This is a genomic window from Paramaledivibacter caminithermalis DSM 15212 (assembly GCF_900142245.1).
GTDB lineage: Bacteria > Bacillota > Clostridia > Peptostreptococcales > Caminicellaceae > Paramaledivibacter > Paramaledivibacter caminithermalis.
The window spans coordinates 1-57,671 of record NZ_FRAG01000017.1 but is presented as its reverse complement, the minus strand read 5'-3'; the positions used below and the strand labels follow the sequence as shown (position 1 = coordinate 57,671).

Annotated in this window: 62 protein-coding genes (1 of these 62 running past the window's edge); 5 read left to right on the top strand and 57 right to left on the bottom strand. The window is 30.2% G+C overall.

Annotation, left to right across the window (positions count from 1 at the left end; genetic code table 11):
* The 27 genes from BUB36_RS08575 to BUB36_RS08445 form a co-directional block, all read right to left on the bottom strand.
* Positions 1 to 281 carry the 5' portion of a YraN family protein gene (locus BUB36_RS08575; RefSeq protein WP_073149016.1) on the bottom strand. 79 nt of this gene lie to the left of the window's left edge, so the window shows 281 of its 360 coding nt (coding positions 1-281); its start codon is at positions 279 to 281; its stop codon lies off the left edge, out of view.
* 15 nt (positions 282 to 296) lie between these two features.
* The gene (locus BUB36_RS08570; protein WP_073149014.1) at positions 297 to 554 is read right to left on the bottom strand and encodes an EscU/YscU/HrcU family type III secretion system export apparatus switch protein; all 258 of its coding nucleotides are present in this window, start codon (positions 552 to 554) and stop codon (positions 297 to 299) included.
* A 3-nt stretch (positions 555 to 557) separates the two neighbouring features.
* The gene (locus tag BUB36_RS08565; protein ID WP_073149012.1) at positions 558 to 2,060 is read right to left on the bottom strand and encodes a hypothetical protein; all 1,503 of its coding nucleotides are present in this window, start codon (positions 2,058 to 2,060) and stop codon (positions 558 to 560) included.
* Positions 2,061 to 2,163: 103 nt separating this feature from the next.
* The gene (locus BUB36_RS08560; protein WP_073149010.1) at positions 2,164 to 2,937 is read right to left on the bottom strand and encodes a ribonuclease HII; all 774 of its coding nucleotides are present in this window, start codon (positions 2,935 to 2,937) and stop codon (positions 2,164 to 2,166) included.
* Positions 2,938 to 3,269: 332 nt separating this feature from the next.
* Positions 3,270 to 4,121 (bottom strand): ribosome biogenesis GTPase YlqF, encoded by an 852-nt coding sequence (gene ylqF / locus BUB36_RS08555; RefSeq protein ID WP_084111871.1) that lies wholly within the window; start codon positions 4,119 to 4,121, stop codon positions 3,270 to 3,272.
* Between the two features lie 5 nt (positions 4,122 to 4,126).
* Positions 4,127 to 4,606: a signal peptidase I gene (lepB, locus tag BUB36_RS08550; protein ID WP_073149006.1), complete on the bottom strand. Its 480-nt coding sequence runs from the start codon at positions 4,604 to 4,606 to the stop codon at positions 4,127 to 4,129.
* Between the two features lie 290 nt (positions 4,607 to 4,896).
* Entirely contained in the window at positions 4,897 to 5,244 is a 348-nt protein-coding gene (rplS, locus tag BUB36_RS08545) for a 50S ribosomal protein L19 (RefSeq protein ID WP_073149045.1), read from the bottom strand.
* A gap of 117 nt (positions 5,245 to 5,361) precedes the next feature.
* Positions 5,362 to 6,129: a tRNA (guanosine(37)-N1)-methyltransferase TrmD gene (gene trmD, locus BUB36_RS08540; protein ID WP_073149004.1), complete on the bottom strand. Its 768-nt coding sequence runs from the start codon at positions 6,127 to 6,129 to the stop codon at positions 5,362 to 5,364.
* Positions 6,126 to 6,635 carry a ribosome maturation factor RimM gene (rimM, locus tag BUB36_RS08535; protein WP_073149002.1) on the bottom strand — a complete coding sequence of 170 codons (510 nt, stop codon included), beginning with the start codon at positions 6,633 to 6,635 and terminating at the stop codon, positions 6,126 to 6,128. The genes trmD and rimM overlap by 4 nt, the downstream gene beginning before the upstream one ends.
* Before the next feature lie 119 nt (positions 6,636 to 6,754).
* Positions 6,755 to 6,985, bottom strand: a complete 231-nt coding sequence (locus tag BUB36_RS08530) for a KH domain-containing protein (RefSeq protein ID WP_073149000.1) — start codon at positions 6,983 to 6,985, stop codon at positions 6,755 to 6,757.
* Between the two features lie 23 nt (positions 6,986 to 7,008).
* A complete protein-coding gene (gene rpsP / locus BUB36_RS08525) occupies positions 7,009 to 7,278 on the bottom strand; it encodes a 30S ribosomal protein S16 (RefSeq protein ID WP_073148998.1) in 270 nt (89 codons plus the stop codon).
* A 37-nt stretch (positions 7,279 to 7,315) separates the two neighbouring features.
* Positions 7,316 to 8,656 (bottom strand): signal recognition particle protein, encoded by a 1,341-nt coding sequence (gene ffh, locus BUB36_RS08520; protein WP_073148996.1) that lies wholly within the window; start codon positions 8,654 to 8,656, stop codon positions 7,316 to 7,318.
* A gap of 24 nt (positions 8,657 to 8,680) precedes the next feature.
* The gene (gene ylxM / locus BUB36_RS08515; protein WP_073148994.1) at positions 8,681 to 9,055 is read right to left on the bottom strand and encodes a YlxM family DNA-binding protein; all 375 of its coding nucleotides are present in this window, start codon (positions 9,053 to 9,055) and stop codon (positions 8,681 to 8,683) included.
* A gap of 403 nt (positions 9,056 to 9,458) precedes the next feature.
* Positions 9,459 to 10,640 carry a signal recognition particle-docking protein FtsY gene (gene ftsY, locus BUB36_RS08510; protein ID WP_073148992.1) on the bottom strand — a complete coding sequence of 394 codons (1,182 nt, stop codon included), beginning with the start codon at positions 10,638 to 10,640 and terminating at the stop codon, positions 9,459 to 9,461.
* 163 nt (positions 10,641 to 10,803) lie between these two features.
* Positions 10,804 to 14,373, bottom strand: coding sequence for a chromosome segregation protein SMC (gene smc, locus BUB36_RS08505; RefSeq protein ID WP_073148990.1), 3,570 nt, complete (start codon positions 14,371 to 14,373; stop codon positions 10,804 to 10,806).
* Between the two features lie 166 nt (positions 14,374 to 14,539).
* Entirely contained in the window at positions 14,540 to 15,595 is a 1,056-nt protein-coding gene (locus BUB36_RS08500) for an elongator complex protein 3 (protein WP_073148988.1), read from the bottom strand.
* Positions 15,588 to 16,286 carry a ribonuclease III gene (gene rnc, locus BUB36_RS08495; RefSeq protein ID WP_073148986.1) on the bottom strand — a complete coding sequence of 233 codons (699 nt, stop codon included), beginning with the start codon at positions 16,284 to 16,286 and terminating at the stop codon, positions 15,588 to 15,590. The genes BUB36_RS08500 and rnc overlap by 8 nt, the downstream gene beginning before the upstream one ends.
* Positions 16,287 to 16,533: 247 nt before the next feature.
* Positions 16,534 to 17,778 (bottom strand): beta-ketoacyl-ACP synthase II, encoded by a 1,245-nt coding sequence (fabF, locus tag BUB36_RS08490; protein WP_073148984.1) that lies wholly within the window; start codon positions 17,776 to 17,778, stop codon positions 16,534 to 16,536.
* A gap of 39 nt (positions 17,779 to 17,817) precedes the next feature.
* Positions 17,818 to 18,051, bottom strand: a complete 234-nt coding sequence (gene acpP / locus BUB36_RS08485) for an acyl carrier protein (RefSeq protein WP_073148982.1) — start codon at positions 18,049 to 18,051, stop codon at positions 17,818 to 17,820.
* 44 nt (positions 18,052 to 18,095) lie between these two features.
* Positions 18,096 to 18,839, bottom strand: coding sequence for a 3-oxoacyl-[acyl-carrier-protein] reductase (gene fabG / locus BUB36_RS08480; RefSeq protein ID WP_073148980.1), 744 nt, complete (start codon positions 18,837 to 18,839; stop codon positions 18,096 to 18,098).
* A 40-nt stretch (positions 18,840 to 18,879) separates the two neighbouring features.
* Positions 18,880 to 19,815 (bottom strand): ACP S-malonyltransferase, encoded by a 936-nt coding sequence (gene fabD, locus BUB36_RS08475; RefSeq protein WP_330390457.1) that lies wholly within the window; start codon positions 19,813 to 19,815, stop codon positions 18,880 to 18,882.
* A gap of 13 nt (positions 19,816 to 19,828) precedes the next feature.
* Complete coding sequence (locus BUB36_RS08470; protein WP_073148976.1) at positions 19,829 to 20,821, bottom strand: beta-ketoacyl-ACP synthase III; 993 nt, start codon at positions 20,819 to 20,821, stop codon at positions 19,829 to 19,831.
* Positions 20,814 to 21,815 carry a phosphate acyltransferase PlsX gene (gene plsX / locus BUB36_RS08465; protein WP_073148974.1) on the bottom strand — a complete coding sequence of 334 codons (1,002 nt, stop codon included), beginning with the start codon at positions 21,813 to 21,815 and terminating at the stop codon, positions 20,814 to 20,816. The genes BUB36_RS08470 and plsX overlap by 8 nt, the downstream gene beginning before the upstream one ends.
* Positions 21,816 to 21,935: 120 nt before the next feature.
* Complete coding sequence (gene fapR / locus BUB36_RS08460; protein WP_073148972.1) at positions 21,936 to 22,493, bottom strand: transcription factor FapR; 558 nt, start codon at positions 22,491 to 22,493, stop codon at positions 21,936 to 21,938.
* 218 nt (positions 22,494 to 22,711) lie between these two features.
* Entirely contained in the window at positions 22,712 to 22,891 is a 180-nt protein-coding gene (gene rpmF / locus BUB36_RS08455; RefSeq protein WP_073148970.1) for a 50S ribosomal protein L32, read from the bottom strand.
* A gap of 2 nt (positions 22,892 to 22,893) precedes the next feature.
* Positions 22,894 to 23,400 carry a YceD family protein gene (locus tag BUB36_RS08450; protein WP_073148969.1) on the bottom strand — a complete coding sequence of 169 codons (507 nt, stop codon included), beginning with the start codon at positions 23,398 to 23,400 and terminating at the stop codon, positions 22,894 to 22,896.
* 101 nt (positions 23,401 to 23,501) lie between these two features.
* Positions 23,502 to 24,692, bottom strand: a complete 1,191-nt coding sequence (locus tag BUB36_RS08445; RefSeq protein ID WP_073148967.1) for an acetate/propionate family kinase — start codon at positions 24,690 to 24,692, stop codon at positions 23,502 to 23,504.
* A gap of 535 nt (positions 24,693 to 25,227) precedes the next feature.
* On the opposite strand from BUB36_RS08445, the gene BUB36_RS08440 reads away from it, so the two are divergent.
* A complete protein-coding gene (locus BUB36_RS08440) occupies positions 25,228 to 26,469 on the top strand; it encodes a nucleotidyltransferase (RefSeq protein ID WP_073148965.1) in 1,242 nt (413 codons plus the stop codon).
* A gap of 63 nt (positions 26,470 to 26,532) precedes the next feature.
* Positions 26,533 to 27,810 (top strand): sporulation integral membrane protein YlbJ, encoded by a 1,278-nt coding sequence (gene ylbJ, locus BUB36_RS08435; protein WP_073148963.1) that lies wholly within the window; start codon positions 26,533 to 26,535, stop codon positions 27,808 to 27,810.
* A 73-nt stretch (positions 27,811 to 27,883) separates the two neighbouring features.
* Here ylbJ and BUB36_RS08430 read toward each other — a convergent pair whose 3' ends face one another.
* From BUB36_RS08430 to BUB36_RS08400, 7 genes are all read right to left on the bottom strand, one after another.
* Positions 27,884 to 28,333, bottom strand: a complete 450-nt coding sequence (locus tag BUB36_RS08430; RefSeq protein WP_073148961.1) for an ATP synthase subunit B family protein — start codon at positions 28,331 to 28,333, stop codon at positions 27,884 to 27,886.
* Positions 28,334 to 28,348: 15 nt separating this feature from the next.
* A complete protein-coding gene (coaD, locus tag BUB36_RS08425) occupies positions 28,349 to 28,822 on the bottom strand; it encodes a pantetheine-phosphate adenylyltransferase (protein ID WP_073148959.1) in 474 nt (157 codons plus the stop codon).
* A gap of 1 nt (position 28,823) precedes the next feature.
* The gene (gene rsmD, locus BUB36_RS08420; protein WP_073148957.1) at positions 28,824 to 29,396 is read right to left on the bottom strand and encodes a 16S rRNA (guanine(966)-N(2))-methyltransferase RsmD; all 573 of its coding nucleotides are present in this window, start codon (positions 29,394 to 29,396) and stop codon (positions 28,824 to 28,826) included.
* Between the two features lie 204 nt (positions 29,397 to 29,600).
* Entirely contained in the window at positions 29,601 to 29,801 is a 201-nt protein-coding gene (locus BUB36_RS08415) for an alpha/beta-type small acid-soluble spore protein (RefSeq protein ID WP_330390455.1), read from the bottom strand.
* A gap of 117 nt (positions 29,802 to 29,918) precedes the next feature.
* Positions 29,919 to 31,976, bottom strand: coding sequence for an ATP-dependent DNA helicase RecG (recG, locus tag BUB36_RS08410; RefSeq protein ID WP_073148953.1), 2,058 nt, complete (start codon positions 31,974 to 31,976; stop codon positions 29,919 to 29,921).
* 301 nt (positions 31,977 to 32,277) lie between these two features.
* Complete coding sequence (locus tag BUB36_RS08405) at positions 32,278 to 33,885, bottom strand: DAK2 domain-containing protein (RefSeq protein ID WP_106406492.1); 1,608 nt, start codon at positions 33,883 to 33,885, stop codon at positions 32,278 to 32,280.
* Positions 33,886 to 33,898: 13 nt separating this feature from the next.
* Positions 33,899 to 34,258: an Asp23/Gls24 family envelope stress response protein gene (locus BUB36_RS08400; RefSeq protein ID WP_073148951.1), complete on the bottom strand. Its 360-nt coding sequence runs from the start codon at positions 34,256 to 34,258 to the stop codon at positions 33,899 to 33,901.
* A gap of 352 nt (positions 34,259 to 34,610) precedes the next feature.
* On the opposite strand from BUB36_RS08400, the gene rpmB reads away from it, so the two are divergent.
* A complete protein-coding gene (rpmB, locus tag BUB36_RS08395; protein ID WP_073148949.1) occupies positions 34,611 to 34,802 on the top strand; it encodes a 50S ribosomal protein L28 in 192 nt (63 codons plus the stop codon).
* 34 nt (positions 34,803 to 34,836) lie between these two features.
* Here the strand turns inward: rpmB and BUB36_RS08390 are convergent, their stop codons facing one another.
* The 18 genes from BUB36_RS08390 to dapF all read right to left on the bottom strand — a co-directional run bounded on the left by BUB36_RS08390 (position 34,837) and on the right by dapF (position 51,475).
* Positions 34,837 to 35,019 carry a hypothetical protein gene (locus BUB36_RS08390; RefSeq protein WP_073148947.1) on the bottom strand — a complete coding sequence of 61 codons (183 nt, stop codon included), beginning with the start codon at positions 35,017 to 35,019 and terminating at the stop codon, positions 34,837 to 34,839.
* A 441-nt stretch (positions 35,020 to 35,460) separates the two neighbouring features.
* Complete coding sequence (locus BUB36_RS08385; RefSeq protein ID WP_073148945.1) at positions 35,461 to 36,105, bottom strand: thiamine diphosphokinase; 645 nt, start codon at positions 36,103 to 36,105, stop codon at positions 35,461 to 35,463.
* An 11-nt stretch (positions 36,106 to 36,116) separates the two neighbouring features.
* Positions 36,117 to 36,776 (bottom strand): ribulose-phosphate 3-epimerase, encoded by a 660-nt coding sequence (rpe, locus tag BUB36_RS08380; protein ID WP_106406491.1) that lies wholly within the window; start codon positions 36,774 to 36,776, stop codon positions 36,117 to 36,119.
* 1 nt (position 36,777) lies between these two features.
* Positions 36,778 to 37,659: a ribosome small subunit-dependent GTPase A gene (gene rsgA / locus BUB36_RS08375; protein WP_073148943.1), complete on the bottom strand. Its 882-nt coding sequence runs from the start codon at positions 37,657 to 37,659 to the stop codon at positions 36,778 to 36,780.
* Between the two features lie 11 nt (positions 37,660 to 37,670).
* Positions 37,671 to 39,575 (bottom strand): Stk1 family PASTA domain-containing Ser/Thr kinase, encoded by a 1,905-nt coding sequence (pknB, locus tag BUB36_RS08370; RefSeq protein ID WP_073149039.1) that lies wholly within the window; start codon positions 39,573 to 39,575, stop codon positions 37,671 to 37,673.
* A gap of 16 nt (positions 39,576 to 39,591) precedes the next feature.
* Entirely contained in the window at positions 39,592 to 40,332 is a 741-nt protein-coding gene (locus BUB36_RS08365) for a Stp1/IreP family PP2C-type Ser/Thr phosphatase (protein WP_073148942.1), read from the bottom strand.
* Positions 40,333 to 40,422: 90 nt separating this feature from the next.
* On the bottom strand, positions 40,423 to 41,766 hold the full coding sequence (rsmB, locus tag BUB36_RS08360; protein ID WP_073148939.1) for a 16S rRNA (cytosine(967)-C(5))-methyltransferase RsmB: 1,344 nt from the start codon (positions 41,764 to 41,766) through the stop codon (positions 40,423 to 40,425).
* Between the two features lie 124 nt (positions 41,767 to 41,890).
* Entirely contained in the window at positions 41,891 to 42,577 is a 687-nt protein-coding gene (locus BUB36_RS08355) for a zinc metallopeptidase (protein WP_207550784.1), read from the bottom strand.
* 4 nt (positions 42,578 to 42,581) lie between these two features.
* Positions 42,582 to 43,343, bottom strand: a complete 762-nt coding sequence (locus tag BUB36_RS08350) for a DUF116 domain-containing protein (RefSeq protein WP_073148937.1) — start codon at positions 43,341 to 43,343, stop codon at positions 42,582 to 42,584.
* A 6-nt stretch (positions 43,344 to 43,349) separates the two neighbouring features.
* Complete coding sequence (fmt, locus tag BUB36_RS08345; protein ID WP_073148935.1) at positions 43,350 to 44,282, bottom strand: methionyl-tRNA formyltransferase; 933 nt, start codon at positions 44,280 to 44,282, stop codon at positions 43,350 to 43,352.
* Between the two features lie 11 nt (positions 44,283 to 44,293).
* Complete coding sequence (gene def, locus BUB36_RS08340) at positions 44,294 to 44,737, bottom strand: peptide deformylase (protein ID WP_073148933.1); 444 nt, start codon at positions 44,735 to 44,737, stop codon at positions 44,294 to 44,296.
* Between the two features lie 82 nt (positions 44,738 to 44,819).
* A complete protein-coding gene (gene priA, locus BUB36_RS08335) occupies positions 44,820 to 47,309 on the bottom strand; it encodes a primosomal protein N' (protein ID WP_073148931.1) in 2,490 nt (829 codons plus the stop codon).
* 37 nt (positions 47,310 to 47,346) lie between these two features.
* Positions 47,347 to 48,555, bottom strand: a complete 1,209-nt coding sequence (coaBC, locus tag BUB36_RS08330) for a bifunctional phosphopantothenoylcysteine decarboxylase/phosphopantothenate--cysteine ligase CoaBC (protein WP_073148929.1) — start codon at positions 48,553 to 48,555, stop codon at positions 47,347 to 47,349.
* 9 nt (positions 48,556 to 48,564) lie between these two features.
* Positions 48,565 to 48,768, bottom strand: coding sequence for a DNA-directed RNA polymerase subunit omega (rpoZ, locus tag BUB36_RS08325; protein WP_073148927.1), 204 nt, complete (start codon positions 48,766 to 48,768; stop codon positions 48,565 to 48,567).
* A 2-nt stretch (positions 48,769 to 48,770) separates the two neighbouring features.
* On the bottom strand, positions 48,771 to 49,382 hold the full coding sequence (gene gmk, locus BUB36_RS08320) for a guanylate kinase (RefSeq protein ID WP_073148926.1): 612 nt from the start codon (positions 49,380 to 49,382) through the stop codon (positions 48,771 to 48,773).
* Positions 49,379 to 49,660 carry an extracellular matrix/biofilm regulator RemA gene (remA, locus tag BUB36_RS08315; RefSeq protein ID WP_073148924.1) on the bottom strand — a complete coding sequence of 94 codons (282 nt, stop codon included), beginning with the start codon at positions 49,658 to 49,660 and terminating at the stop codon, positions 49,379 to 49,381. Before remA ends, gmk begins: the two co-directional genes overlap by 4 nt.
* 13 nt (positions 49,661 to 49,673) lie before the next feature.
* Positions 49,674 to 50,576 (bottom strand): YicC/YloC family endoribonuclease, encoded by a 903-nt coding sequence (locus BUB36_RS08310; protein ID WP_330390454.1) that lies wholly within the window; start codon positions 50,574 to 50,576, stop codon positions 49,674 to 49,676.
* 59 nt (positions 50,577 to 50,635) lie between these two features.
* Entirely contained in the window at positions 50,636 to 51,475 is an 840-nt protein-coding gene (gene dapF / locus BUB36_RS08305; protein ID WP_242655744.1) for a diaminopimelate epimerase, read from the bottom strand.
* Between the two features lie 294 nt (positions 51,476 to 51,769).
* On the opposite strand from dapF, the gene BUB36_RS08300 reads away from it, so the two are divergent.
* Positions 51,770 to 53,551 (top strand): Rqc2 family fibronectin-binding protein, encoded by a 1,782-nt coding sequence (locus BUB36_RS08300; RefSeq protein ID WP_073148920.1) that lies wholly within the window; start codon positions 51,770 to 51,772, stop codon positions 53,549 to 53,551.
* Between the two features lie 11 nt (positions 53,552 to 53,562).
* Here the strand turns inward: BUB36_RS08300 and pyrR are convergent, their stop codons facing one another.
* From pyrR to BUB36_RS08275, 5 genes are all read right to left on the bottom strand, one after another.
* Entirely contained in the window at positions 53,563 to 54,099 is a 537-nt protein-coding gene (pyrR, locus tag BUB36_RS08295; RefSeq protein ID WP_073148918.1) for a bifunctional pyr operon transcriptional regulator/uracil phosphoribosyltransferase PyrR, read from the bottom strand.
* Positions 54,100 to 54,157: 58 nt separating this feature from the next.
* On the bottom strand, positions 54,158 to 55,075 hold the full coding sequence (locus tag BUB36_RS08290) for an RluA family pseudouridine synthase (RefSeq protein WP_073148916.1): 918 nt from the start codon (positions 55,073 to 55,075) through the stop codon (positions 54,158 to 54,160).
* 174 nt (positions 55,076 to 55,249) lie between these two features.
* Entirely contained in the window at positions 55,250 to 55,909 is a 660-nt protein-coding gene (locus tag BUB36_RS08285) for a TraR/DksA C4-type zinc finger protein (protein WP_073148914.1), read from the bottom strand.
* Positions 55,910 to 55,920: 11 nt separating this feature from the next.
* Entirely contained in the window at positions 55,921 to 56,199 is a 279-nt protein-coding gene (locus BUB36_RS08280) for a DUF5665 domain-containing protein (protein ID WP_073148912.1), read from the bottom strand.
* Positions 56,200 to 56,606: 407 nt separating this feature from the next.
* Positions 56,607 to 57,305, bottom strand: a complete 699-nt coding sequence (locus BUB36_RS08275) for a 5'-methylthioadenosine/adenosylhomocysteine nucleosidase (protein WP_073148910.1) — start codon at positions 57,303 to 57,305, stop codon at positions 56,607 to 56,609.
* Positions 57,306 to 57,426: 121 nt separating this feature from the next.
* Here BUB36_RS08275 and BUB36_RS08270 point away from each other — a divergent pair.
* Positions 57,427 to 57,671, top strand: a 245-nt coding sequence (locus BUB36_RS08270) for an IS1 family transposase (RefSeq protein WP_330390458.1), incomplete at its 3' end; no start/stop codon positions are given.

Here is a 57,671-nt window from a genome sequence, read left to right as displayed (position 1 = left end):
CTCATGTTGCAATCATGTATTTTTTTGTGGGATAAATAAAAATTAACTGTCTTCATTATCCTATTAATTTTTACTGAATTTATAGCTTCAGCTGGTCTGCCATAACTTATAAAACGCCTAGTTTTAACTTCAATAAATATATAATAGTCCTTATATTTAGCAATAATATCAATTTCTCCAAATCTACTTCTATAGTTGCGATCTAATATTATGTAGCCCTTTTCCTCTAAAAACTTAACAGCCAGCTCTTCCCCTATATCCCCCACTCTTTTAGTACTCAAAAACAGTTCCTCCCCCTATTCATTATCTAATCTTGCTATAAAAGTTAAAACCTCTGCAACTACATTGTAAAGCTCTGGCGATATTTCTTCTCCAATTGATAAATTATATAATTGTTTTGATAGTTTATCATCTTTATATATAGGAATATTATTTTCCTTAGCTATATCCTTTATTTTTTCAGCAGTAAGACCCATACCCTTAGCTATTACTTTAGGAGCTATATCCTCCTTAGAATTATACTTTAAAGCATTAGCAATTACTTTTTTCTTCATCCTCTACACCCTTATATCTAAAGTATTTAATTTAACTTGATGATTGTTTGATTCAATATTCATCAAGTTAATCCTTTCAGTAGATACACTATATTTAAATATAATGTTATTAAATTCATATTTTTTAAGACTATTTAATAACATTTCTTCATTAGATTTCATTATATTTTTTATTTTATCATTGCATACTCTAAAATTTAAATTTATGTCCTTTTTATTTATCTCAATCAGTACTTGAACTAAATCTAAATTATTTGTATTTAGAGATATAAATATTTTAGTGTTTTTTTTGTTTCTATTTTTACTTTTCTTTGAATCCTTATTCACATATATATCAAGATTTTTAAGTGAATTATTCATATTTAAAGGAATTTGAATAAAAGATATATTATCATTTAGTTTATTCACAAAATCTAATGAAGACTTTATTTCTTCAAAATATTTATTTATTATTGAATTGGTTTCCTTCCCTAAGCCAGCATTTTTTATAGAATCTAATGTTTCAAAAAGTTCTTTCATAATAGAGTTTAATTTCTCTTTTTCCCTTATATTAGTTATATCAAATTTGTGCAGCGCCTCTAAAAGCTGATCTTTAGTTTTTGCTTTTATTTCTTTGTTTTCATCTATAACATCATGATTTATAGCTGCTTCAGTATTTTTTTCAGCATTTGCTTTAGTAGTCAATTTATCAGCTGATTCTAAAATAACTTCATTTTGCTCTAACTCCATTATAAGATTTTGTATTTGATTTGTTATAGTTTTTTCTCCTAATATTATATTGTTTAACAATACAACATTCTTAGCATTAAAATTCAGATTGTTCTTCATCATAAACACAAGTTTTTCCAAAGAAATATTATTACTATTTAAAAAATCCTTAGCAAAAGAATTATTAAAAGAATCATTATTACTAAGCTTAATAATATCAGTTAAGTTCTTAGACTCTTCATTTTTATAACTTGTTTTATATGTAAGAGCTTCATAATCTTTTTGAATAAGATATCTAAGGACTTCTTTAATATCATCATTTACGATTTTAGAATCTATTGGTAAATCGTTATTATTAAAATCATTAATATAATCAATAAGTTTACCATAATATTTTTTTGTAGACAATATCGTTTCAATGTTCTCCTTCGTTATTGGTACTTGATTTTTATATAAAAGATTAATTAATTCCTTATTGTCTTCATTTATCTTAATGCCCATTTGTAAAAGTCTATCTTCTAATGAATTTAATCTTGAAATATTGCTTTTTATAAATAGCTTACCATCAACCTTGTCATTAACAATAAACTCTATCATCTCTCCGATATTATAATTGATTGCTGAAATATCCTTAGCTTCAACAGTAAAGTTATTGTTTATTTCTAAAGTTATTAAATCTCCAACTATGGCTATTACCTTTGCCTTCAATGTATCTCCAATATTTAATCTTGAAAGCAAATCATTATTAATATTAGTATTACTATTATATATAGAATTAATTAAATTTTGTATTTCCATATTTATCACCTTTATGTGAATTTTTTATAAACCTTTGGAATTAATGGTTACAGTTAAGGGCTAAATACAAGAGCAATTGTAACTTTATTTGTAGAATATATATCTATAGTATATTCTTTAGAAAACTTTTTCTATGTAATGGTGTTATCCCATACTTCTCAATTGCTTCATAATGCTCCTTCGTACCATACCCTTTATGCTTGGAAAACTTGTATTGTGGATATTCTATTTCATATTTTTTTACTAAATTATCTCTAGTAACCTTCGCTATTATTGATGCAGCAGCTATTGAAATACTCTTACTGTCCCCTTTAATTATACTTTGCTGCTTTATATTTATATCGGTAATTTTTAAAGCATCAATTAGTAGAAAATCTGGCTTTATTTTCAAAGAATCAATAGCCCTTTTCATAGCAAGCTTTGTAGCATTAAATATATTTATTTTATCGATTATATTACTATCTATAATCCCAACTCCAATAGCTAATGCAGATTCTTGTATCCTCTCGAATAATTCATCTCTTTTTTTCTCTGATAACTTTTTAGAATCATCTACACCTAAGATCATCTCATTTTTCGGTAGGATTACCGCTGCTGCTACTACTGGTCCTGCTAAAGGCCCTCTGCCAGCTTCATCTAAGCCTGCTACCATATTGTAACCTAAAGCAAAGATATTGTTTTCTATTTCCCAAAGATTTTTTAATCTCTCAATTTCATTATGTATTCTTTCCTTCTCTTTTTGAAGCTTTAGGGCTAAGCCCTTAACGTTTTTTCTACTGTCTTGTTCTAGAATATTGATGTAAGAAAATCTTTCATCCTTATCTAATGCTTTAATATGCTTTTCTATTTCTTTAAAAGACATTTTTGAAAAATCCATATATAAATTATCCTTTCTAAATTAATTCGCCAGACTAGTAAATAAAATTTATTACTTTTAAAATCCCTTAGGGGATTTTAATATTTCATTTGAGTGATTTTTATAAACCTGTTTTGCCCTTAAAAGTCATATGAAAAAACAGGTTTATTACATGAACGAAAAGGAAATATTAAAAGCCCTGCGAAAGATACTAATACTACTGGCTAAATTAAATTGTTTTGATATGAAAATTATAACACAAAGGAAGCACATTTTTGTGCTTCCTTTTCTATATCTCTTCTTTTAAGCCTCTATAGGAATACCATAAAACTTGGAACCTGCAGCTTACAACTTTACATATCCTCAGGACTTTCTAGGGTTATCCTTCCAAGTATTCCTTTTCTAAATTCATCAAGTACTATTTTAGAAACCTTGGAATAATCTATTATTCCACCAGCTTTTATACAGCCCCTTTTCTTCCCTATGTATTCCATATTTATAACTGGGTCTTCCTCCAGCTTGTCAAGCTTATATCTATTCTTCAAATTCTCAGGATACCTTATGCTAAGCTTTTCCAAAAGTTTAACACATATCTCATCAATATCCAATATTTCGTCCTTGATTGCCCCAGTAAAGGCTAAATTCAAACCTACATTTTCATCTTCAATTTTGGGCCAAAGTATTCCAGGAGTGTCAAACAGTTCTAGATCTTTCCTAATTCTAATCCACTGCTTACCCTTTGTTACTCCAGGCTTATTACCAGTCTTTGCAGTCTTTTTACCAGCCAACTTATTTATTAATGATGATTTGCCCACATTAGGTATTCCAACAATCATAACTCTGATGGGTCTCACTTTTCTTCCTTTACTTTTCATATTGTCAATCTTTTCTTTAGCTGCACTTTTTACAGCATCGATAAGGTTATTCATTCCTTCACCAGTTATAGAATTAATTGGTATTGACTTTATTCCTCTTTTTTTATAATATTCTATCCAATTATTTAATACTTTAGAGTCTGATAAATCTGATTTATTTAGGATAATAATTTTTGGTTTATTACCAATAATATTATCAATATCTGGATTTTTACTGCTAATTGGTATTCTAGCATCTAGTAGCTCTATAACAACATCTACAAGCTTTAAATTGTCTTTTATAAGCTCCTTAGTCTTCTTCATATGTCCTGGATACCAATTTATTATCATAAACATCACCACTCAAGAATTATTTTTCCAATTATTTGACTTCTATCAACAAATCCAATATCTTCATACCTACTATCTACACTAATTCTCCTATTATCACCAAGAACAAAAAAATTATGAATAGGGATAATTCTTTTGTAAAAACTGTCACTAATAGAAGAATATCCATAACATTCATGCAGTATAGCATTATTTATATAGATTTTACCAAATTTAATCTCAATAGTTTCCTTTTCTAAACCAATAATACGCTTTATAAAATATTTTTTATTCCTATTTAAATTAGGCAAATCAAAAACTATAATATCGCCTCTTCTGGGCTTAGAAAATATATATGATATCTTACTTACTAAGACCCAATCTCCATCCTTCAAAACTGGATACATTGAATTGCCTTTAACTTTAATTGGTTTTAAAATAAAGGGGACAATCAATATTATCATTATTATAGTTGTCAAACCATATCTCAATGCTTTTTTAAACATAGCTTATACACCATTAAATAAATTTAAAAAACATCTCCCTAATATATAGATTTCCCATAGCAAAACTTAATTTATACATATCAAAATATACAAAGCTTTTGGGAATATTTTTGATATGTATAAATTAACTGTTTTACTGGAATATCTATATAATATGACATTAGAACTAGACCTTAATACTTACTATATAACTTGAATACTAATATTCATTCTACTATAATGTCGTTTTCAAAAACAATGAGCATTAATATAAATATAACAAAAGGGACTGATAACAGCCCCTCTTAATCTTAGTAACGTCTTTTTTCTTTGATTTTAGCAGATTTCCCAACTCTTTGTCTAATGTAGTTTAGCTTAGCTCTTCTAACCTTACCTTTTCTTGTAACTTCAATCTTGTCAATTTTTGGTGAATGAAGTGGTAAAGTCTTTTCAACACCTACACCATAAGAAATCTTTCTTACAGTAAATGTTTCTCTTGCTCCGCCATTTTGTTTTTTAAGAACAACACCTTCAAAAATTTGGATTCTTTCTCTTTTTCCTTCTTTTACTTTTAAGTGAACTTTTACAGTATCACCTACTCCAATTTCAGGTAAATCGCTTTTAAGCTGTTCTTTTTCAATTTCTTTAATGATTTCCATATTCATAATGCCTACCTCCCTCCATCATAGACGTTCATTTTACTAATCTGTAAAAGAGGACCGCCCGTATTGCCACAAGTTATTATATCATAGCTTGAAATATTAGACAACAATAATCTAGAAATTTTTCTTTTTTTCATTGCTTATTTCCTCTATGTATTTCCTTAACTTTGATTTTCCTTTGATATCAATATCATCTCTTTGGAACAACTTAGCTATTAAATCTGGTCTTCTTTCAATGGTTATTTTTATAGACTCCTTTGTTCTCCATTCATTAATTAGCTTATGATTACCAGATAAAAGAATTTCAGGCACACAATGCCCTTTATAATCCTTTGGTCTCGTATAATGGGGATATTCTAAAAGACCACTATAAAAGCTCTCATCAATAAAAGATTCATTCTTATTAAGCACTCCTGGAACTAATCTCACTATTGAATCTATAAGAACCATGGCAGGTAACTCTCCACCAGTAAGAACGTAATCTCCTATGGAAATTTCATCAGTAACCCATTCATCAATAAATCTTTGGTCTATACCTTCGTAATGCCCACAAATAAAAATTAGATTTTTTTCGAGTGATAATGATTTGGCTATTTCTTGATTAAAGGTTTTTCCTTTAGGAGTTAAATAAATAATTTTACTATTCTCTTTATCCCGTGTTAATAACTCCATAGCATCAAATAATGGTTGATTCATTAGAACCATGCCTGAACCACCGCCATAAGGATAATCATCAACTCTTTTATGTTTATCCTTTGAAAAATCCCTAATATTTATAGGGTTAATCTCAATTATACCTTTTTCCTGTGCTCTACCAACAATACTTTCATTCATTATTGCAGTGAACATTTGAGGAAAAAGTGTTAAAATATCAATAATCATTCTATCATACCCTCTATGAGCTTAACTTCAATAGTTTTTTCTTCTATGTTCACATCCTTAATAAATTCCTTAACGGCAGGGATTAGCACAGGCTTCTTGCTTTCCACATGTTCAACAACATAAATATCCTGTGACGTATTTTGCATAACATCTATAAGCTTCCCTATCAAAGTATTATTTTCATCTAAGACCTTAGAACCAATCAAATCAAAAATATAATAGCTATCCTCAGGTAATTCTCTTATGTCTTTTTTATCTATAGCTATATATTTATTCTTTAAATTTTTCACAGCATTTATGCTATCCATCCCTTTAAATTTTAAGATGATAAGCTGTTTTTTATATCTTACCTTCTCTATTTCAAGCTTTGAGTCTATATTATCTTCTATATATACATATTCTAATTCTTCAAATCTTTCTTTATAATCAGTAAATGGATATACTTTAACTTCACCCATTAGACCTAGGGTATTTACTATCTGCCCTATCCTTATTTTTTCCTCCACCTAATCACCCTTTCATATGATTAAGTTTAAACCTAGGGTTATAAGTTTATATAAACATTTTATCCAAAACCATATAATTATAATCAAAAAGGATTAGGGCTACCTAATCCTTTTTGACTCTATTGGATAATTTCAACTACTACTCGTTTGTTTTCTCTAGTAGCAGCAGCTTTTACAACAGTTCTAATTGCTTTTGCAATTCTGCCTTGTTTACCTATTACCTTGCCCATATCTTCAGAAGCAACCTTCAGTTCAATAATAACTGATTGAGTTCCTTCGATTTCATTAACCTGCACTTCTTCGGGATGGTCAACTAAAGCTTTAGCTATAATCTTTACTAATTCACCCATAAATACACCCCCTAGAAGCCTAATTAGGCTTTCTTAGCTTCTTCAAATTTTTCAATAACACCATGCTTTTTAAATAGATCTTTAACAGTATCAGTTGGCTGTGCACCATTTTTAAGCCATTTAACAGCTTTTTCATCATCTATTTTAATTTCAACAGGTTCAGATATAGGATTGTAGTATCCAATCTCTTCAATACATCTACCATCTCTTGGTGAACGTGAGTCTGCAACTACTATTCTATAAAATGGTCTCTTTTTAGCTCCCATTCTTCTTAATCTGATTTTTACTGCCATGTAATTCACCTCCTTTTGAATCTATTTGTATTTATTCTTAAAAGAACGGCAATTTAAATTTACCGCCTTTTTTAAGCCCTTTTCCCATACCAGATAATTGTTTCATCATTTTCTTTGTTTGCTCAAATTGCTTAAGAAGTTTGTTTACCGCCTGAACACTTGTTCCACTACCCTTGGCAATTCTTTTCCTTCTACTACCTTTAATAATAGAAGGATTTTTTCTTTCTTCAGGCGTCATTGATTGAATTATTGCTTCTATATGAACTAATTCCTTTTCATCAACATTTAAATTCTTAAGATGTTTATTACTTACTCCAGGCATCATTTCTAGAATTTGATTTAATGGTCCCATATTCTTCATTTGCTGAAGTTGATCTAAAAAATCTTCTAAATTAAAATCCTGAGTTTTAATTTTCTTTTCTAATTTTTTGAGCTTATTTTCATCAAAACTGGCTTGAGCTTTCTCTATAAGACTTAAAACATCGCCCATTCCTAATATTCTTGAAGCTAATCTATCAGGATAAAAGGGTTCTAAATCTGTAAGTTTTTCTCCCATACCAATATATTTTATTGGCTTACCTGTTACTGCTCTGACGGATAAAGCTGCCCCACCTCTAGTATCACCATCTAGCTTAGTTAATATAATACCATCTATACCTAATTCTGAATTAAAGGTATCGGCAACATTTACTGCATCTTGTCCAGTCATTGCATCAACTACCAACATAATCTCATGAGGCCTAACTTCTGATTTAATATCCTTTAATTCATCCATGAGCCTTTCATCTATATGAAGTCTTCCTGCAGTATCTATTATCACAACATCATTTCCATATTTTTTCCCATGTTCAATACCTGCTTTAGCTATATTTACAGGGCTTACCTTATCACCCATAGAAAAAACAGGTATATCAAGCTTTTCTCCAACTACATGGAGCTGCTTGATAGCTGCAGGTCTATAAACGTCACAAGCAACAAGCAAAGGTCTTTTTCCAAGCTTTTTTAGTTGTGCACCAAGCTTACCACCCGTAGTTGTTTTTCCAGCACCTTGCAAACCAACTAATAAAATAATTGTAGGAGGTTTAGAAGAAAACATGATTTTACTTTGGGTATTACCCATTAAATTAGTTAATTCCTCATTAACAATTTTTATTACCTGTTGTCCTGGTGTTAAACTTTCTAGCACTTCATGCCCAACAGCTCTTTCAGTAACTTTTTTAATAAAATCCTTTACAACCTTATAACTAACATCTGCTTCAAGTAATGCAAGCTTTACTTCTCGCATTGCACTCTTTACGTCTTTTTCAGATAACTTTCCTTTCCCCTTAAGTTTCTTAAAGGTTCCTTGAAGTTTTTCGGAAAGACCTTCAAAAATCATATTCTAACCTCCTTAAAACTCTACCTACAGTCCCTCATCTAAAATTTCAACAAGTAATTCTTTTACCTCATCTATTTTATTCAACATCTTATCTCTATCCAAATTATCATTTATAATAATTCTAAAGCTATCTATAGACTTTATTAATTGATTTACTTTATTTCTAGTATTAGAAAACTTACTTAATAAACCAAGCTTTCCCTCATAGTCTTCCAATATTTTTTTAGAACGCTTTAATGTATCATAAACGGCTTGCCTACTAATATCCAAGTTTTCTGATATCTCACCTAAAGAAAGATCATGTATACAGTATAGTCTTAAAATCTCTTGCTGCTTTTCTGTAAGCAAGCTACCATAGAAAGCGTATAAATTGCCTAATTTAATTTTTTTCTCAAACATAATAACACTTCCCAAAAATACATCTGTAAAGGTCTTAACCTTTACAGATGTATTTTATACTACTATTATTTCATTGTCAATAGAAAATATTAAAGATATTGAATAAATATTATTCATTGTACCAATTTCAATCATAGAAGTTTCAATATTTTCTTTTAATTAAGAAACTTGCATAATTAACACTGATAATTTTGAAATACAATATGCAGATAGCCTTTTTGACTCTATCTACTACATTTTGTACCCCAAAATTCTTTAAATGTATTATGCAATTTCCTCAATTTACATTATTATATATCTAAAAGAATGACCTGATTTTAACCTTAAGAGGTTTAACATCAAAATCTCCTACTTGCAGCTTGGAACATGGAACTTGTAACTTTAAAAGTATCATTAAATACTTTTAATTATCACTTAATAAAGCCTCTACAAAATCCTTTGGATTAAATGGTTGAAGGTCTTGTATGCCTTCTCCAACTCCTACAAACTTCACAGGTATATCTAATTCCGATGTTACTCCAAGAATAACTCCACCCTTTGCTGTACCATCTAATTTTGTTAATACGATTCCTGTTATATCAGCAACTTCCTTAAAGGTTTTGGCTTGTTGTATAGCATTTTGACCTGTAGTTGCATCTAAAACTAAAAGTACTTCTTTTCTAGCTTCAGGATATTCCCTATTAATTATTTTAAAAACCTTACCCAATTCATTCATCAAATTCCTTTTATTGTGTAGTCTTCCAGCTGTATCACAGATTAATACATCAGTTTTTCTTGCTTTAGCCGCTTGAATTGCGTCATATATTATAGCAGCTGGGTCTGAACCCTCCTGTTGGTGAATTACATTTACACCTACTCTTTCACCCCATATTTTTAGCTGATCGATAGCCGCTGCTCTAAATGTATCACCTGCAGCAAGCAATACTTTCTTACCACTTGCTTTAACATTATAAGCTATCTTACCTATAGATGTTGTTTTACCAACGCCATTTACTCCTATAACAATAATTATGGCAGGAGAAGGTGATATGTTTAAATCGTTATCCTTTGAAGTAGTTAATAATTCTTCCATAATATCCTTTAATACAGCTTTAACTTCTTCTGTATCCGATATTTTTCTTGTTTTTATTTCACTCCTTAGCTTGTCAATAATTTCCATTGTCGTACTCATTCCTACGTCGGATACAATAAGAATTTCCTCTAATTCTTCTAAAAATTCTTCATCAACCTTAGTATATATCTTCATCAAAGAATCAATTTTTTCAGTTATACCTTTTCTGGTTTTTGTTAGCCCTAATTTTAATTTAGAAAAAAAATTAACAGAATTTTTTTTTGACTCAAGTTCAATATTTGCATCATCTTCTGGATTTTGCAATGGACTTTCAACTGCTTCTTCTAATTCATCATTTAGATGTTTCAAATCTCCTTTATTATTATCTTCTGAAATAGAGGCTTTTTTAATATCCTCGCTAATAAATTCACCTTCACTAATTTCCTCTTGGCTTTTATCCTCTTCGCCCATACCCTTATCAATCAACGTTTCTTCATTATTTTTCTTGATTTTACCAAATAGTTTCTTTAACATTTTTTACCTCCTAAATATCGTAATTTAAATTCTTTACCCTTGAAAATAATTTGTATCTAACTAGACCATAAAGGATTACCCTATCTCTCAACCTTAAGCTATACACAAAAGAGTTGACCCCAAACAGAACCTCAATCTAACAAAACACCAAATGTATTTTACCTTAGCTGGCTACTTCACTTAATTTAACTGAAACAACCTTTGAAACACCATACTCTTGCATTGTAATACCATATAAATAATCAATAATCTCCATAGTTCCTTTTCTATGGGTGATTATTATAAATTGAGAATTTTTAGTGAATTCCTTAAGAAATTCTGCAAATCTAAATATATTTATATCATCTAAAGCCGCTTCAATTTCGTCTAATATACAGAAGGGAGTTGGCTTAGTTCTCAGAATTGAAAATAATAATGCTATAGCAGTTAAAGCCTTCTCTCCTCCAGAAAGGAGATTTAAATTTTGAAGTTTTTTTCCTGGGGGTTGCGCTACAATATCTATGTTACTTTCCAATACATTTTCATAATCATCCAATAGGAGTTTAGCCTTTCCTCCATTAAAAAGCTGATTAAAAATTTCACTAAAATTTTCATTTATTTGTTTAAAGCTCTTGACAAATTGCTTATTCATTGTACTTTCTAATTCTTTAATTACTTGATTTAAAGATTCCTTTGCTTTAATTAAATCTTCTCTTTGCTCCTTTAAAAAAGCGTATCTTTGATTTACTTCTTCATATTCTTTTATAGAACTTATATTCACTTCACCTAATTTCTTAAGTTCTCTATTTAGAGAACTTATTCTTTTAGATGCTATATTGAAATCTTCTATATCACTTTTATGATTTAAGGCATCCATATAACTAAGCTCGTATTTTTCCCATATTTTCTTAATAAGATTATCATTTTGAAGTTCAAGTCTTGCCTTTTTAACTTCGATTTTATGAAGGCTTTCCTTTAAATCATTTAAAGCATTATCTATGGTTTCAATCTTCATTATTAGTTCCTTATTTCTTTTAATCCATATATCCTTCTCATTTGTATATTTGTTTATATTATATTCAATTTGTTTACTTAAGACGTTATTATCATTAATTTTCATCATTATATTATCAGTTTTTTTAATCAATCCTTCCTTTTCTTTTTCTAGCTGCGATAATTCCTTTTCTTTGTTTAATCTATTATTTTTCCATACCTCGATAGAATCTTGTATCCTTTTTATTTCCATTTTATTATTATCCCTTTTCTCCTTCAAAGAAGCTAAATCAATTTTTATTGAAGTTATTTTTTCCTTTAATAAATTTATTTGATTTTGCTTTTCATGGGCAATCCTAGACATATTTTGTATATTATTTTCAAGTTCTTCATTTTCTTTTTTAAGGGATAAAACAAATGAATTCTTTTTGCTGATGGATTCATCTATATCCTTTAATTCACTTTTAAGCTCCTTTAGTTCTTCATCTAAATTACACAAAGATACATCAAGGGAATGACCTTGATTTTCTATATTAGTCAATACATTTTCTTTTTTTAGAAGAGTCAACTTAATACTTTCAACAGATATGGAATTATCCTTTAGCTTATTATCTATGCCTTCAAGTTTATTCTTCAATTCTTCTAGGTCATTTTTATACTGAGTCGTTAATTTGTTTAAATCATCGATTTTATCATCAAGCTCCTTTATTTTTCTCTTTCTCCTAAAAACATTAACTGTTTTTGATTTGTAACTACCTCCTGTAATTGTGCCACCTGGATTTATAATATCTCCATCAAGTGTTACAATCTTGAATTTTTTTACTGTTTTTGAAATGTCTACTGCAGAATCTATATTATCAACTATAATTGTATTGCCAAGTAGATAATTAAATAGGCTATCATATTTATTTGAGGTTGAAACCAAATTACTGGCTATTCCAATAAAACCTTTATGCTTAATAAGTTTCGATTCAATATTTTTCTTGTTTTTTTGGGAATATACATTAGATAATGGAAGAAAAGTAACTCTTCCTAAGTTATTTTCCTTAAGATGTTTCACTATCCTTTTTGCATCTTCTTCATTATTACATACAATATACTGCATAGAATATCCTAGAGCTACTTCCATTGCTATTTCATAGTCCTTTGGTATAGTCATAAGTTCAGCAACAACTCCATGTACGCCCTTGCCTAATGTGCTGTTTTCCTTACATAGCTTCAGGGTTTTCCTTACACTGCTGCTAAATCCTTCGTAGGATCTATCCATAGCTTGAAGAAGTTTTTTCTGTGATTGCAGGTCTCTTAAATTATTTTTTTCTTTTTCATATAAATTTAGTAAATCTTGATACTTATTTCTATATTCATTATTTTTCTTAATTAATTCCTCTTTTTTTAGAAGCATTTCATTATAGGAAGCCTTTGTTTTTTTAATCTCATTATTCACTTCCAAGAATTTTTCTGTATTATCCTTTTTTTTATTACTTAGGCTCCGTTTTTCATGCTCAATTCTCTTTATTCTATTTATTAGATTTTCCTTAATTGTATTCATGCTATTTGCTTCACTTTTAATAGAAGACATGGAGTTAAGAACTTCTATATTTTTGCCTTTTAACTCTTCAAGTTTATATTGATACTTATTTATTAAATTGCCAAGCTCCTCATATTTCTCATTTTCCTTAACCAATAATTCATTTTTTTTGGATATAAGTGTATTAAACTCCTGTTTTTGCAACAGTAAATGTGACAGTTCAATATTGATATCTTTATCTTTATCTGATATGCCTTCTATTTCATTTCTAATTCTTGAGACATTCTTATCAATGTTTTGTACTTTCTCTTTGTAAAGTATTCTCTCTCCTTCTAATTTTTTTAATAAATTAGTTGTCTCAAAATAATTTTCCTTCATACTTTGAATATCATTGTTAAGCTCTTCAATTTTTTGCTGACATTTTAACTGTTCACTTGACACAGATTGTTTTTTGCTTAAATAATCTGCGTGTTGATTATTAACAACATGGAATTGCTCTTCTTCAGCTTTAAGCTTTAGTTTTATATCTTCTATTTCTCTTAAAAAAATGTTGATCTCTAATTTTTTAAGTTCTTCAGATAAATCTAAAAACTTTTTTGCTTTTTCACTTTGTATTTTTAGGGGCTGTATTCTCGTTTCAAGTTCTACTATAATATCTTCTATTCTTACAATATTTTGATTTGTATTGCTAAGTTTCTTTTCAGCCTCTAATTTTCTAGATTTATACTTTACAATTCCTGCAGCTTCTTCGAAAATTTGTCTTCTTTCATCGGGCTTATTACTTAGTATACCGTCTATTTGACCTTGACCAATAAGGGAATATCCATCTATTCCAATTCCTGTATCCATTATCAATTCACGAATGTCCTTTAGTCTGCAAGGAGTTTTATTTATAAGATATTCGCTTTCGCCAGAACGATACAGTCTTCTAGTTATCGTAACCTCACTATAATCTATAGGTAAAAATTTTTCACTATTATCAAAAGTTAATGATACCTCCGCCATGCCTAAAGGTTTTCTATGGCTTGTCCCATTAAAAATAATATCTTCCATTCTGCTTCCTCTTAGGGTTTTAGGACTTTGCTCTCCAAGTACCCATCTTACGGAGTCAATAATATTACTTTTCCCACTGCCATTTGGGCCAACAATACCTGTTATACCATTTCTGAAATCAATTGTTATCTTATCTGCAAAGGATTTAAATCCGTGTATTTCAAGTTTTTTAAGGTACAAAGCATACACCTCTTTTTATTTTAATCCATAATTCATAGGTCTAGCCAAAGAAATATTTCAAATATATTTCTTGTTAGCTGACAGCCACTAGCTAAATATCTACTGATGCACTTAAATATTTTATCATAACTTTTTAAAAAAGAGAATAACACCTTTAATCTAGGTGTTATAATATCATTTGCTTGATTATTATTTTATCATTTATTTTAATTTTGACTTCATTTTTTTTGAGTTCTGAATCCTTGATTATTTTAATATTTTTTATATTATATTTAGACTTAAAATAAATTGTATTGCTTTTGTTAATCCCAACTAAATTAGAAATGAATTTTGGATTTAATGTAAATTCAACTTTTTCTACTTCATGTTTATAGGATGCTATTACTTTATCAATGGCTTCTCTAAAAACCTCTGATTCTACTAATTGTCTAAAGGCTGGATGAAAAGGACCTGCTACTACATCCTTTCCTTCCATGATATTTTCAGTTGGTTGAAGTCCTATACGAATAATAGGTATATCATTTCTATAGAATAATTTATATAATTCTCTACAAATAAGTACTGCATTATCAATACTTAAAGGTTTATATTCATTTTTAAAAAATAATTCCTCAAGTTTAGTTCCTTTTATAACAAGGGTTGGATAAATCCTCACAAAATCTGGCTTATAGGAAATCATTTTTTTAGCAGTATTCATTGCCTTTTCAAAGTTATCCCCTGGTAATCCTATCATCATCTGAAGACCTAGCTTAAAGCCCATCTTTTTTATTAAATATGAAGCACTTAATACGTCATGGGCAATATGACCTCTACAGCTTTCTCTAAGCACTTCATCATCTAATGACTGAACACCCAATTCAATAGTTGAAACATTATACTCTTTTAAGTTTAAAAGTATATCTTTATCAATATAATCCGGTCTAGTAGAAAGTCTTATATCATCAACATATCCACTCTTATACCATTTATTTGCTATACTTAAAAACTCCTTTTGCTTTTCACTATCTATTCCAGTAAAGCTTCCTCCAAAAAAAGCTATTTCAATATGTTTATCCTTCTTTTCTCCAATAGATTCAACATATTCCTTGATTTGTTCTTCAATCTCCTGACCCGTCAAGGCTGTATCCTTTCCTGTTATTTTTCTTTGATTACAAAAAACACAATCAAAGGGACACCCATGATGTGGTACAAAAATAGGTATAATATAGTTTTTTTTACCCATTTTTTATAACCCCTAAAGCCATTTTAGCAGCATTTTGTTCTGACTCTTTTTTACTCTTTCCTTTACCATGTCCTAATACATTGTCATTCTTTTTAACTTGAGTATAAAAAGTTTTATTGTGGTCAGGACCCTTTTCATCGATTATTTCATAGCTAATCTTAACATTTGGATCATTTTGAATCAGTTCTTGCAAACGAGTTTTATAGTCAATGAAGATTTTACCATTAAGGGCGTCATTTATTACTTCTTTCATTGTCCAAAGTATAAATTTTTTAGCACTTTCTATTCCTCCATCTAAGTATATTGCTCCTATGACTGATTCAAATGCATCAGCTAAAAGAGATTGTCTTTCTCTTCCACCAGTAGCATCTTCTCCCTTACCAAGCATTATATAGTTGCCTAAGTCAATAGCCTTTGCACAGTATGATAAGGTTGGCTCACAAACAATTTTAGCCCTTGTCTTAGTAAGCTCTCCTTCTGGTAAATCTGGATAATTAATAAATAGATAGTCACTGATGATAAGTCCAAGTACAGAATCTCCAAGGAATTCTAGTCTTTCATTATGTTTGTATTTTTTGTTTTTCTTTTCATTTGCATATGAACTATGGGTAAGTGCTTCATTTATCAATTCCTTTTTTTTAAACTCATAGTTAATTAATTGTTCAAATTTCACAAAATTATCATTGTTCATAAAAATTCCTCCTAATATTATAGAAGGGATTTCGAATGTATTTTATGTTATAATATGTTACCTGAAAATAAAAAACATTCGAAAAACCTTCGAAAATTGTACATAATTATTTTATACTTTTTTTATATAAAATAAAAGTATTATTTAATATGTAAGATATTAAAACTTTTGAAGTATTAAAAATTTAACCCCTTATTGCTAGACAACAATTAAAAGCACCCCATATGGGGCGCCTATTTATTAGTTATTAATCGGTATATTTCTTTAAAACTATTGCAACATTATGTCCACCAAAACCTAGGGAATTGGAAAGAGCATAATTCACTACTTTATTCTTTCCTTTATTTGGTACATAATCTAAATCTAGTTCTGGGTCTGGGGTTATTATATTTATTGTTGGATGTATAAAATCCTCTTTTACAGCTAATAAGCATGCAATTGCTTCTATTGAGCTGGCTGCACCAAGCAAATGACCTGTCATAGATTTAGTAGAGTTTACTGAAAGCTTATATGCATGTTCGCCAAATACTGTTTTTATTGCCATGGTTTCAAATTTATCATTATAAGGAGTTGAGGTTCCATGGGCATTTATATAGTCTATCTCCTCAGGCTTTATACCTGCATCGTTTATAGCGTTTTTCATAGCCCTAGCTGCACCTTCACCTTCAGGAGCTGGAGCAGTTATATGATAAGCATCGCATGACATACCATACCCAACTATTTCACCATATATTTCTGCTCCGCGTTTTTTAGCGTGCTCTAATTCTTCTAAAACAATTATACCTGATCCTTCACCCATTACAAAACCATCTCTATCTTTATCAAAGGGACGACTAGCAGTTTTAGGATCATCGTTTCTAGTTGACATGGCCTTCATAGTACAAAAGCCTGCCACAGACATAGGTGTTATAGATGCCTCAGCACCACCTGTAAACATTATATCTGCATCGCCTCTTTCAATAATCTTAAAAGCATCTCCAATAGCATTATTGGATGAAGCACATGCCGATACTGTTGTGATACTGGGACCCTTTGCCCCTAGTGCCATCGAAATATGTCCAGCTCCTATATTTGAAATCATCATTGGTATAAAGAAGGGACTAACTCTTCTAGGACCTTTTTCATTTAACTTATTATGCTCTCTTTCCAGTGTTTCAATACCTCCAACACCAGATCCAAGAGATACCCCTAATCTTTCTCTATTTATCTCATCTAAATTAAGTTTTGAATCCTCTAAAGCCATTTTTGCAGCAGATACTGCAAATTGAGTAAATCTATCCATTCTTCTTGCTTCTTTTTTATCAATATAATCATGGGAATTAAAGTCTTTAACTTCACCTGCAATCTGAGTAGCATATTCTGATACATCAAATTTCGTTATCTTTCCTATACCATTAACACCATCTCTTAATGCATTCCAATAATTTTCTTTGCCAATACCAATTGGAGAAATTACACCAATCCCTGTTATGACTACTCTTCTCTTACTCAAATTAATTCCTCCTATACTTGTATAGAATTTTCAAATTTACTATTTTGTTTTTTCTTCGATATATTTTGCTATATCTCCTATATTTTTGAAGTTTTCAGCATCTTCATCAGGAATTTCTATATCAAATTCGTCTTCTAGTGCCATAATTACTTCAACAGCATCAAGTGAATCTGCTTCCAAATCATTCATTAAGGAAGTTTTTGGAGTAATATCCTCTACATTATCAACATCTAATTGTTCAGCTATAATTTTAACAACTTTATCAAATACCATAATTTACACCTAACCTTTCTTAATAATAATTATTTTTTAGTATACTACATCACCATTCCACCATCGACATTTATAACCTGGCCAGTTAAATAATCTGATTCTTCTGAGCATAAAAATGCTACTACATTTGCTACATCTTCTGGTTTACCCATTTTGCCCAAAGGAATGCTCTTCGAATAGTTTTTTACTACTTCTTCTGAAAGCTTTTCAGTCATATCTGTCTCAATAAAGCCTGGAGCAACAGCATTGACATTAACCCCTCTAGATGCTAGTTCCTTAGCAGAAGACTTCGTAAATCCAATAACTCCAGCCTTTGAAGCAGAATAGTTTGTTTGTCCTGCATTTCCAATAATTCCAACCACAGACGTAATATTTACTATTTTTCCACTTCGTTGCTTCATCATCTTTTTCCCAACAAGCTTGGTACATAAAAATGTTCCCTTAAGGTTCACATCCATTACCTTATCCCAATCATCATCCTTCATTCTTATTAGTAATGTATCTCTTGTAATGCCTGCATTATTTATTAAAATATCTATGCTTGAGAAATTTTTTTCTACTTCTTTTACTAAATTTTTAACATCCTCTGAATTTGAAACATCAGCTTTTATCGCCAATGCTTCCCTGCCCATCTTTTTTATTTCTTCTACAACTTCTTCAGCCTTATTAGAATTACTAGTATAATTGACCACTATATTAGCACCTTTTTCAGCTAGCTTTATAGCTATAGCTTTTCCGATGCCCCTTGAGCCACCAGTAATTATTGCTGTTTTGCCTGATAAATTCATAAAACTACCTCCATAGTATGCAGTTTTTTTCTAAATTCCTTTAAGCTAAAGCCTTTAGTGCTTTTTCTAATGATGTCATATCTTCAACATTTAGTATTTGCACATCACGAGAAATTCTTTTTATAAACCCAGATAATGCTTTTCCTGGTCCTACTTCTACAAAAGTATTTACTCCATCCAATATCATTTTCCTTACTGAATCTTCCCAAAGAACGGAATTACTTACTTGTCTAACCAGCAATTCATTTACAGATGAAATTGAATCATAATAATCTGCTGTTACATTAGCAACTACTGGATAGATGAAATCATTCAATTCAATTTTATGTAGCTCCTTTGCTAATTTTTCTCCAGCACCATATAGCATACTTGAATGAAATGGTGCTGAAACCTTTAAAATCTTTGCTTTTTTTGCTCCTAATTCCTTTCCAATTTTTACTGCCTTTTCTACAGCCTTTACCTCACCTGAAATAACTATCTGAATAGGAGAATTAAAATTAGCAGGCTCTACTACTCCAAATTCAGAAGCTCTATTACAAGCTTCTATAACTTTTTCTCTATCAAGTCCAATAAAGGCAGCCATTGTACCTACCCCAATGGGTACTTCTTCCTGCATATATTTACCTCTTGCTTTTACAACTCTAACTGCATCTTCAAATGCCATTACCTTTGATGCCACAAGGGCTGAAAATTCTCCCAAACTTAAACCAGCTACAATCTTAGGTTCAATGCCATGCTCCTTTAACACCTCATATGATGCTATACTTGCAGTTAAAATTGCTGGTTGTGTGTTTTCTGTTTTCTTAAGTTCCTCTTCAGGTCCTTCAAAGCAAAGCTTTTTCATATCATAGCCCAGAGAATTGGAAGCTTTTTCAAAAACGTCATTTGCTATTTTAAAATTTTCTACAAATTCCTTACCCATTCCAACATATTGTGCACCCTGTCCTGGAAAAACAAAAGCTATTTTTCTCATCATTCACCCTCCTATATTACCACTTAATTACAGATGAACCCCAAGTAAGACCTGCCCCAAAGCCAACTAGAACAACATTATAACCTTTTTTGATTTTTCCCTTTCTTATGGCTTCGTCTAATGCTACTGGTATAGAAGCAGCCGACATATTACCATATCGGTCAAGATTAACATATACCTTTTCCATTGGCAATTTTAAACGCTTTGCCGATGCAGATATAATTCTAGTATTGGCTTGATGTGGTACTAAATAATCTATATCATTGACATCTAAATTACATAGTTTGAGGGCTTTTTTTGAAGCATTTCCCATTGCTCTTACAGCAAATTTAAATACTTCACTTCCATCCATCTTTATATAATGTAGATTCTGTTCAACTGTCTGAACTGACGCAGGCATCCTTGATCCACCTGCAGGTAATGTTAAAAATTTGCCACCTTCTCCATCAGCACCTAAGTAAGTAGAAAGTATTCCTGTTCCTTCTTCTGTAACCCCTAATACTGCAGCTCCTGCTCCATCACCAAATAAAACACAGGTATTTCTATCATTCCAATTCATAATTTTAGATAGGGTTTCAGCTCCAATTATAAGTATTTTATTATATACTCCTGTTGCGATGAATTGCTTAGCAACAGCTAATTCATATATAAAACCAGAGCATCCTGCCCCTAAATCAAATGCCGCTGCATTTGTCGCACCAATATTTTTTTGAACGATACATGCCGTTGAAGGGAATGACATGTCTGGAGTAACAGTAGCAACAATAATTAAGTCCAATTCCTTAGCTGACACCCCTGCAGCCTCCAATGCCTTTAGTGCTGCTTTTGTAGCTAAATCTGAAGTAGCTGTATTATCATCAACAATTCTTCTGCTGTGAATTCCTGTTCTCGTAACAATCCAATCATGTGAAGTGTCGACAATTTTTTCTAAATCGTAATTAGTTATAACATTTTCTGGAAGGCAGCTTCCAGTACCTAGTATACCAACACTTCTTAAACCACTATTCAATATTATCAGCTCCTCTAATATTTTCTTCGATTTTCTTAATTACACCCTTCTTAATAAATATCTCACTGTACTTTATTGCATTTTTTATAGCTTTTTCATTTGAACTTCCATGGGCTTTAATTACTGGTTTTTTTACACCTAATAATGGAGCTCCACCGTATTCTGTATAGTCAAGTCTTGATTTAAAATCCCTAAGTCCATCCTTTAAAATCAATGCACCAATTTTACTGATAAAATTTCTTGTGAAAATATCTTTAAGTATTGATGCTAAGTTCATTGCAACGCCTTCTGTAAGCTTTAGTATTACATTGCCTACAAAACCATCACATACTATTACGTCTACTATACCATCTGGAACATTACGGGCTTCTAGATTACCATAAAAATTCAGATTTGAATTCCTCATAAGTTCATATGCCTGGGCAACTAGTTTATTACCTTTTCCTTCCTCAGTTCCAATATTAACCAACCCAACCTTTGGGGTTTTTATATTTAATACATTTTCTAAATATATTGATCCCATAATTCCAAACTCAAGTAAATTTCTTGGTTTGCAATCAGCATTAGCCCCTGCATCTATTAAAATAGAAAAACCTTTTTTGGTTGGATAAATTGGAGCTAAGGCTGGTCTATCAATGCCCTTTATTCTACCTATTCTTAGTAAACTACCTGCTAATAATGCTCCCGTATTCCCAGCAGATACAAAAGCATCTACTTCATTTTTTCTTAATAAATCAAAACCAACAGCCATGGAAGAATTTTTTTTCTTTCGAATTGCTTGAACTGCTTTATCATCATTGGAAATTATTTCATCTGCATTGATAATATGTATTCTTTTGAAATCCTTTGTATTTTTTTCAAGTTGATTTTTTATTATTTCTTCTTTACCCACTAATAGTATTTCAGACTCTATTTCATTTAATGCCTGCAAACTTCCTAATATTATAGCATGCGGTGCATTGTCGCCTCCCATTACATCTATTGCAATTCTCATATTTTTTCTCCCCCTAAAATATGATTATACAGAACCATATAAATCCTTACATTTTCATTTCTTCAATATCTTTAAAACACTAGCTACTCAAAAAATCAAAATGTAGATCTATAATACGCTCTATATGGATACCAATATAAATTTTCCTCTAAAAACCTGCTCATCTTTAACTGTTATCTTGACATGCACAAAATAATTTTTCCCTCTAATCCTTGTTACTTCTGCCTTAGCTATAAGTTTTTGTCCTGATAATACTGGAACCTTATATTTTATATTAGAAACTCCAGTTAAAGCTACGTCTGCATCTATCACTGCCATTGCTAAAGACTCTGCCATAGCAAATATAAAATGACCCCTAACGATTTTTGTTTTTTTAAAAACCATGGTTGAATCCGTTTGTAAAATGGAAATTGCTTTTTTATTTAATTCTAAATCAATAAGCTCTCCTACTATTTCCGCTTCACCTATAGTTCTGACCTTTTTATAATTTAACTTCGCAACATTTCTTACTCTTTCTCTTAGCTCTGGAATATTGAGACATAATCTATCTAGTCTTATTGTTTGTATGCTAACATTGAAGAGTTCACATAATTCCTCATCTGTTATAAAGGGATTATCTTCAATCTCTTTCTTTAATCTTTCTTGTCTATCCTTCTTACTATATCTTTTTGAAGACATATGCCCACCCCTTAGTGTTATTAGTGCAAATATCTTAACTGCTATTAGTACCTACTACTAACAATAAGTATAAATGATTAATTAGATTTATGCAAGGTCTTTTTTAAATTTCTAAATTCTTTATAAATATTTACATCAAAATCTTTCAATAAAAAAATAGTAGCGACATAAATGTCGCTACTATTTTTTTATTGAATTAATATATTATTTGTTGAATATTAGTCAACTTTTACTACTTCCTTGTCTCCATAATAACCGCATGAGTCACATACTCTATGAGGCATCTTTGGTTCGTGACATTGAGGACAATTTACATAATTAGGAGCTGTCATTTTTATATTAGAAGCTCTTCTCTTATCTCTTCTTGCCTTAGAAGTTTTACGCTTAGGTACTGCCATAATTACACCTCCTCATTTTTACTAAAAAAATCTTTCAGTTTCTCTAATCTGGGGTCAATATAATCTACATCACAATTACATTCTTTTAGATTAAGGTTTTGTCCGCAAATCGGACACAATCCTCTACACTCTTCTTTGCAGAGTGTCTTCATAGGTAAAGAAAAAGCTAAAGCTTCCTCTATAATGGTAGATAGATTTAAATAATCACCTTCTATATAGGTATTATCGTCATCTTTTTCTTCCAAGGGAATATCAAAATTCATATTGCCAGATACATTCTTTTTGAATTCCTCTAAGCATCTACTGCATCTAAAAACTGCTTCTCCAGAAAAAACAGCATCTACAATTATTCTTCCATTATTTTTATATACTTTCCCTGTAACCTTTAAAGGCTCCACTTCTAATATATTCAAATTCTGCAGAAGCTCTGAATTGTTTAATTCGTAATTCAAACTAATATCAATAGGATTAGTTTTTTCACCAATAAGCTTTGATATATTGATGTTCATCAGTTCACCCCATAGACCGGACAGATTTATTATACAAACCTCTACCGTATTTGTCAAGTAAAAGTACTTGATAACAAAATATTAAATGTTCCTAAAGTTTATTATAAAAGTTCTACTGTGTCCTTTGCAATCATTAATTCTTCATTTGTTGGAACAACTAATACTTTAACCTTAGAATTATCGGTACTTACTATTGCATCTTTGCCTCTTACATTATTCTTTTCCTTGTCTATCTCTATGCCCATAAATTCAAGACCAGAACATATCGCTTCTCTATTTGAAGCTGAGTTTTCACCAAGTCCAGCAGTAAATACAACTGCGTCTACGCCTCCCATAACTGCAGCATAAGCAGCTATGTATTTTTTAACTCTAGCATTAAATTTATCTAAAGCTAACTGTGCTCTTTCATTACCCTCTGAAGCAGCTATTTCTATATCTCTAAAATCACTGCTGACACCAGATATTCCAAGAACACCTGATTTCTTATTTAAAAGATTATTGATTCCATCGATATCTAACCCTTCTTTTTCCATGATAAATGTTACTATAGCTGGATCGATATCACCACATCTTGTACCCATAGCTAACCCTTCTAGTGGAGTAAAGCCCATACTTGTATCAACTGATTCTCCATTTTTCACCGCTGCTAAGCTTGCACCGTTACCTAAATGACAAGTTACAATCTTTAAGTCTTTTAAATCTTTACCAAGAATTTCTGCTGCCCTTGCAGAAACAAATCTATGGCTTGTACCATGGAATCCATACTTTCTTATACCATATTTTTCATACAATTCATATGGTAATGGATAAATATATGATGATTTAGGCATAGTTTGGTGAAAAGCTGTATCAAAGACACCAACCATAGGTACTCCTGGCATTAACTCTTGGCAAGCCCTAATACCAATAAGGTTTGGAGGGTTATGTAATGGAGCCAATTCAATACATTCCTCAAGGGCCTTTATTACATCATCATCAATAACTACAGAACCGCTGAATTTTTCACCACCATGTACAACTCTATGTCCTACAGCATTAATTTCTTTAAGATCTTTAATAGCTCCATGCTTTGTGTCAACAAGGGCATCAAGAACAATTTTTAAAGCATCCTTATGATCTGTCATTGGCTTCTCGATTACTACCTTGTCCATGCCCAAAGCTTCATGCTTTACTCTAGCACCTTCAATTCCAATTCTCTCGGCTAAACCTTTTGCTAAAACATTTTCATTGTTCATATCAATTAGCTGATATTTTAATGAAGAACTACCACAATTAATAACTAATACATTCATTTGTACTGCCTCCTTAATATCAATAATAATATAAATTTTATTTTACTGCTAAGTAAATATGTACTAACTATATTCATAGGTTTGTGAATAGTTTAAACAATTAATATATATTTTACTTATCAGTTTTGAAACTTCTTAAAATTAGTATCGCATAAGTATTATTATTTTACATGTTCTCAACTGAAAGCTACATATTTTTTAAAATATCAACTTATTTTTCAAGTACACATTTCAGAACCCAAATTATTTATCATAAAAATTCCCCAATCATAATAATTATAAAATATTCAAGAAATTTTTCAAGGTTTTATTATATATTTTTTGATTTTTGATTCTTTTTTCGATTATACTATTTGATTATACTATAACCATATAGTAATAGTTTTTCAGATTTTACTGCCTCTATAGTGTCTTAATATTTTAAAATTAATGATATAATACTTATATCAACTCATTAAGCCAGTTTTCACCGCAAGGATTTTAATATTTTCTTTTTATTTGGGAATCATACTTTTATAACATAGAAGGAGGTCATATGAAGGTTGTAGGTCTGATTACAGAATATAATCCATTCCATAATGGACATAAATATCATCTTGAGAAATCTAAGGAAATTGTAGGAGCAACTCATAGTGTAGCTGTCATGAGTGGAAACTTTCTTCAGCGAGGAGAACCTGCTTTATTTGATAAATGGGAACGAGCAAAGGCTGCTGTAAAGCAAGGTGTTGACTTGGTCTTAGAATTACCTGTGATTTTTTCATGTAATAGTGCAGAATTTTTTGCTTTAGGTAGTACTAGTTTATTAAATTCTTTAAATATAGTTGATTATTTATGCTTTGGAAGTGAAGATGGAGAACTAAAAAACATTAATTTAATATCTGATTTATTGGCCGATGAACCATCTAAATTTAAAAAGCTTTTAAAGGAATATCTTGATAAGGGATATACTTTCCCTGCAGCAAGACAAAAGGCTATAAAGGATTATCTTGGTTATAATGTTGATTATATTGATATTTTGAACTTTCCTAATAATATTTTAGGTATAGAATATGTAAAGTCACTGAAGCTTTTAAAAAGTAAAATCAAGCCATTAACAATTAAAAGAATTAAGGCAGATTATAATTCACTAGAAATTAGAGATAACATATGTAGTGCAACTGCCATCAGAAATATGCTTCAAAAAGATTATGAGGATATAAGCATAATTAAAAGTGTTGTGCCTAATGAAAGCTATAAAATAATAAGAGAAGCTATAAAAAATAATAAAGGTCCTATATTTATAAAGGATTTAGAAAAAATTATACTTTATAAGCTACGCATATCTTCAATAGAACACTTGAAAATTATCCATGATATCAATGAAGGTTTAGAAAACAGATTAAAAAATGGAGCCATTCTATCAACCAATTATGATGAACTAATTAGCTATGTAAAAACCAAACGCTATACTATGACTAGATTACAAAGAATTTTTATAAAAGCTATATTAGATATATCTAAGAAAGATGTGAAGGTGTTAGTAAAAGAATTAGGTCCTCAGTACATTAGAGTCTTAGGATTTAATAATAAAGGTGCAGACTTGCTGAAAAAAATAAAAAAAGTTAGCTGTCTCCCAATAATAACCAATTTAAAAAGATATAAACCTGAGAATGATTATGCGAAAAGAATGATTGAAATAGACATAGCTTCAACAGATATATATTCTCTTTTATATGGAAATAAGGAATTTGCAAAAGGAGGACTTGATTTTATAAAAACTCCATATATCCATAACTAAAAAGTAATAAATTGCAAATCTCAAAATATATATAAGTATATACCATTTTGGGAGGATACAACATTGATTAACTTCATTGTAATCTCATTGATAGCATTTGCTTTTATCGTTTTGAGGGTTAAGTACAAAGATACTTTTATGAAATTTAAATCATTTGTTTTTGCTCTAATAATTTTTATAATGGTTTTATATATAGTTCTATATCCTAGGGAAATAATAGATGCCACTCGTGATGGTATTATTTTATGGGCTAATGTAGTTCTGCCTTCCTTATTACCTTTTTTTATTGGAGCTGAGCTTCTAGTTGGACTAGGTATTGTAAAATTTATCGGAGTACTAATAGAGCCTATAATAAGACCTATATTCAACGTACCTGGTGAAGCCTCCTTTGTTTTTGCTATGAGTATAACATCGGGGTATCCCATGGGGGTAAAATTAACTTCTGATCTAAGAAGAAACAATATAATTACAAAAAATGAAGCTCAAAGAATCATTTCCTTTTGTAGCACCTCGGGTCCTTTATTTATGATTGGTTCGGTAGCCATTGGAATGTTTAATAACCCTAGTATCGGTCCCTATCTAGTACTCGCCCACTACTTAAGCGTTATAACTGTAGGTATAATTTTTAGATTTATCTATGTTGACGAAATACAAGTTTCAAAAAGATATACTGAAAAAAGAAATATTTTTAAAGAAGCGGTAAATCAGATGTTTAAAAAAAGGCAACAGGACAGTAGAACATTTGGAAAACTATTGGGCGACTCTGTTAAAGAAGCTATATCTACATTGGTTTTAGTCGGCGGATTGATAGTCACTTTTTCTGTTGTAACAAGGGAGTTATACTTAATTGGACTTATAGATTATTTAATATCAGCAGTTAAGTTTATTACAAAAAATACAATACTTATTCCTAATGAATGGATAGAAGCTACTGTTATAGGATTTATTGAAATCACCATGGGCTGTAAAATAACCTCCGATGCTTTAACTATACCCTTAACCTCACAAATCATTTTAGCAACCATGATAATTTCATGGAGTGGATTATCCGTTCACGCTCAATCAGCCAGTATCATTAATGGCACCGATATAAACATGAATTCTTATATTCTTTCAAAATTTTTTCATGCTATCATTTCAGGCATCTATGTGCATTTTATGTTGAAGCTAAGTAATTTTACTCTTAATCCCATACCAAAGGAAGTTTTTTCACAAGGAATTAGAAATATTGCATATTATTCTTGGGTAAGCAAATTACTTTTTTCAAGCTATATGTTATTGACAATTGTTATTGTTTTAATTTTTATAGGCTTTTTTATTGCTTTAATAAAAAATAAATAAAAAAACAGCAAAAGCTTAAGGATATAAATCCTAAAGCCTTTGTATATTACGCTTATTTAAGTATAGATAATAACTATCCATTCATTTTTTTTATTTCTTCTCTATTCTTTTTAAGTGTTTCCATTATTTGCAGTGTGTTTGTCTCTAACTGTTTTAAAATATCATCGGCATATTGAATCGATCCAATTCTAATAGTTTTTGCCTTTTCTTCAGCTTTATATATAATTTCTTGTGCCTTCTCCTTTGCCTTTTTTACTATTTCATCTTTATTGGCCATTGCTTCTATCCTATCCTTTGCATTGTTGATAATTCTATCTGATTCTTTTTGTGCTTCAACCAATATTTTATTTCTTTCTTCCTTTATCCATTGAGCTTGCTTTACCTCATCTGGAAGTTGTATCCTTATGTCTTTGATTAATTCCGTAATTTCCTCCTTGTCAAGTAAAACCTTCCCAGAAAAAGGTATAGAAGATCCATTTTCAATCAGATCTTCAAGTGTATCTAGAAGACTCAATACATTCATGATGGTTCCCCCTTTTTACAGCTTACTACGCATTTTTTCTATTACAATTTCTGGTACCAGTCCTTTAATGCAGCCTCCAAATTTAAATACTTCTTTAACTATACTGGAGCTAAGATAAGAATACTTGCTACTGGTAGTCATAAATAATGTTTCTACATCTTCATCAAGCTTTTTATTCATTAAAGCCATTTGAAATTCATATTCAAAATCTGAAACTGCTCTTAACCCTTTTATTATAACATCAATTTTCTTTTCTTTAACATAATCTACTAACAACCCCGAAAAACAGTGTATTTCAACATTTTCAACATCAGCAGTAGCATATTTTATAAGTTCAACCCTTTCCTCAAGGGAAAACATAGGATTCTTATTTGGATTATTTAAAACTGCTACTATTACTTTATCAAAGATTTTTGCTGACCTTTTTATAACATCTAAATGTCCATTTGTTATAGGATCAAAACTTCCTGGATAAACTGCGTTTTTCATTTTAGTCCTCCTTATGATAAAAAGAAATCATGGTACCGCCATATTTCCTCTCTTTAAATTTAATTAGGTCGTCTATTGTTTCTGGTATTATATCCTTAATATCATGCTCTGCTACTATTATTCCATCTTCATTTAATAAATCAAGCTCCTTTATTTCCTTTAAACAAGTTAGAATATGACCTTTTAGATATGGTGGGTCCATAAAGATTATATCAAATTTTTCCCCTATTTTACTAAAATTTTTCAAAGTAGAATATACATCCTTTATTATTATCTTTATTTTATCATTTAATTTTGTTTTCATAATATTTTTCTTAATAATATCATAACATTTTCTATTTTTCTCTACTAAAAAGGCACTTTCAGCCCCTCGACTCACTGCTTCAATTCCAAGATTACCTGTCCCTGAAAACAAGTCTAATACCTTTGATTTTTCTATATATGGAGCTAATATATTAAATATTGACTCCTTTACCTTATCACTAGTCGGTCTAGTATCTGTACCTTTTAATGTGCTTAACCTTATACCCTTTGCTTCTCCACTTATAACTCTCAATTTATACGCTCCTTTCAAGATAATATTTTAGCACAAAGGAAAAGTATGAACAAATTTTTTGACTCTAGATTCGAAACCCTTAAGTAAATTATTAGCTATTAAACCAAAAAAGCCTTTTGGAATGTTAAATTTTATGACTAAGGACCTAGAGTGGATATTTCCCTTTAATATTATAAAAAGAAGAGATAGTATAGATCTACTATCTCTTCTTTTTATAATATATTATTTACCTGACATTTGCCTTTCAGCCATTTCTACTAATCTCTTAGTCATATAACCACCAACATAGCCATTTTGCCTAGCTGTCAAGTTCCCTTTATCAGTTGTTTGGTAGTTAGATAATCCTAGCTCACTAGCAATCTCATATTTCATTTGGCTAAGAGCTTGTTTTGCTTCAGGAACAACTTTTTTGTTAGCCATCATATTCACCTCCTGTACTATTAATTTCTCCACTAATTCCAAAGTATATGCTAGTAATTTTTTCATATACTGTAAACATAGAGTAACCTACAGGAGATAAAATAATTAAATAAAATAAATCTATATCGAAAACTCTCTAAAGAAATCTCCAAACAATTCATTAAGTTTTGCTTTTAAATTCTTTTTTTCTTTATCACTTAATTTATCAAATTCTTTAATAGTTTTAAATGCTTCGTGCTGTGCTTTTTTAAGTATATGTGTATGTCTTAATAAATTTGCAATCTTCATCTGAGGTAACCCATGCTGCTTTGTCCCAAAGAAATCACCTGGTCCCCTTAATTCTAAATCTTTCTCAGCAATTATAAATCCATTATTTGTACTTTCCATTATTTTCATTCTTTCTAGGGTTGCATTATTCTTGCCTTCACTAATAAGAAAACAGTAAGACTGAAATTTTCCTCTACCTACTCTACCTCGAAGTTGATGAAGCTGAGATAAACCGAATCTTTCTGCATTTACTATTACCATAATTGTTGCATTAGGTACATTTATACCAACTTCTATAACTGATGTTGAAATAAGTAAATCAATTTCTCCCCTTTGAAATTTCTTCATGATGTTGTCTTTTTCATCAGCCTTCATCTTACCATGGATCAGAGCTAAATTCCATGATTTGAAAACAGTATCTTTGAGATTATTATACAACTCAACTGCAGATTCTGCATCTACTTTTTCTGATTCCTCAACTAAGGGGCAAACAATATATCCCTGTCTTCCTTCATTTAGTTGATCTTTAATAAATTTGTAAAGCTTTGATATTTTATTATTTGTTATATGATAAGTTTTTATATGCTTTCTTCCTGGTGGTAATTCATCAATAATAGATATATCAAGATCTCCGTACAATATTAACGAAAGTGTCCTTGGTATAGGAGTAGCCGACATAACTAACATATCAGGATTTGAACCCTTCTTTTTCAAGACACTTCTCTGCCTTACTCCAAATCTATGCTGCTCATCAGTAACAACTAATCCTAGTTTTTTAAATTCTACTCTATCTTGTATAATAGCATGGGTTCCTATAACTATATCAATCTTCCCTTCTTTAATTTCTTCTATTATAGCATCTTTATCTTTAACACTCCTAGATAATATACCAATTTTAACTCCAAGATGCTCTAACATATCTCTAAAGCTTTTAAAATGTTGCTCTGCCAATATCTCAGTTGGTGCCATTAATGTACTCTGATAGCCATTTAAATAAGCTAAGTACATGGCTAATAAAGCTATTATAGTTTTTCCTGATCCAACGTCACCTTGAACAAGTCTATTCATTTCCTTTGGGCTTATCATGTCATTAATAATGTCATCGAGGGTCTTTTGTTGAGCCTTAGTCAATGTAAATGGCAAGCTATTAATTATCTTTTTAAATTGTGGCATGATTTTATATTTTATTCCATCATTAGCATGAAAATACTTTTTCTTAATCATCATTAATCCAAGCTGCATAAAAAATAGTTCTTCAAAAACCAACCTATATTTTGCAACCTTTAAGGCTCGTGGAGAAGATGGAAAATGAATATTTTTTATAGCATAATTTATGTCACACATTTTATTGCTACTAATTACATCCAATGGGAGAGATTCAAATGTATATAAATATTCTTGAGATAATAAACTTTTTATATATTTTATGATTTCTTTTTGATTCAAACCCTTTGTTAAGCCATAAATGGGTCTAATACTACAAAAACTATCTATACTTTCTTTATTTATATTGCAAAATTCGGGATGACTTATTTCTATTTCTCCACCTTTATTATTTACTGTTCCATAGAAATAATAACTTTGATTTTTTTTGAAAGTATTCTTTAAAAACATTGAATTAAAAAAAATTACATATCCTCTTCCAGTATTGTCTTTAATAGGCACTTTCAAAATCTTAATCCTTTTTCTGCTGTTTATCTCTTTTACTTCGTCACAAACTGTTCCGATTATTGTAGCTTTTTCCATATGTCTAACTGAATTCAAGGTTTTTATATTTCTTCTGTTCTCATAGGAATTTGGATAATGATACAATAAATCCTTTATTGTAAATATATTAAGTTTTGAGAATAAAGTAAGCTTTTTAGTTCCTATACCATTAATTTTTGAAATTGAATCTTCAAGTGACAACATAATAACACCTCATATGGATAAAGGCACCCGTAGGGCGCATTTTGAGTTACAACTTCCAAGTTGCAAGTATTAGGGTCTTTCTAATAAGTTTTAAAAGAAAACAATTGTTTGACATATTTAAAGGCTAATCAATGATTATATTTTACACATTATAACCAATATCTTAGCCTTGATTTCTTATTTTATATAGGATGAAAATATATAAATCGATCCACGAAGCTAGCAAATATTAAAAATCCCATAATAAAAACCATAAAAATTATTCAAATAAAATTTAAAATTCCATAATTATGATAAAATTCTACTCAATAGAAAAAATATAATAATATAAAGGCTGACCGCCATAATATACTTCTATATCTATGTCTGGATACCTTTCTTCAATTAACGAAGCAAGTTTATCAGCTTCTTCTTCAGTCACATCATCACCATAGTAAATAGTCAGTATTTCCTTATCCTCACCAAAGGTATTATCTAAAACATCTAAAGCAACTTCTAATACGTCACTACCAACTGTATTAATCTCACCATTAAATATTCCCATAATATCATCTTTCTTTATATCCAAATCATTAAATCTAGAATCTCTTACAGAGTAAGTAATCTGTACAGTATCAACATTACTTAGTGCTTTTACCATTTTTTCCTTATTTTCCTCTGGACTAACTAAAGGATCAAATTCTAGCATTGAGGCTATACCCTGAGGTATAGTTTTAGAAGGAATAACAATTACATTCTTTTCACTTAATTCCTTTGCTTGATTAGCAGCAAGTATTATATTGCTATTATTAGGTAAAATAAAAATGCTTTGTGCATTGATTTCATTGATAGCTTTTAAAATATCCTCTGTACTAGGGTTCATAGTTTGACCCCCTTGTATAACCTTGTCAACATTTAGATCTTTAAAAATATTGCTAAGACCTTCTCCCATGGCAATAGTTATAAATCCGTATTCTTGAGGTTTTTCTGATACACTTTCTTGAAAATTATACCTATTAGTATGTTGATGTCTCATATTATCTATTTTTATATCAATCAACTCTCCAAAGTTCAATCCACATTCTAGTATTTTACCAGGATTATTAGTATGTATATGGACTTTAATTAAATCTTCGTCTCCAACAACCAAAAGACTATCTCCAAATCCCTTAATGTTATCTTTAAACTCTTCTGAATTCAATTCATTTCCTTGGATAATAAATTCTGTACAATATCCAAATTCTATATCATCACTACTAATATCCCTTTCGTTACCGTCATGTATTTCCCTTTTTTGCGGTTGTGAAATCTCTTTCCCTGAAAGGGCTTCCCAGAAGCCTTGGAAAATATATATTAAACCTTTTCCTCCAGCATCAACAACTCCTGCTTGCTTTAAAACATCTAACATTTCTGGTGTTCTATCAAGGACTGACTCAGCATGTGAAATAATTGCAGAAAAAAAATCATTTAAATCAATACTATCATTTGATACTTGCAAAGCTCGGTTACTAGCTTCCCTTATTATTGTGAGTATAGTACCTTCAATTGGTTTCATTACAGCTTTATAGGCAGTATCAGATGCTTCTTTAAGGGCATTGGCAAAATCATCAGCAGTAAGAATTTTTTTGCCTCTACAGCCCTTTTCAAAGCCCCTAAGTATTTGGGATAGTATAACCCCAGAATTACCTCTGGCACCCATAAGTGAACCCTTTGCAGCTGATTTAGTAACATTCTCAATAGAAGGATTTTGTATTTTAGAAATTTCATTTGATGCTGAATCAAGGGTCAATGACATATTTGTACCTGTATCACCGTCTGGAACTGGGAAAACATTTAGTGCATCTACTGCATCTCTATTGTTATATAATAAATTATTACCTTGTATGAACATTTTCTTCAGCATTTCGCCATTTATCTGCTTTATCTTCAAGATAAACCCTCCCTTAAACTTCTTGAACTCTTACCCCTTCAACATTAATATTAACACTTTTAACCTTCATACCAGTCTGATTCTCTACATTATACTTAACTTTATCTATTATATTATCAGCAACTGTAGAAATCTTTGTCCCAAACTGAATTATCACATATAAATCAATTACTATAGCATTTTCATCTAAATGAATTTTCACTCCCCTATGCATATTATCTCTTTTTAATAATTTAACCAATCCATCAGCAGCAGACTTTGATGCCATCCCAACAAGCCCATAACATTCCATTGCAGCCGCTCCTGCAATAGTAGAAATAACTTCTGCATTTATATAAATAGTTCCTATTTCATTTTCAAATTTTGCTGACATATAATTGACCTCCTTTATTTTTTGAGGATATATATTATATTTTATAGTAATATTAGTTCTTATTCAATTATTACTTAAATTTTCTCCAGTTACTTAAATTTTTTATAATAAAATATAATTTTCACAAATAGCAATTTACTCATATGTAAATAATATTTTATATAAGATAAAAGACTTTGGCAATACTTTTATTTTAAAGATTATATTTTTAAAGCTCTCATATTATCATTTTGGATATTAAAATTCTAATAATACTGGGCTATTATCAAAAAGTATTGACCGATAAGATTATTTTATGATACAATTAATATTGTTTTATTAGGAAATTTAACCACTCGGGGAGGTGTTATATATGGCAAAGCAATGTGCAATTTGTGGAAAAGGTAAAATATCAGGAAATAAGGTAAGTCACTCTGTACGTCGTACAAGAAGATCTTGGTCACCTAATGTAAAAAAAGTTAAAGCTTTAATTGATGGTTCACCAAAAAGAATAACCGTATGTACTAGATGTTTACGTTCTGGAAAAGTTGAAAGAGCTATCTAGTATTCATAAAGGCCTACCAGCTATGTAGGCTTTTTTATTTGCATAAAAATAGCCTATAACCAGCTATTATAAGTGCAACTCCAAAAAATACTATCCACACGCTATAAGGCAATACCATGACAGCTATAATGGTTATACCAATAGCAACCAATATAATACCTAGAATCTTCTCATTTCTAATCTTTATTCTAAAAACTCTCTTTTTACACTTACCCATTAAAACACCTCATATTCCTTATAAATATAAGAAGAGGACAATAAAAAAACATATTATTAATCCACATAAAACTATATACCAGATTTTTAGAGGTACAAATTCTATCACTATTATTGCACCTGTTAACCCTAGAATTATGCCAAGAATTTTCTTAAGCACCAACTTCCTACGTAGCATAAAACCACTCCCTAGGCTTATTAATATTATATTATGCCTACTCACAGCATTATGACACAAAAAATACCCACAGTCTTTGCAGGTATTTTTTATCTAGAAATTAGAACTATTATTATATAAATAATTTTTAGTTTTATTTTTTTAATCATGAAAACATCCCTAAAACTTGCAACTAAAAATCCTCATTCTAGTTTAATCCATACTCAAAAGGTAGATCAAATACGGAACCTTAACCTAACAAAGTACCGAAAGTATCTTTGTTCCTCAGTCTCTAGCCTTTATCACTAAAAGCAATCCTTCTTTTATCTTAATTCTTACCCCATCATTATTAAATTCATTACTAATGCCTAAAGAAGATCCTATAGGGATTTCTGCATCTTTTAATGGAAATTTAGCTCCTAGAATAGTAATGCCTTTGACTTTGTAAGATAAAGGTATTATAGATATATAATCATTTTCTTCACCATATAAAATAATTTCATTAAATTCATCATTTAACATATGTATCTCGTTATTTTCATTTATTACTTTTCCTCTTATGCCATTATCTAATATTTTCTTTAATAATGTAATATTAGCAATAGAATGATCCATCCTGCTACCAATTGCTCCTAGGAGTATGATTTCAGATGGCTTATTAGATAGTGCAAAATCAAGAGCTAATTCCGTATCAGTAGCATCCTTATCCGATGGAAATTTATAAAACTTAACTTTTTTTTCTATATATATTTGTTTATGCTCTTTATCAATTGAGTCTAGGTCTCCAATTATTACATTAGGAATCACATTCATTTCAATTAAATGCTTGGCACCGCCATCAGCACAAATAATATAATCTGAAGTGTTGAATATGTTTTTATAAAAGCTATAATCGGAAATTCTTCCATTAGAAACTATAATATATCTCATATCTTGTTCCCCTAAATATTATTAATTACTTCCTTAAAGGATAATACATTTTCCTTTACATTATTACTATTAAATATAGCTGAACCAGCCACGATTATATTTGCTCCAGCCTTTACAATCTCTGCTACATTATCTAATTTAACTCCACCATCCACCTCAATATCTATATCTAATCCTTTAGCATCTATCATTCCCTTTAATCTTCTTATTTTCTGTAATGAACTTTCAATAAATTTTTGACCTCCAAACCCTGGGTTAACCGACATTATGAGTACCATATCTAATTCTTCCAGAATTTCTTCAATAGAATATAAGGAAGTAGCTGGATTCAAGGAAACACCTGCCTTTATACCATATGACTTTATGTTTTGTACTGTCCTATGAAGATGGGGACAAGCTTCTGCATGAACAGTTAATATATCTGCTCCTAACTTAGCAAATTTTGGTATGTATTTATCGGGATTTTCTATCATAAGATGTACATCAAAGGGTAATGTTGTTTTGCCTTTTATACTATCCAATACTACTGGTCCTAAACTAATATTAGGAACAAAATGTCCATCCATTACATCTATATGCAAAAGTTCTACTCCAGCTTCCTCTACAGCTTTTACATCCTTCAGCAAATTTGAGAAATCAGCTGATAATATAGATGGCGATAATTTTATCATGCTAGTACCTCCTGTTATTTATTTCTTTAATTTGTTCTAAAAAGTCTACATAATTATTATAACGTTCTTTGCTTATATATCCTGTTTTTAATGCATTCTTCACTCCACAATTTGGTTCATTAACATGAAGACAATTAGTAAATTTACAATGATCCATATATTGCTTAAACTCTGGAAATAAAAAGCCAAGCTCTTCTGGATCGATATATCCTATATCTAATGATGTAAAGCCTGGAGAATCCACAACCCATCCACCAAAGTCAAGCTGCAAAAGCTCAGAATGCCGAGTAGTATGTTTCCCTCTCTTAATTTTACTGCTTATCTCTCCAGTCTTAAGCTTTAATCCAGATTGTACTTTATTTAATATACTTGATTTCCCAACACCAGAAGGTCCAGCAAATACCGATATTTTATTTTTTAAAACTTCTTTAATCCTATCAATTCCAATATCTTTTTTAGTACTACATAATATTACCTCATACCCAGTATTCTTGTAAATTCCTATTATTTCATAAAGCAACTTTTCATTATCCAAATCAATTTTATTTATACATATTTTAAGTTCTAAATTATGATATTCTGACATAACTAATATCTTATCAAGTAATTTGATATTAGGATCAGGATTTTTTAGTGAAAATACTATTATAGCCTGCTCTACATTGGCTACAGGTGGTCTTATAAGCTCTATCTTTCTATCCAAAATATCCTCTATAACACCCTGTTTTGTGGTTTCATCATATGAAAACAATACATAATCTCCAACTAAAGGAATAATCCTTTTACTTCTAAATTTCCCCCTAGCCTTACATTCAAAAACTTCATTTCCCTTTTTTATATAGTAAAATCCCCCTATTCCTTTAACAATAATGCCTTTTTCCATTCACTTCCTCCTTATTCAAATAGCATTTCCTTTGAATACTTTAAATCTTCTCCAAAATAAATGTCTATTTTTACCAACCCTCTGCCAGATATTGTTAATCTAAGTTTTTCTTCTGATTTATCATGAATTTTTTCATGAACTGTAGTAGAAACACCATTTTCAGTTTTAATAACCTTAACAACTTCTTGTTCCTTATCAAAATTTAAAGGAATAATAAAGTCATTCATTACTAAAGGTAATTCTTGTTCTTCTGGAGGTTGTTCTATCTTTTCAGGTCCTTTACTAACCACTACATTAAATACAGAATTTTCTTTTATTTCAGTCCCTGGAGAAATGTTTTGGGATATCACTAAATCCTTTTCATACTCATCACTAAATTCATAGTTAATGTTTTTAAGTATTATTCCTAAGTCTTTAGCGGTTTCTTTAGCATCTTTTATATTCTTACCTACCATATTTGGCATCAGAAAAGTCTTTATTTCTCTTCCTTGGCTTACTATGATGTTTACCGAAGCACCTTCTTTAATTTCAGTGCCAGCTTTAGGTTCTTGTTGAATAATGATACCAATTGGTAAATCATTATATTCATATTCTATATTTCCTAGGATTAAATCATTATTATCCAATTCAACCCTTGCTTCATCAATCTCCTTATGGATAATTTCTGGAACATATACTGTTCTTTCACCCTTACTTACTACTACCCTAACTGTATATCCTTCCTTTACTGATTTTCCTGCTGCTGGATTCTGGCTAATTATAAAGCCCTTTGGAATCTTATCATCATAAAGCTGCTTTTCAACCATAACCTTTAAGCCTAAATCATTTAATTTATTTTTTGCAATCTCTTGGGATTGATTAGTTAGATCTGGTATTTGTACTTCTTTTATAATAAACTTATCCTTAAAAAAGTTTAAAAATATTGCTGATACAAATATAATCGAAACTATTAATGCTGATAATATTCCGATAGTTATAGTTAGTTTACTCGTCTTTTTTTCTTCTTTTTCATAATCTTCTATATCTTCTATATCATTTATTGCTGGCATTATTCTAGTAGGCGACTCATCATCATCTATAAAGTCAATGCTATGATCTGGATCTTTTTGAGATTTATCCAAGTCATTGTATACTTCATTAGCATTATCATATCTTTTATTTTTATCTTTTTTCAAACATTTCAATATTATATTTTCTACACCATTACTGATATCAACATTTATCATTGATGGAGGAAGGACTTCTTCCTTAAGATGCTTTAATGCAACAGTTATGGGAGTACTGCCTGAGAAAGGAACTCTTCCTGTTATCATTTCATACATCGTTACACCAAGAGAATATATATCAGATTTTTCGTCTACAAATCCACCACGTGCCTGTTCAGGAGAAAAATAATGCACAGAACCAATTACATTTCCCGTATTGGTTATCGTTGATGAAGTTATAGCTCTAGCTATTCCAAAATCTGTTACCTTAACTCTACCATCTTCAGTGATTAGAATATTATGTGGTTTAATATCTCTGTGTACAATATGATTATTATGGGCATGTTGAAGGGCTAAGGCTATTTGTTTTGATATGTTAATGAACTCGTCATTTTTTAAAAAACCTTTTTCTTTAATATACTTTTTTAGAGTTTTCCCATTTACGTATTCCATAACAATATAATGAATATCATTATCCGTTCCTACATCATAGATGTTTACTATATTGGGATGTGACAAACTTGCTGCGGCTTGAGATTCCTTCTCAAACTTATTGATAAAATCTTCATCACTAATAAATTCAGGTCTAAGTATTTTCACAGCAACAAATCTATTTAAAAGATGGCATTTAGCTTTGTAAACTAAAGCCATGCCCCCTCCACCAATCTTTTCTATTATTTCATATCTTTTACCCAGTATTTTACCAATCATAGTTTCAACTCCCTCATTAACTATGCCTATATCTGATAGCAATTAAAGTAATGTTATCAACTCCACCTCTATTGTTTGCTTCATTAATTAAAAAATCACAAGCTTCTTGAAGATTTGATTTTTTAAGAAATATATCTTTAATCATGTAATTATCAACTGCATTTGTTAATCCATCGGTACAAAGAATAATTATATCTCCATCATCAACCTCTATACTTAATATGTCTGGTATAGGATTTATCTCTGTTCCGAGGGCCTTTGTAATAACATTCCTTTTGGGGTGGCTTTTAGCTTCAACCTCTGTAATGCTTCCATTTTTCACAAGTTCACATACAAGGGTATGATCCTCTGTGAGTTGTGTTAATTCGTTATCCTTCAATAAATAAGCTCTACTGTCTCCAACATGTCCCAAATAGACCTTGTTATTCACAAATAAAGCCATTGTTATGGTTGTACCCATACCATCCCAATTTTCGAAGGATGAAGACTGTTTATATATCTCTATATTTCCTTCATTAATTGCATTTTCTATTAAACTCGTAATTTCATTTTCATTTTGTAAAGAGACATTATTAATATTATTATCAATAAATTTGCTAACTTTTTCAATAGCCATTTTACTTGCAACTTCTCCTGCGTTATGTCCACCCATACCATCAGCTACAATAAAAATTCTGCCATGCTTTTCATCAACATAAAAAGAATCTTCATTTTTATTTCTAATTTTTCCTATGTGAGTTTTTGATCCCCATTCCATTAAATCACCTCAAAACTTAAATTAGCCATAAAAAAACTAATTATTTCCTAGTAAATTAGATTATACATATCTATAATTAACTATCTATGGTTATTTGACTCTTTTCATTTTACAAATAAAAAATCCATCGGCATCTAAAACGTTTGGATATATTTGCATATACTTTTCTTCTGAAAATAGATTTTTAGGTAAATCCATATTTATATCTAATAAAGTAAAGTCATGTTTTTTTCTTAAAAACTCCTTTATAATATTCTTATTTTCTTCTTCCATTATAGTACAGGTACTATAAACTAGTACTCCTCCTTTTTTTACATAATTTGAACTTGTATCTAAAATTTTAATTTGTAATTTTGAGAGTTCAACTATATCCTTGACATCTTTAAAATATCTTATTTCTGGTTTTCGCCTTATGATTCCAAAACCTGAACAAGGTGCATCGACGATTACCCTATCTGCTAAATTTACAAGCTTTTTGTCAAGCTTAGTAGCATCAAATTTTTCTGTGTCAATAATAGAAACATCAAGTCTATTAGCATTTTCCTTAATTAAATCCAGCTTATGCTCATGTATATCCCGAGATAATATTCTTCCCTTATTTTTCATAAGCTGTGCAATATGAGTAGATTTTCCACCAGGAGCACTACACACATCTACTATAAAATCTCCTTCTAATGGGTCCAGTGCGTGTCCTACTAACATTGAACTCTCATCTTGGACTTGAAAAAGTCCATTTTTAAAGGATTTTAAGTTATCTAAACTACTCTTCATGGACTCTATAATGACTGATTCAGGTGATAACTCACCTTTTCTACAGACCACACCTTCTTTTATTAGCTCACCAATTAGGTTATCTCTATTAATTTTCAAGGTGTTAGTCCTAATTGTTAGATTTGGGGTTTTATTATTTGATTCCAATAATTCCCTTGTAAAATCATATCCATATTCACTAATCCATCTATCTACCAACCATTCTGGATGAGAATATTTTACAGACAAATATTGGCTTGGGCTATCTTCATATGATGGAAGATTAATATTATCTTTATTTCTTATAAAGCTTCTTAATAATCCATTTACAAAGCCTGATAATCTAAAATTGATTTTCTTTGCCATCTTTACAGATTCATTAACCGCTGCTGAATCTGGTATCTTTGCCAAAAAAATAATTTGATATAACCCTAATCTTAATATATTCAATATATCGATTTCAATTTTATTTATTTTAGTTTTAGAAAGATTTTTGATTATATAATCTAAATATAGCTTATTTTCTAGAACTCCATAAACCAACTGACTAATGAAACGTCTATCCAGGGATGATATTTCCTGCTTCTTAATATATTTGTTTATAGCAATATTAGAAAAAGCTTTATTCTTTTCTATATCAACTAATATATTTAAAGCTACTCTCCTAGGATTAATATTCCTCATAGTTTTCCTCCTAAAATACCTGTAGAGCGAGTTTTTATGGTCAAGATTAAGATTGAGGTTAAGGTTAAGGATTAGGGTCATATCTTTTTATAATTGACCCTAACTTTTTATCTTAGTCTAAATCTTAATCTCTATCTCTTAATGCAAGTAGTCTCAACAATTGAGCAATTGAAACAGCGGCAGCGGCTAGGTATGTCAATGCAGCGGCATTTAAAACAGACTTAGATGACTTTACTTCTTCATTATATATCAAACCATTCCCTGTTAGCTGCTGGACTGCTCTAGAACTTGCATTATATTCAACGGGTAAAGTAATTATATGGAATGCTATTGCAGCAATATATATATATATGCCTAAATCGATTAAATTTGATGCTCCAAGAAAAAATCCTAAAAATGCTAGGGGTAAAGCAAATTGGGAAGCTATCGATGCCACAGGAGCAATTTGATTTCTAATAGTAAGTGGGGCATATCCCTTTGCATGTTGTATTGCATGACCAACTTCATGGGCTGCAACACTAATTGAAGCTATTGATGTACCACTGTATACGTTACTTGAAAGTCTTACTACTTTTTTTCTTGGATCGTAATGATCAGATAGATAGCCTCCTATATGTTCTATGTGGACATCCCTTAATCCATTCCTGTCCAATATCATCCTAGCTACTTGAGCCCCTGTATAGCCTCTCATATTTCTTACTTGTAAATACCGATTGAATGTTCCTTTAACTTTACTTTGTGCATAAAAAGCAAATATCATTGCTGGTATCAATAGTATCATACTAGAGTAATACATTCCAGAGTAATACATTTTATTACCTCCTCAAAAATTGGTTTATAGCCTTTTCTACTTTATTAATCTCTACACAAGTATTATAACATGGACCATTTGGTCTTTCATTTTTTATGCCTATAACTGGTATAGATTTTACATCTAGTATTCCATGGGATAAATCCCTTTCACAAGCTATTGCTATTACTCCCTTTGGTCTATAATCTTTAATAATCTTTCTCGCTAAGGTCCCACCCGTTACAACCTGTAGGTTAATATTATAGCTTGTACATAAGTCAAGAAGCAAATTTATATCACATGCTCCACATCTATTGCAATTATTTATATTCCCAGTTATTTTATGTTTACAAGAAGAATTTTGTAAACAATGGGGTGCTATAACCAAAATATCTTCAGGCTTTAGCTTATCAATTTTTTGAATTACTATTTTATTATTGAGCTCAGAAAAAAACCTTCGAATAGGGTCTTTTTCAATCTTTAATAAATTTGAAAAGGTAATCATTATTGGATAAACAAATTTTATAGAATTTTCAAAAAGAGATATAAGAAACCTTGGAATATTTTTGTTTTTTACAATTCTAATTACCAATAATAACATTCCTAATAAATATATAGTAGCTGCACTAAAAAAAAGTATTAAAACAGTTAAAATTGTTAAGTATATATTTAATCTACTACTTTTAATTAATAGGAATAATCCAGTAGCTAAAGATGCGGCAAATATCATAATCAAGGTTAGCATATTCAGAAAAATATTCTTGTCTTTATTTGCTATAATTTTCATATTATTCTAAACTCCCAATTTTATTCCAGTTTCTATGGTATTTCCTCTAATATATTCATCCACACTCATTTTTCTACTATTAGGAAACTGGATTTCATCGATAACAATTACTCCATCACCTGTAGCAACAAAAATACCTTTCTTATTAACCTTGATGATTTTTCCAGGTATTTCATTGCTCTTCAATTCTCCGATACTGCACTTCCAGATTTTGAGTTTCTTACCCTTGTACATAGTATAAGCAACAGGCCATGAATTTAAACCCCTCACTAAGTTATATATTTTTATAGCACTATTATTCCAATCAATACAACCAGTGTCCTTATTCAACATTGCAGCATAGCTGCTTTCACTATCATTTTGAGGAGTCCTTGGAGCTTTATTTATTTCTATAAGCTTTAAAGTTTCAATCAATACTTTGGCTCCTTTTACCGATAGTATATCATGAAGCTCACTGGCTGTCATGTCTTTAGCAATAGTAACTTCTTCTTTTAGTATCATATCTCCTGTATCTAATCCTTCATTCATATACATTGTGGTAATACCAGTTTTCTTCTCACCATTTATGATAGCCCAATTTATAGGAGCTGCACCTCTAAACTTTGGCAGTAAAGATGCATGTACGTTTATACATCCTTTTTCAGGTAATTCTAATATTTCCTTTGGCAATATTTGTCCATATGCCACAACTACAATACAATCTATATTCATATTTTTTATAACTTCAATATTTTCTTTGTCCTTTATTCTCTTGGGCTGTAAAACCTTTATACCTAACTGATTTGCCTTAGCCTTTACGGGAGGAGGTAAAACCTTTTTACCCCTTCCCTTTGGTCTATCTGGTTGAGTAATAACTGCTACCACATCATGATTATTCTTAACCAATGCTTCTAAACATGGAACAGCAAAATCTGGGGTTCCCATAAATAGAATATTCATTTTATAAACACCTACTCTTCAATAATCTTATCTATAAATAGTATTCCATTTAAATGATCTATTTCATGACATAGAGCCCTTGCTAGTAATTCTTCACCTTCAACATATATTTCCTTTCCTTCTCTATTGAGTCCTCTCACCTTTACAAACCGTGGTCTTTCAACATTACCTGTCTTATTTGGTATGCTTAAGCATCCTTCTTCATCAATCTGTGAACCACTTTGACTTACAAATTCAGGGTTTATAAGCTCAATTATTCCATCACCAACATCTATAACAATGATTCTTTTTAATATACCTATTTGAGGAGCAGCCAATCCAACTCCATTAGCTTCATACATAGTATCTATCATATCATCAATTAGCTGAAGTATTCTATCATCAATTTTTTCTACGGTTCTTGATTTTTTTCTTAATATAGGATCGTCATCAATTCTAATATTTCTTATAGCCATAATACATTCCTCCAATATATAATTGAATTTTTTATTATCTTTCCACAAAATCTAATCTTAATCTCATCCCTTAAAGCCCTACCTAAAAGATACTATAGGGCTTCATATCAAAAATTAAACCTACATTATTTTCTATATATCTACTCTTATTAATATTACATATATTATTAATTATACTCTTTATATTTTCATGGTCAACACTTTGATACTTTAATAATATCTGCCACCTATAATTTCCCTTTATTCTACCTAATATTGCAGGATTAGGCCCTAACAACTGAACATTATTTAAACTCTTATCTTTTATGATTGTTCCTTGTATTTTTTGAAATAATCTATTAGCTGATTTTATTACTGCCATTTCATTCTTCCCTAGTATTATCACATTGATTATATTATAAAAAGGTGGATAGCTAAATTCTTTTCTAAGACCTATCTCTCTATCATAGAACTCCTCATAGTCATGTTTTTGTGAGGCATTAATAGCATAATTATTAGGGCTGTAGGTTTGAATAATAACATTGCCTTTAAAATCATGCCTGCCAGCTCTACCAGCAACCTGTGTCAATAGTTGAAACGTTCTTTCATTGGCTCGATAGTCAGGAAGATTTAAAGTTATATCGGCTGACAGTACCCCCACTAATGTAACATAAGGGAAATCCAGACCCTTTGTTACCATTTGTGTACCTATTAAAATATGAATCTCCTTTTTTTCAAAGGCTTCTATAATCTTTTCGAGACTTCCCTTTTTAGAGGTTGTATCGATATCAAGCCTTCCTGTTCTATAAGAAGGAAATAACTTATTTACATACTCTTCAACCTTTTCTGTCCCTAATCCAAAAAATTTAATATATTTACTTTTACATTCAGGACAAATTCTAGGAACAACACTCTTATGTCCACAATAATGACATTTTGCTATATTATCCTTCTGATGATAAGTTAATGATATATCACAATTTGGACACTTTAATACATAACCACAGCTTCTGCATGAAACAAAAGTAGAATATCCTCTACGATTTAAAAATAGTATAACTTGTTTATCATCAAGTAAACTATTTTTCATTAAGCTATATAGCTTGCGACTAAATATGCCCTTATTACCCTCTTCGAGTTCTATCCTCATATCTATAACTTCTACCTTCGGAAGTGGGTTTTTATTAAATCTCTTCTTAAGTTCTAAAAGTTTATAGCTGCCATTCTTAGCTTTGTAATAGCTTTCTATTGATGGAGTAGCTGTCCCCATAACTAGAACTGCATTATTTGCTCTGCATAAATACTTTGCTACATCTATAGTATGATATTTAGGATTCATTTCAGATTTATAGGATGATTCATGCTCCTCATCTATAATTACTAATCCTAGATTATTACATGGAGCAAATATTGCTGATCTTGCACCTATAACTATTGATATTTCATTGTTTTTTATTTTTTTCCATTGGTCATATCTTTCTCCTAATGAAAGCTTACTATGAAGCACAGCTACGTTATTGCCAAATCTTTTTAAGAACTTATCCACTATTTGAGGAGTTAGAGAGATTTCGGGTACTAAAATTATTGCTTGCTGGTTATTACTTATAACATAGTCTACAAGCTGCATATATACTTCCGTTTTCCCACTCCCTGTTACTCCATGTAAAAGGAATGTTTCATAGGCTTTTTTCTTTATTGAATTTATTATATCTCTATAAACTCTTTGCTGTTCATTATTAAGTTCCTTTGGTTTATCTTTTTTTATATCATCAATATCAAAAGGAGTTCTATAATCTATTTCGTTACTGATTTTAATAAAGTTCTTTTTGATAAGACTGTTTATGACAGCCCTAGAAGTTTTAGTATCTTCAATGAGCTTGCTTAATTCTATTTTCTTTTTCCTTGCAATGTATTTTAAAACCTGAACCTGTTTAAAAGCTCTTTTATGTAGCCCTGCTATTACTTCATCAATTTCATCGGAATTAAAATTAATTTTAGCTACCCGTTTATATTTTATACTTATGTCACTGTAAAATTTTTCTTTCATTTCTATGATATTATTTTTTAATAATTTATTTAATTCTTTGCTGCAATCATAGCCTAGTTTTTTTGTCAATTCTTTTTGGGTAATAGACCCATTGTCCAAAAGCACCTTTATTATTTGATTATTATCATTATAATAGTCTTTAGAAATGTTTATAGAATCTAAAGCAGCTTCATTTATCTTATATACTTTTTTCTTCTTTAGGGTTGTTCCTCGAGGAATTAAGCATTGGATAGCTTCATAATAGCTGCATAAATATGTTTTTCTCATCCATCGGCATAGCTCAATTTGTTTCTTAGATAAATTGATATCATCATAAAGTACATCCTTTATTGCCTTTATACCCTTTATATTCTGTATATCATCATTTGAATTAACCTCAAGCACAAAGCCTTCAAGTAATTTATTGCCTTGCCCAAAAGGAACAATTACTTTATCACCAATTTTAACTTTCCCAATAAAGCTATTTGGAATCTGATAAGTATATAATCTATCTGTTGCTCTAGTTCTTGTATTAACAACTACATTACAATATTCCGTATAACCCATTCTAATTGCCTCCACCAATATAAAGGAGTAGGTTACCCTACTCCTTCAATTTTATCAAATCGTATGCTTTATCTAAAATAATATCTGCTATTTCTTCCTTTTTCATTTTATCATATTTTTCTACGTTTCCCAAACTGTCAATAATGCTTACTATATTAGTATCACTCTTAAAACCAGCATCTTTTTCAGCTATATTATTAGCAACAATAAAATCTAAATTCTTTCTATTCATTTTACCCTTTGCATTATCCAGCAAATCCCTTGTTTCTGCAGCAAACCCAATTAAAACTTGGTTCTTTTTCATTTTCCCAAGCTCTAATAATATATCTGGATTTCTTGCAAATTCCATTGATAAATTAGAATCACTTTTCTTAATCTTATTGTCGGCTACTTCCTTCGGTCTATAATCTGCAACAGCAGCAGCTTTTATTATTATATCTGCTTCACCAAAATGGCTAACTGCTTGGTCATACATATCTCTAGCTGTTATTACATCAATCACCTTGATTCCATTGGGCCTTTCTAGATTAGTTGGTCCAGAAATAAGGGTTACATCAGCACCTCTGTTTTTTGCTTCAATGGCAATGGCATATCCCATCTTTCCTGACGAGTGATTTGTTATATATCTTACAGGATCAATAGGCTCTTGGGTAGGTCCAGCAGTAACCAAAACCTTTTTACCCCTTAAGGGTTTTTTTGATGCTTTACCTATTATTTTAGTTATTGATTCTACAATATTTTCAGGGGAAGCTAATTTTCCTATACCATAGTCTCCACATGCAAGTCTTCCTGATGCAGGATCAACAAATCTATATCCTATTTCCTTTAAAATTTTAATATTCCTTTGTACAATAGGATTATTATACATATTTGTATTCATAGCTGGAGCTATAAGAACAGGAGCTTTAGTTGCCATAACCGTTGTAGACAGCATATCATCTGCAATGCCGTTAGCTAATTTACCAATTACATTAGCTGTAGCTGGAGCAATTACAAACAGGTCAGCTTTTTGAGCTAAAGATATATGTTCAACATCCCATGTCTTAGGCTCTGCAAACATGTCGGTAACTACATAGTTTTGTGATAATGATTGAAAGCTTAATGGCTGAACAAATTCTGTAGCAGCTTTAGTCATTATAACATCTATATTTGCATTTAATTTCTTCAATCTACTTACTACATCTAAAGCTTTATAAACTGCAATACCTCCACTAACACCAATTACTATATTTTTATTACTTAACATAATGCACCTCTAAATATCTTCTTCTATTTTTTTGTAGGTGATTTTACCCTGCATGATTTCATTAGTTGCTATGGTTACTGGCTTATTGGATTCTATATCAATAAGCTTCTCACTACCGTCTATTATTTGTCTAGCTCTTCTAGCCGTAGCAATAACTAAAGAATATCTGCTGTCAACCTTTTTCAACAGTTCATTAATTGATGGTTCAAGCATTATTATTCCTCCTTATATTTTCTCACTATTTCACATATATCCTCTTTAACTCTACATCTTTCTGCCTTAATAATTGAAGCAAGATTATTTACAGCCTTTAATAAATCATCATTTATTATATAATAATCATACTCTTTAATGAAGTCAATTTCTTCATAGGCACACTTTAACCTTTTTTTAATATTGTCCTCTGAATCCCTTCCTCTTCCAATGATTCTATTTTTAAGTTCCTTCATGCTTGGAGGAAGTAAGAAAATAAAAATTCCTTCTTTAAACTTTTCCTTAATCTGCATTGCTCCTTGTGGATCAATTTCTAATATAACATCCTTTCCAATATTAAGTTGTTCTATAACATATTTTTTTGGTGTACCATAAAAATTATCATAAACCTGAGCATATTCTAAAAACTCATCATTTTCTATCATTTCTTCAAACTTATCTTTATCTATAAAATAATAATTTACACCCTCTACTTCTCCCTTTCTTATTTCCCTTGTAGTGGCAGAAATAGATAAATCAATTCCAGATATATTTTTTAGTAACTCTTTACAGACAGTACCTTTGCCTACACCTGATGGGCCACATATAACAAATAATGTACCCTTTCTTCTCATATCAATTCTCCTTTTTTGTCATTTATTTCCTTTATATCCTTGGTATGAAATCTATTGGCCATTGTCTCAGGCTGAACAGCTGATAAGACTATGTGATCACTATCACATATGATAACTGCTCTCGTTCTCCTCCCATATGTAGCATCTACAAGCTTACCTTGATCCCTTGCTTCATTTATTATTCTCTTGATAGGTGCTGATTCAGGTTTAACAATAGCTACTATCCTATTAGCTGAAATTACATTGCCAAAACCGATATTAACTAATTTGAAATCCATTATAATCCCCCTGTTATTCAATATTTTGTACCTGTTCTCTAATTTTTTCCAATTCGCTTTTTATTTCTATCACTATTCTAGATATATTAATATCAGAGGATTTTGACCCTATTGTATTTATTTCTCTATTCATTTCTTGAATCAGAAAATCTAATTTTCTTCCAATAGCACCAGATTCATTTAAAATTATATCCAACTGGTCAATATGACTATATAATCTAACTATCTCTTCCGTTATATTACTCTTATCAGCATATATAGACACTTCTAAAGCAATTCTATCTTCATCAATTTCAACTGTATCCTCTGTTAATTCTCTTATCCTTTCAAATAATTTATCTCTGTATTCCTTAATTATTATTGGAATACGAAGTTCTATCTCTTTTACTTTTTCACGTATTTTTTTTCTTCTAAGTCTTATATCTTCAGCTAATTTTTCTCCCTCTGCCTTTCTCATAGCAACCAAGGATGAAATAGCTTGATTTAAGGCTATACTTAAAGATTCCCAGATAACATCCTCTTGGGCTTCTTTGTTTTCAATATTAAAGATATCTTGAAAACCAATTAAATGAGATAGCTTTATATCATCCTTTAATTGCAGATTGTCTTTTATCTCTACCAAAGAATTATAATATTGCTGCATAATATTTAAGTTTGGCTTTATTATTATGTCATCATCTTTAGCTTCATCCAACGTAATATAAACCTCTACTCTACCTCTCTTTACAGAGTCTTTAATTAATTTTCTTATCCTTTCTTCAAAGGCCGATAATTTTTTAGGCATTCTTATAATAATATCATTATATCTATGATTTACTGATTTTATCTCTATGAGAAAACTCCTTGATTCATCATTAGACTCCCCTCTACCATAACCTGTCATACTGCTAACCATTAAATCAGTCCTTCCTTGCATACAGCAATTAATATCTACCAATTCCATATTATATCATTAAAATTATAAAATTTTAAGGACTAGCTTGAATAATATTTCCCATCGCAAATAAATTTAGCAGTTCCCTCCATAAAAACTCTATTATCATCATCAATATAAATATTAAGCCTTCCACCAGGTACATGCACATCAACACTTTTACCTACGTATTTCAAATGGTAGGCGGCATATACCGATGCACACACTCCCGTACCACATGCCAAAGTCTTTCCTGCTCCCCTTTCCCATGTATCTACTTCTATAAATCTATTATTGATTACATTAACAAAGTTAACATTGGTATTTTTAGGATAGATATCATGCTTCTCTATTTGAGGTCCTAGCTTATAAACATCATTCTCCTTTATTTCATTAACAAATATTATAGTATGGGGTACTCCCATCAATATGCTTGATGCTATTATTTTAGAATCTCCAACTTTTATAATTTCATTTATAAAGATTTCCTTTTGTGTAATAACAGGAATACTTTCAGCCTTAAGTATTGGTTTACCCATATCAACCAATATTTTTTCAACTAAATCATCATCTCCTATGGTCAGCTTAACCTCCTTAATACCTGCTAAAGTCTCTACTAAAAAAACATCTCTTTTTACAATCCCTTTTTCATATACAAATTTCGAAAAACATCTAATCCCATTGCCACACATCTCCCCTTGAGACCCATCTGAATTGTAATAAATCATTTTTATATCACTTCTTTGTGAGTCTTCAACAACCATCATCCCATCGGCTCCTATACCAAAATGTCTATCACATACCTTCCTAGCCAGCATAGAATAATCGACACCCTTTATTTCTTCAGCCTTAATAATAATAAAGTCATTTCCAGCACCATGCATTTTACTAAAATTAATCATCTTTAACCTCCTTGTATTATTAAAAGCGCCTTTGGCATTTTATTTGTTTTAAGATCCAAGTTGCAAGTACTTTTCTCATTTTTTAGACAGTTAATAAAATTATACCCTAAGGGATTTTAATATTTCATTTGTATAAATTTTCTCTAATAGCCTCAAAGCTTTTTTATAATACTTATTATATATCCTAACAGCATTATATTTAATAATAATTTATATTGCCTTTTAAAATTTATCATTTAATGTTATACTTTACAAAGAATTTTATAGATATCTTTTATGTAATGGAGGGATAATATGCCTTTTGATGGTTTAGTAATAAATTCTTTGGCTTCAGAATTAAAGGAAGCCTTGTTAAATAAAAAAATCGAAAAAATATATCAACCTGAAGCTGACGAAATAATAATCAAATTCAGAAACGCAAGCAATACTAACAAGCTATTTATATCAGTAAATAGTAGTTTCCCACATGTTAGTCTATCAAACATTCAAAAAAACAATCCATTGCATCCACCGATGTTTTGCATGCTTATGAGAAAACATCTACAAGGAAGTAAAATTGTGGATGTATACCAAGTAGAACTCGAAAGAATACTAGTACTGTCTATTGAAAGTTATGATGAATTAGGAAACATCAGTATTAAAAAATTAATAATTGAAATAATGGGTAAACATAGCAACATAATTTTTATTGAAGATGATACCAATGTTATTATTGATAGTATCAAAAGAATACCCTCTAGCATTAGTAGACAAAGACAAATATTGCCTGGACTTAAATATGAATATCCACCTTCTCAAAACAAGATAAATATATTTAAAGCAAATTATAATACTTTTATAGATAAATTAAAAAATGTTGAAAATGACACTAAAATCTTCAAAGCTTTGTACAAATCCTTCCAGGGTATAAGCCCTGTTATTGCCAAGGAAATTTGCTTTAGAGCTTCAATAGATATTGATAAACCAATTTCTACTTTGACTGATGAAAATTTCCAATCTATTTGGAAAGTTTTTATAGATTTACTTTCAAAACTAATAAAAAAAGAATTTTCTCCAAATATAATCCTCGATTCAAAGGAGAAAAAAAACATTGATTTTTCCTCATTGAAATTGAAAATGTATGAAAACCAATTTTTTTCATATGTTTTCTTTGATACGATGAGTGACTGTATTAATAAATATTATTTTGACAAAGATAAATATAATCGTATAAAACAAAAATCTACTGATATAGTTAAAATCATTAATACTAGACTTGAAAGATTATATAATAAGCTTCAAAAACAGAAAGAAGAATTATTAACTGCTGAAGGTGCAGATAAATATAAGCTTTATGGAGAATTAATACTAACAAATATGCATAAAATAACCAAGGGTATAGATACCATAACTGTACAAAATTACTATGAAGACCATATGCCTAGTATTACAATTCCCCTTGATTCTAGATTAACACCATCAGAAAACAGTCAAAGATACTATAAAAAATATAATAAATATAAAACCGCACAGGAGAAAATAACTAATCAAATAAAAGAAACAAAGGAAGAAATACAATATTTGCAAAATGTTTTAGCCAATATTGAAAACACTGATGATATAAATAATATAAACGAAATCAAACAAGAATTAATTGAGCAAAATTATATTCGAAAAAGAAGTACAATTAAGAAAACAGAAAAAGCTTCAATTTCAAAACCTCATAAATACTTGACTGATGAAGGCTTCACTATATTAGCTGGAAAAAATAACAAACAAAATGATTACTTGACATTAAAAATGTCTTCTAAAAAAGATATATGGCTGCATACGAAGGATATTCCAGGATCTCATGTGATAATTAAGACAGAGGGAAGAGATGTACCTGAAAAAACCATTAAAATCGCTGCCTTGATAGCTGCTTACCATAGTAAAGGCAGAAACTCAAGCAATGTTCCTATAGATTACACATATGTTAAATTTGTAAAGAAGCCTTCTGGTGCAAAACCAGGAATGGTTATATATGATAATTTCAAAACTATTTATGTAACTCCCTATGAAGATGAAATTAAGAAATTAGAGGCACAGAGCCATTGACTCTGTGCTTTTTATTTCTCGAATATTTCTACTTTATTTTCTTTATCAACTTCATCAAGTCTTACACTTATTATCTCTTTTTTTGATGTTGGAACATTTTTCCCAATATAATCTGGTCTTATTGGTAACTCCCTATGTCCTCTATCTACTAAAACTGCTAACTGAATAGTTTTGGGTCTTCCAATGTCTATCAAAGCATCCATTGCAGCTCTAACTGTCCTTCCTGTAAAAATAACATCATCAATAAGAATAACATTTTTGTCATTTATATTAATATCAATCTGATTTTTGTTTATTATTGGATTGTCATCTATTTTGGATAGATCATCTCTATAAAGGGTAATATCTAATGAAGCTACTGCAACATCCGCATTTTCTATTTGCTTAATTTTTGAAGCAAGTCTTTTAGCTAAGGGAACACCTCTAGTATGTATTCCAATTAACACTACATCTTCTATACCTTTATTTTTCTCAATTATTTCATGGGATAATCTAGTGATAGATCTGTTTATTGCCTTTTCATCCATTATTTTTGCTTTAAACTTCATAATTACACCTCCAAATAATAAAAAAACTATAGGAAATATTAAACTTCTCTGTTTGCTTTTAATATCCTTTTATTTTTTTTAGTAAAGATTTAAAATAATATGGAAGCTCACTATTAAATTCCATATATTCTAATGTTTTAGGGTGTCTAAAGCCTAATAGCTTTGCATGCAAAGCCTGTCCCTGTAAATTAAATTTCTTTTTCTTTATGCCATAAAGTGGATCACCTACTAAAGGATATCCAATATAAGACATATGTACTCTAATCTGATGAGTGCGACCAGTTTCTAGTTTTAGTTCAACCAAACTATAGTTAGAATATCTTTCTATGACTTTAAAGTGGGTAACAGCTTTTTTTCCATTTTTCTCTACAACTGCCCTTTTCAGTCTATTGACAGGATGCCTTCCTATAGGTGCATCTATTGTGCCACTATTAGTTTTAATATTTCCATGGACTAGAGCATTATATATTCTATTTATGCTATGTTCCTTAAGCTGAGCAGCAAGAAAGTTATGGGCTATGTTATTTTTAGCTATCATTAAAAGACCTGATGTATCTTTATCTATTCTGTGAACAATTCCAGGTCTTATTATTCCATTAATGGAAGATAAGTTTTTAGAGTGGTAAAGTAATGCATTTACCAGTGTTCCTTTATAATGCCCAGGAGAAGGATGAACAACCATTCCTTGGGGTTTATTTACTACTAAAACATCCTCATCCTCATATACAATATCAATAGGAATATCTTCTGGTTCTAATTTTAGTTTTTCGGGTTCTGGGATTTCTATTTCAATTTTATCATTCTCATTTAACTTTTGTTTTTTTGTCACAATTATCTCATTATTTACCTTCACTTTTCCATCTTTAATCAATTTCTGAACATATGATCGAGAAATATTATTTAACTGCTTAGATATATATGAATCTAATCTGCTACCATTTTCTAAATTCTCCACAATCAACTTAATATCCTTCAATATATCTACTCCTTTTTATAACAAAGGCGTCTGGAGACGCTTTTCTAGATTAAGATTCCCTTTAAGCCCCTAAAACTTTGACCCTAACACTCAATCTTAGTCTTAATCTTAATCTCAATCTTAATAGACAATAGTATTATAACATAGAAATAGAAGCAAAGCTTAGGCCTGCTTCTATTTTTCTCTATCTTTTTTCTTAAAATCATCAACTTGTCTTTTATAATAACTATAACTTATATCATCTACATTTTCCACTTTACCAGAAATATTATCATCATACATATTATTATCATACCAGTCTAAAGCCATGTTTTTGTAATCTGTCTTATTATATCTAGCAACGGCTTGCCAGGAATCCTCTCCATCAAAACCATTGAATTTCGACTGATCTTTGAAGGTTCTTCCAAAGGGATAGTTAAGGGTTTCTTCTTCTACAGGTCGTGTATTCATTTTTTCTACTAAATCTAATGCAGATTTTTCATTACTGCATTTTGCACATATTTTTGTATAGGGTATAATTTCTAATCTATCGATTTCAATGTTTTTACCACAGCTATTACAAATACCATATGTACCCTTTTTAATTCTTTCGATGGCATCATCAATATCTCGTAAATGTCTCTTTTCATTTTCTTCTAGATTAAACTGCATTTCTTTTTCAAAGGTTTCACTTCCTATATCAGCTGGATGATTATCGTAAATAGACAATTCACTGTAATAATCCTGCATGGAGCTGTGAATTCCACTATCTTCTTCATGCGCGATGGCATTTAATACTTCCTTTTTTTCTTTTAAAAGTTTATTCTTAAAATATTCAAAATCTTTATTATCCACCCTTAGACCTCCTATCTATAATTTTCGATTATATTTATTAGTTCTGCAATATATTTGCCTATCAATGGAAGATTTACCATCTGTTTGATAACATAAATTAAAACTGCTGCAAGCAATGTAAATCCTATTGCCATTCCAAATCCTCGTGCTAAACCACCAATAAAATTTACCATTAATAGCCTTTTGGGATTATTTATAATCTCTGTATACTCAGAAATTTTCGTCTTTTCTAAAGTTATAGAAATATTTTCCAGTTTGTTTTCCAGTGAATCCTTTCTCTTGTCAGTCATTTTGCAGCACATCCTATCAACATACAGAGGTGTTTTAGACATATTTATGATTGTAAGTTCTAAAATTTCTTAACCATTTCTTGGATGTTATCTTTTTAATAATCGAGGAAATTGCATAATACATTTAAAGAATTTTGGAGTACAAAATGTAATAAAAAGAGTAAAGAAAGCTATCTACATATTGTATTTCAAAATTATTAGTGCTAATTATGCAAGTTTCTCAATCAATATTATTTTGCCCTTTTTTAAATAAAAATATAAAAACAAAAGCAAATCAACTACTTTTGTTTTTATCATTCTACTTTGTTATAAATTGTATAAAAAGTTTTTAGATTTACATAAAACAATTATGGTATATCACTATTGCAACCTCTGAAAACCGCAAAACATGGGTTAAAAAAACATGCTTAAATGTTCTCTATAATATTCATTACAATATTGCTAGAATTACGGGCTGCTTGAAGAACAAATTCATTAAAGTTAATATGAGCTGTTCCATCAGCTTTATCTGATATAGACCTTATTATGACAAAGGGAATATTATTTAAATAACTTGTATGTCCTATAGAGGCTCCTTCCATTTCTGTACAATATCCCTTAAAAATATTCCACAACAGCTCCTTTTTATCAGGACTAGCTACGAATATATCTCCTGACAAGATTCTTCCAACCTTTGTACTATGCATTATAGTTTCACATTTACTTGCTTCATAGGCTATATTAATCATTTCTTCATCAGCCTTAAATATATATGTATCCATTCTCGGTATTTCTCCTAATTTATAGCCAAATCCTGTTGCATCAAAATCGTGTTCAATAACATCTGAAGATATTACAATATCACCAATCTCTAAATCCTCATGTACTGCTCCCGCTACACCTGTATTTATAATGTGGCTTACATTAAAATTACTTACTAAAATTTGCGTGCAAACTGCTGCATTAACTTTTCCAATACCTGAGCGAACAAGTATAATCTCTTTATTCTTTAATTTTCCAATATAGAAATTCATTCCAGCAATATTTTTGGTATCTTCCATTATCATAAAATCCTTTAATATTTCAATTTCTTCATCCATCGCTCCTATTATTCCTATTTTTGTCATAAAAACCCTCCTTATAATTTATTACGCTCTGTAAACTTAAATGAAAATTGAGGACTTCAATCCTCTGTGGTACAATGTTTTTGCTAAAAAAACTATACCTCCCAGAAAGGGTGAAGTCCTCATGCAAAAAATTGTACCAATTAAATGTACAAAATGCAATAATAAAGATTCTTTTTACCGTTATGGTAAAGATAAAGATGGTTATCAAAAATACCTTTGTCGCAAATGTAATCACCAATTTGCTCCTGATAAACCAATATCTAAAAAGGTACCTAAATACCCTCGCTGTCCCCTTTGTGGAAAGGCAACTTTTCTTCACCACGATTATGAGTATTACTCTAATTATCGTTGTTGTGATAAAAAATG

What these genes read in the sequence shown, in the direction of transcription:
- rpoZ (WP_073148927.1), bottom strand. Translation starts at nt 48,768, where the DNA reads ATGCTTGAACCATCAATTAATGAACTGTTGAAAAAGGTTGACAGCAGA.
- BUB36_RS08445 (WP_073148967.1), bottom strand. Translation starts at nt 24,692, where the DNA reads ATGAATGTATTAGTTATTAATTGTGGTAGTTCTTCATTAAAATATCAG.
- acpP (WP_073148982.1), bottom strand. Translation starts at nt 18,051, where the DNA reads ATGGTATTTGATAAAGTTGTTAAAATTATAGCTGAACAATTAGATGTT.
- ffh (WP_073148996.1), bottom strand. Translation starts at nt 8,656, where the DNA reads ATGATTTTTGAAGGTCTTTCCGAAAAACTTCAAGGAACCTTTAAGAAA.
- rplS (WP_073149045.1), bottom strand. Translation starts at nt 5,244, where the DNA reads ATGGAAATCATTAAAGAAATTGAAAAAGAACAGCTTAAAAGCGATTTA.
- fmt (WP_073148935.1), bottom strand. Translation starts at nt 44,282, where the DNA reads ATGAATATTCTATTTATGGGAACCCCAGATTTTGCTGTTCCATGTTTA.
- plsX (WP_073148974.1), bottom strand. Translation starts at nt 21,815, where the DNA reads ATGAGAATTGCAATAGATGTAATGGGAGGCGACAATGCACCGCATGCT.
- ylxM (WP_073148994.1), bottom strand. Translation starts at nt 9,055, where the DNA reads ATGTTTGAGAAAAAAATTAAATTAGGCAATTTATACGCTTTCTATGGT.
- BUB36_RS08350 (WP_073148937.1), bottom strand. Translation starts at nt 43,343, where the DNA reads ATGAAAATTATAGCAAATAAAGACAAGAATATTTTTCTGAATATGCTA.
- BUB36_RS08565 (WP_073149012.1), bottom strand. Translation starts at nt 2,060, where the DNA reads ATGGAAATACAAAATTTAATTAATTCTATATATAATAGTAATACTAAT.
- coaBC (WP_073148929.1), bottom strand. Translation starts at nt 48,555, where the DNA reads ATGTTAAGTAATAAAAATATAGTAATTGGTGTTAGTGGAGGTATTGCA.
- BUB36_RS08440 (WP_073148965.1), top strand. Translation starts at nt 25,228, where the DNA reads ATGAAGGTTGTAGGTCTGATTACAGAATATAATCCATTCCATAATGGA.
- ylqF (WP_084111871.1), bottom strand. Translation starts at nt 4,121, where the DNA reads ATGATAATAAATTGGTATCCAGGACATATGAAGAAGACTAAGGAGCTT.
- recG (WP_073148953.1), bottom strand. Translation starts at nt 31,976, where the DNA reads ATGTTGTCACTTGAAGATTCAATTTCAAAAATTAATGGTATAGGAACT.
- BUB36_RS08560 (WP_073149010.1), bottom strand. Translation starts at nt 2,937, where the DNA reads ATGGATTTTTCAAAAATGTCTTTTAAAGAAATAGAAAAGCATATTAAA.
- fabG (WP_073148980.1), bottom strand. Translation starts at nt 18,839, where the DNA reads ATGAATTTATCAGGCAAAACAGCAATAATTACTGGTGGCTCAAGGGGC.
- BUB36_RS08500 (WP_073148988.1), bottom strand. Translation starts at nt 15,595, where the DNA reads ATGGGTAAAAAAAACTATATTATACCTATTTTTGTACCACATCATGGG.
- rpsP (WP_073148998.1), bottom strand. Translation starts at nt 7,278, where the DNA reads ATGGCAGTAAAAATCAGATTAAGAAGAATGGGAGCTAAAAAGAGACCA.
- BUB36_RS08310 (WP_330390454.1), bottom strand. Translation starts at nt 50,576, where the DNA reads ATGCAAGGAAGGACTGATTTAATGGTTAGCAGTATGACAGGTTATGGT.
- coaD (WP_073148959.1), bottom strand. Translation starts at nt 28,822, where the DNA reads ATGAAAAACGCAGTTTATCCAGGAAGTTTTGATCCTATAACAAATGGA.
- fapR (WP_073148972.1), bottom strand. Translation starts at nt 22,493, where the DNA reads ATGTCTTCAAAAAGATATAGTAAGAAGGATAGACAAGAAAGATTAAAG.
- rnc (WP_073148986.1), bottom strand. Translation starts at nt 16,286, where the DNA reads ATGAACAATGATAATTTTGTGAAATTTGAACAATTAATTAACTATGAG.
- pknB (WP_073149039.1), bottom strand. Translation starts at nt 39,575, where the DNA reads ATGATTGGTAAAATACTGGGTAAAAGATATGAAATAATAGAAAAGATT.
- BUB36_RS08430 (WP_073148961.1), bottom strand. Translation starts at nt 28,333, where the DNA reads ATGAATGTATTGAGTCTTCTAGATACACTTGAAGATCTGATTGAAAAT.
- rpmF (WP_073148970.1), bottom strand. Translation starts at nt 22,891, where the DNA reads ATGGCAGTACCTAAGCGTAAAACTTCTAAGGCAAGAAGAGATAAGAGA.
- fabD (WP_330390457.1), bottom strand. Translation starts at nt 19,815, where the DNA reads ATGATGAGAAAAATAGCTTTTGTTTTTCCAGGACAGGGTGCACAATAT.
- trmD (WP_073149004.1), bottom strand. Translation starts at nt 6,129, where the DNA reads ATGATTATTGATATTTTAACACTTTTTCCTCAAATGTTCACTGCAATA.
- dapF (WP_242655744.1), bottom strand. Translation starts at nt 51,475, where the DNA reads ATGATTAATTTTAGTAAAATGCATGGTGCTGGAAATGACTTTATTATT.
- lepB (WP_073149006.1), bottom strand. Translation starts at nt 4,606, where the DNA reads ATGTTTAAAAAAGCATTGAGATATGGTTTGACAACTATAATAATGATA.
- BUB36_RS08300 (WP_073148920.1), top strand. Translation starts at nt 51,770, where the DNA reads ATGCCTTTTGATGGTTTAGTAATAAATTCTTTGGCTTCAGAATTAAAG.
- gmk (WP_073148926.1), bottom strand. Translation starts at nt 49,382, where the DNA reads ATGAGAAGAAAGGGTACATTATTTGTTATATGTGGCCCATCAGGTGTA.
- BUB36_RS08400 (WP_073148951.1), bottom strand. Translation starts at nt 34,258, where the DNA reads ATGTCAGCAAAATTTGAAAATGAAATAGGAACTATTTATATAAATGCA.
- ftsY (WP_073148992.1), bottom strand. Translation starts at nt 10,640, where the DNA reads ATGTTAAAGAAACTATTTGGTAAAATCAAGAAAAATAATGAAGAAACG.
- priA (WP_073148931.1), bottom strand. Translation starts at nt 47,309, where the DNA reads ATGGGTTATACGGAATATTGTAATGTAGTTGTTAATACAAGAACTAGA.
- BUB36_RS08385 (WP_073148945.1), bottom strand. Translation starts at nt 36,105, where the DNA reads ATGAGATATATTATAGTTTCTAATGGAAGAATTTCCGATTATAGCTTT.
- BUB36_RS08415 (WP_330390455.1), bottom strand. Translation starts at nt 29,801, where the DNA reads ATGATGGCTAACAAAAAAGTTGTTCCTGAAGCAAAACAAGCTCTTAGC.
- BUB36_RS08275 (WP_073148910.1), bottom strand. Translation starts at nt 57,305, where the DNA reads ATGACAAAAATAGGAATAATAGGAGCGATGGATGAAGAAATTGAAATA.
- BUB36_RS08570 (WP_073149014.1), bottom strand. Translation starts at nt 554, where the DNA reads ATGAAGAAAAAAGTAATTGCTAATGCTTTAAAGTATAATTCTAAGGAG.
- rpe (WP_106406491.1), bottom strand. Translation starts at nt 36,776, where the DNA reads ATGATAAAATTATCGCCATCTATATTATCAGCTGATTTCTCAAATTTG.
- rsgA (WP_073148943.1), bottom strand. Translation starts at nt 37,659, where the DNA reads ATGGAAAAAGGCATTATTGTTAAAGGAATAGGGGGATTTTACTATATA.
- BUB36_RS08365 (WP_073148942.1), bottom strand. Translation starts at nt 40,332, where the DNA reads ATGGAATGGGGATCAAAAACTCACATAGGAAAAATTAGAAATAAAAAT.
- remA (WP_073148924.1), bottom strand. Translation starts at nt 49,660, where the DNA reads ATGGATTTCAAATTAGTTAATATCGGTTTTGGCAATGTAATTTCAGCT.
- BUB36_RS08355 (WP_207550784.1), bottom strand. Translation starts at nt 42,577, where the DNA reads ATGTATTACTCTGGAATGTATTACTCTAGTATGATACTATTGATACCA.
- rpmB (WP_073148949.1), top strand. Translation starts at nt 34,611, where the DNA reads ATGGCAAAGCAATGTGCAATTTGTGGAAAAGGTAAAATATCAGGAAAT.
- BUB36_RS08390 (WP_073148947.1), bottom strand. Translation starts at nt 35,019, where the DNA reads ATGGGTAAGTGTAAAAAGAGAGTTTTTAGAATAAAGATTAGAAATGAG.
- BUB36_RS08280 (WP_073148912.1), bottom strand. Translation starts at nt 56,199, where the DNA reads ATGACTGACAAGAGAAAGGATTCACTGGAAAACAAACTGGAAAATATT.
- BUB36_RS08530 (WP_073149000.1), bottom strand. Translation starts at nt 6,985, where the DNA reads ATGGGTGAATTAGTAAAGATTATAGCTAAAGCTTTAGTTGACCATCCC.
- BUB36_RS08450 (WP_073148969.1), bottom strand. Translation starts at nt 23,400, where the DNA reads ATGAACATCAATATATCAAAGCTTATTGGTGAAAAAACTAATCCTATT.
- rsmB (WP_073148939.1), bottom strand. Translation starts at nt 41,766, where the DNA reads ATGAGGAATATTAATCCTAGGAGAGTAGCTTTAAATATATTAGTTGAT.
- def (WP_073148933.1), bottom strand. Translation starts at nt 44,737, where the DNA reads ATGGCTATAAGAAATATTAGAATTGATGACGATCCTATATTAAGAAAA.
- pyrR (WP_073148918.1), bottom strand. Translation starts at nt 54,099, where the DNA reads ATGAAGTTTAAAGCAAAAATAATGGATGAAAAGGCAATAAACAGATCT.